Origin of the sequence: Microcystis sp. CS-574 (assembly GCF_028329095.1) — a bacterium.
Classification (GTDB): Bacteria; Cyanobacteriota; Cyanobacteriia; order Cyanobacteriales; family Microcystaceae; genus Microcystis; species Microcystis ichthyoblabe_A.
Genome location: NZ_JAQMSY010000046.1, coordinates 1 through 41597, shown reverse-complemented (window position 1 = coordinate 41597; position 41597 = coordinate 1). Strand labels below are relative to the sequence as shown.

Annotated in this window: 23 protein-coding genes, 1 tRNA gene and 1 pseudogene; 22 read left to right on the top strand and 3 right to left on the bottom strand. The window is 41.9% G+C overall.

From position 1 onward, the window contains the following. The first annotated feature begins 519 nt into the window (after window positions 1-519). On the top strand, window positions 520-3237 hold the full coding sequence (locus PN470_RS03230) for an AAA-like domain-containing protein (RefSeq protein WP_272103643.1): 2718 nt from the start codon (window positions 520-522) through the stop codon (window positions 3235-3237). Here the strand turns inward: PN470_RS03230 and PN470_RS03225 are convergent. After that, window positions 3234-4676, bottom strand: coding sequence for an AAA-like domain-containing protein (locus PN470_RS03225; protein ID WP_272103641.1), 1443 nt, complete (start codon window positions 4674-4676; stop codon window positions 3234-3236). The genes PN470_RS03230 and PN470_RS03225 overlap by 4 nt on opposite strands. 623 nt (window positions 4677-5299) lie before the next feature. On the opposite strand from PN470_RS03225, the gene PN470_RS03220 reads away from it, so the two are divergent. The 13 genes from PN470_RS03220 to PN470_RS03160 all read left to right on the top strand — a co-directional run bounded on the left by PN470_RS03220 (window position 5300) and on the right by PN470_RS03160 (window position 32588). Then, window positions 5300-6229 carry a VOC family protein gene (locus PN470_RS03220; protein WP_002732692.1) on the top strand — a complete coding sequence of 310 codons (930 nt, stop codon included), beginning with the start codon at window positions 5300-5302 and terminating at the stop codon, window positions 6227-6229. Between the two features lie 31 nt (window positions 6230-6260). Then, entirely contained in the window at window positions 6261-6923 is a 663-nt protein-coding gene (locus tag PN470_RS03215) for a nitroreductase family protein (protein ID WP_272103639.1), read from the top strand. A 93-nt stretch (window positions 6924-7016) separates the two neighbouring features. After that, window positions 7017-10811: an AMP-binding protein gene (locus PN470_RS03210; protein ID WP_271937317.1), complete on the top strand. Its 3795-nt coding sequence runs from the start codon at window positions 7017-7019 to the stop codon at window positions 10809-10811. 195 nt (window positions 10812-11006) lie between these two features. Then, window positions 11007-16451: a type I polyketide synthase gene (locus tag PN470_RS03205; protein ID WP_272103637.1), complete on the top strand. Its 5445-nt coding sequence runs from the start codon at window positions 11007-11009 to the stop codon at window positions 16449-16451. 70 nt (window positions 16452-16521) lie between these two features. Next, entirely contained in the window at window positions 16522-20454 is a 3933-nt protein-coding gene (locus tag PN470_RS03200; protein ID WP_272103635.1) for a beta-ketoacyl synthase N-terminal-like domain-containing protein, read from the top strand. Between the two features lie 28 nt (window positions 20455-20482). Beyond that, window positions 20483-21802: a flavin-containing monooxygenase gene (locus PN470_RS03195; RefSeq protein ID WP_024970095.1), complete on the top strand. Its 1320-nt coding sequence runs from the start codon at window positions 20483-20485 to the stop codon at window positions 21800-21802. A 47-nt stretch (window positions 21803-21849) separates the two neighbouring features. After that, complete coding sequence (locus PN470_RS03190) at window positions 21850-23025, top strand: type III polyketide synthase (RefSeq protein WP_193976950.1); 1176 nt, start codon at window positions 21850-21852, stop codon at window positions 23023-23025. Window positions 23026-23037: 12 nt separating this feature from the next. Continuing rightward, window positions 23038-23643, top strand: coding sequence for an isoprenylcysteine carboxyl methyltransferase family protein (locus PN470_RS03185; protein WP_002731647.1), 606 nt, complete (start codon window positions 23038-23040; stop codon window positions 23641-23643). Between the two features lie 80 nt (window positions 23644-23723). Further along, a complete protein-coding gene (locus PN470_RS03180) occupies window positions 23724-25355 on the top strand; it encodes an FAD-binding oxidoreductase (protein WP_103112974.1) in 1632 nt (543 codons plus the stop codon). A 48-nt stretch (window positions 25356-25403) separates the two neighbouring features. Beyond that, window positions 25404-26705, top strand: coding sequence for an MFS transporter (locus tag PN470_RS03175; RefSeq protein WP_272103633.1), 1302 nt, complete (start codon window positions 25404-25406; stop codon window positions 26703-26705). A 60-nt stretch (window positions 26706-26765) separates the two neighbouring features. Beyond that, window positions 26766-28121, top strand: coding sequence for an efflux RND transporter periplasmic adaptor subunit (locus PN470_RS03170; protein ID WP_194013288.1), 1356 nt, complete (start codon window positions 26766-26768; stop codon window positions 28119-28121). Window positions 28122-28163: 42 nt separating this feature from the next. Further along, window positions 28164-31262: an efflux RND transporter permease subunit gene (locus PN470_RS03165; RefSeq protein WP_272103631.1), complete on the top strand. Its 3099-nt coding sequence runs from the start codon at window positions 28164-28166 to the stop codon at window positions 31260-31262. 546 nt (window positions 31263-31808) lie between these two features. Then, window positions 31809-32588: a pentapeptide repeat-containing protein gene (locus tag PN470_RS03160; RefSeq protein ID WP_002776869.1), complete on the top strand. Its 780-nt coding sequence runs from the start codon at window positions 31809-31811 to the stop codon at window positions 32586-32588. Between the two features lie 41 nt (window positions 32589-32629). Here the strand turns inward: PN470_RS03160 and PN470_RS03155 are convergent, their stop codons facing one another. After that, entirely contained in the window at window positions 32630-33157 is a 528-nt protein-coding gene (locus PN470_RS03155; protein WP_103112971.1) for a hypothetical protein, read from the bottom strand. Window positions 33158-33524: 367 nt separating this feature from the next. On the opposite strand from PN470_RS03155, the gene PN470_RS03150 reads away from it, so the two are divergent. The 4 genes from PN470_RS03150 to PN470_RS03135 are packed head-to-tail and all read left to right on the top strand — an operon-like array spanning window position 33525 to window position 36705. Then, window positions 33525-34046, top strand: coding sequence for a hypothetical protein (locus tag PN470_RS03150; protein ID WP_103112970.1), 522 nt, complete (start codon window positions 33525-33527; stop codon window positions 34044-34046). Window positions 34047-34090: 44 nt separating this feature from the next. Further along, a complete protein-coding gene (locus PN470_RS03145; protein WP_103112969.1) occupies window positions 34091-34600 on the top strand; it encodes a coiled-coil domain-containing protein in 510 nt (169 codons plus the stop codon). Between the two features lie 44 nt (window positions 34601-34644). Then, window positions 34645-35100 (top strand): coiled-coil domain-containing protein, encoded by a 456-nt coding sequence (locus PN470_RS03140; RefSeq protein WP_002793975.1) that lies wholly within the window; start codon window positions 34645-34647, stop codon window positions 35098-35100. Between the two features lie 57 nt (window positions 35101-35157). Beyond that, entirely contained in the window at window positions 35158-36705 is a 1548-nt protein-coding gene (locus PN470_RS03135) for a protein kinase domain-containing protein (protein ID WP_002776876.1), read from the top strand. A gap of 22 nt (window positions 36706-36727) precedes the next feature. Here PN470_RS03135 and trhO read toward each other — a convergent pair whose 3' ends face one another. Next, window positions 36728-37540 carry an oxygen-dependent tRNA uridine(34) hydroxylase TrhO gene (trhO, locus tag PN470_RS03130; RefSeq protein WP_002776877.1) on the bottom strand — a complete coding sequence of 271 codons (813 nt, stop codon included), beginning with the start codon at window positions 37538-37540 and terminating at the stop codon, window positions 36728-36730. A 77-nt stretch (window positions 37541-37617) separates the two neighbouring features. On the opposite strand from trhO, the gene PN470_RS03125 reads away from it, so the two are divergent. From PN470_RS03125 to PN470_RS03110, 4 genes and pseudogenes are all read left to right on the top strand, one after another. Next, a tRNA-Ala gene (locus PN470_RS03125) sits at window positions 37618-37690 on the top strand. Between the two features lie 289 nt (window positions 37691-37979). Continuing rightward, the gene (gene recO, locus PN470_RS03120) at window positions 37980-38762 is read left to right on the top strand and encodes a DNA repair protein RecO (RefSeq protein WP_016515329.1); all 783 of its coding nucleotides are present in this window, start codon (window positions 37980-37982) and stop codon (window positions 38760-38762) included. 22 nt (window positions 38763-38784) lie between these two features. After that, a complete protein-coding gene (locus PN470_RS03115) occupies window positions 38785-40275 on the top strand; it encodes an MFS transporter (protein ID WP_272103628.1) in 1491 nt (496 codons plus the stop codon). Between the two features lie 514 nt (window positions 40276-40789). After that, window positions 40790-41203, top strand: a pseudogene (locus PN470_RS03110) (Rpn family recombination-promoting nuclease/putative transposase); the annotation flags it as partial. Window positions 41204-41597 lie beyond the last annotated feature (394 nt).

Sequence of the window (41597 nt, the reverse complement as noted above, 5' to 3'; positions counted from 1 at the left end):
GATTCCTAAACCTCACGATTTAAGTTTCTGCTTCCACCACCGTCGCATACCACAGTTAAAAAACCATGTACTGTCTTACACAGAGTCCACAGACTTTCGCCCCATTTCAGAAGCCCGATTCCGTGTGTCCCACGGTACGTTTCCAGCTAAACGCTTCTTGTACTTGTTGCGCGCGACTTTTTACCCGGCCAAGCTTTTCTGGTCGGAACCCCCTAAGCCGAGTTTTCAAGGCTTCGGCCGTGAGCTCAGCCGAACGGTGCTGCGCCGTCCACTTGGTTTTCGAGACTGGCCTTTTAATTCTAACGTAAAGCCAACCTAGAACGGCGGGGTTTCAGACCCAAAATTTCCGATGAGTTTACCCTAAGAAAATATGCCAATCTCATTCAGAGCAGAACTAGCTTACCAATAATCGGCTACGAGTGAGCGAGGTTTTTTCTGGATTTATCACCAGGGTTAGTGTAGTTCAAACTGGTATTCCTTACCCAAGTTTTGGTTATCTGGTCAATAAAATACCGAAATATGCAAGAAAACGGAACCGCCGAGAATGTTTATAAGTTTTCTAGTACCTTATCTCCTTCCGATCCAAGCTATGTGGATAGAAGGGCTGATCTGAAATTGTACCAAGCTCTGATGAATAGTCAGTATTGTTATATTTTCAATTCTCGCAAAATGGGCAAGTCGAGTTTGACGGTACGCATCCAAACTCAAATTGAAGCCCAAGGAGTTGCCTGTTCCCGTATAGACTTAAATGAATTAGGGACATCAGTAGATCAATCTAGCTGGTATCATTCCTTAATTATTGAAATTGCCGAACAATTAAAACTAAATATGACGGATTTAGAATCTTGGATCGCCAGTCAATCTGTTTCTAATGTTGGGTTACTTAGACAGTTTATTAAAGAAATTTTATTGATAAAAATTTCAAACAACATTGTTATTTTTATTGATGAAATTGATGTGGTTAGAAAACTACCTTTTGCTACTGATGACTTTTTTGCTTACCTTAGGTCTTGTCATGAAAAGCGAGTTATTAATGCAGATTTTAATCGTATTTCATTTGTTTTAATTGGCACGGCTACCCCCAATCAATTAATTCAAGATAGTCAAAGAACTCCTTTCAATATTGGTAAAGCAATTGAATTAAATGGACTGTCGTTAGAAGATAACTGTCAACCCTTGATGCAAGGACTAGAAGGGTTGGGTGTGTCCCCTCAAGAAATTCTACAAGAAATTTTTAGCTGGACTAATGGTCAACCTTTTCTAACTCAAAAATTGTGTTATTTAATGGCCAAGTTTAAAGTTCAAATACCTCAGTCTCTCTTATCAGCTTGGGTGCGAGATTTCGTTTATAAACACATTATTGATAACTGGGAAAAAAAAGATGAGCCTGCTTTTTTATCAAGTATAAGAGAGCGACTTATTTATCATCCTGACCAAGGGTATTTACTAAGGGTTTATGCCAACCTTTTAAAAGGTAAATTGGTGAAAGCGAGTAACACACCAGAACATGATGAATTATTGCTATCTGGATTAGTTATCGTCGATAATCAGGGCTATCTTAGAGTGGCTAATGCTATTTATCAGGCAATTTTTAATCAAAAATGGTTATATAATGTATTAGCAGCTAGTCGTCCTTATCAATCGGAAATTGCTAAGTGGGAAGACTCAAATTTTACCGATACAAATTGTTTACTGACAGGTAAAAAGTTAGAGGAATCTAAAAAATGGCAAGAAGATAAAGAATTAGATAGTATCGATTATCGTTTTTTAGCAGCCTCTGAAAGCATTACTCGTCAAAAACAATCTCGTTTATTTATGTTGGTAGCGGGAATATTTACTAGCATTGTTACAGGTTTACTTGGGTTGGGATTCTACCAGTCATGGCTGTTACCTTACTTTTATAAAATTCCCTATACTAAGGAGCCTGAACTATTTAGCCAAGGCGAAAAAAAGCTACTTATTAAACAGGAAAATTTTTATAAAGATCGGGGTATTTTGGCTTTTAAAAATGCTAATTATCTAGAGGCTAAACAGTTATTCAAAAAAGCCTATCTTGCTCATCCTGAAGATGCAGAAACCTTGATTTATTATAATAATGCTATCGCTTATTTAAGTAATAATTATGTGACTTTGGCGGTGGTTATTCCCAGTGGCAAAAAAAATGAAATTTCCCAAGAAATCCTTAAAGGGATTGCTCAAGCACAATATTTATTTAATAGCCAATTACCGACAAGTGCGAATAATTTATTTTTAAATATCGTTATTGCTAATGATAATAATGACGAAAAAGTTGCTAAGATAGTCGCCAAGGAAATCGTTAAAGACCCCAAAGTTATTGGAGTAATTGGACATTATTCTAGTGAAGCCACCTTAGCAGCTTTACCTATCTATGAAAGAGCCAAAATTACTTTAATTTCTTCGACAAGTTCCTCGGATGTAATTGAGAGTGAATACTTTTTTAGAACCGTTATCACCAATGAAAAAATTGGTGAAACTTTAGCTAATTATGCCAGCCAACATGATCTAGATAAGGTAATTATTTTTAATAATTCTAACCAGATTGATAGCCAAGAACTTACTCAAGAGTTTCATCAAGCTTTCCAAAAAAAAGGCGGTAAAATCACTAAAGTAATTGATTTATCATCTTCCCTAGATATTGACGCAAAAGTTTTAAAAGCATTTTCCCAAGATCAAGTTAGAGGAATTGTCTTATTTCCCAGTTTGGAATCAGCTTCTGTGGTAGTAGAATTATCCCATACTCTTGAACAGTTGAATACCAGCACTACTCTAGAACTGAAAAATAAGATAGTTCTTTTAGGGAGTCATTCCATGTATGAACATGAAATGTTGGTTGATAGCGGTAAATTTATTGATAATTTAGTTTTGGCTGTGCCTTGGTTTTCCCATCTAATTAAGTCCCAAAATTTTGTCAGAGATGCTCAAGCTTTATGGAAAGAAGATATTAGTTGGCGAACCGCTACCAGTTATGATGCGGCTCAATCATTTATAGCTGCTATTAGAGCCTTGCAATCCCAGAATAAAATTTCTTCAGAGTTGATACAAGAATATTTAGAAAACCTCAATCTTTCGGCCAGTTTGACCTCAGGCAATTCTCTCAGGTTTGTAGATAATGAATCCGAATCTAATCGAGAACCAATTACTGTCAGGGTTAAGAGTAAGTTAGAAGCAAAACTTGAAAACTCAATTCAGTTTCAATTGGAATCTCAACGAGACTAATCAAGCAAATCGTCAAAATATACTTGATACAAATTGCAACGCACCTCTAGGGTATCATAATTTTTGTGGATCAGTCCCAATCGTTCCAAAAATTGGACAGATTCTCCTTTCATTTGAGCCGGAGTCAGAGCTTTTTTATGAAGAATTTGCCTAAAAATATTCTGGAGGTTAGCATTACTTTTCAGATATCTCATCAGTAGGAAAAAATGACTTTGAAATGGCTCTTGTCCCTGCAAGGCATCATCTAGAACCTTTTCTAGAGAATTCCCTTCTTGCAATTTTACCAAGATTAACTTAATTAAATAAGGATTACCTCCCACTAAGTTCATGACCTTATGAACATCTGATAACGTCCAATTAATGCCATTAACTTGAGCGAAAGTGAGAACTTGTTCCGCATTAAAATCCGATAAACTAGCCACATAACCTACACCAATTAAGGGAGAGGCATAAAAATCGTAGTTGCTATAAAATTCCGTTGAATGAATAATAATTAAGCGCAGTTTCCGCCAAGGTTGGGAACGTCTTTCATGCCAACTTCTGAGAATACCACAAATTTCATTACCGATTGTTTCAGTTTCCAAAATTGTATCAAATTTTTCAAAGACAAAAACCAGAGGATTAGCACTGGGTTGGAGAACATATTCCTCTAAATATCGTCGAGTTTTGTGGGCAGGAGTTCCGGGACGAGACCAAAATTTATCGAGAAGAGATTCGTTAATCTTTAATTCTTGGGTAATGGTACGACAAATCGACAGCAGCAAGTCTTCACAACTAAGGGCAATAGTAGCTTTTTCCTCCTCACAATCAATGATAACTGGTTGATAATTATCTTGTTTGAGATGATGGACTAACCAATTAACTAAACGGGTTTTGCCACTATTATGAGGTGCGCGAATTCTTAGCAACGATTGTTCTTGCTGAAGAACTTTGAGACAATTTTCCTCCAGAGGTGGACGTTTTACATAATCCTTAATATAGGTCTGATAATCCTGTTGTTTTTCCTCATCTAAAGAGGAGAAAATAGCAGCAATTGCGGGAGATTGATGTTTACTTTTGTTTGCCCACTCTTGATCAAAGCTCCTTAGGTTAGTTAAAATATCATGACCGCGTTGCCAAAAAGTAATTTGAAAAGTACGAATTTTCCCTTGATTATTGAGACGATGATCTTCTAAAATACCTAAAAACTTTTCGTTAAGATATTCCGTCAAGGCATCCCGAATTTGCCATGACTCCAGCTTTTGACCACATTTTTCAGTCAGCATTTCTAAAGCATTAAGTTCGGCTTGAATTTTCAATTTTTTCTCATTAATCCAGCTAAATTTAATAGCTAGATTTTCACAATTATCCACCTCGTAGTTAGCAAACTTTAACAGAGCATTAAGCAGATATTTGGTTCTTTGTCTGGGAATATCCCCATAGGTAACTTTTCTAGACATTATCTCCAGTTTAGTAATTAAGGACTTTGCTGATAATTGAGAAATTTAAGTGATAATTTGGTTACGGATTAAACTTAAAACAGTGAGTTTCCTATCCTCCTTTTTGAGTGCAAGCTTCGCTCCCCTGTTTAAGGACGTGCGCTAAATCCAAGCGAATCGATTTTTAGGGGTGCTGGCAAGGTTTGATTCATCCTCCACAAAGGTTTCTCGGCTATTTTATGAGTTTTTTCACCTACCCACTTAGCCCTATTTGGCGGGCCTGGTGGTTGTGGCTGTTGACCATCCAAGTATTTCCAAGTAGTAACATGAATTTCCCGTTATGGCAACGATAGCGGATTTTTCTAGACGACCTTGACCACATCTCTCAAAAAAATTTTCCGCAAAACCCCGAAGTTCCCCAAGGTTTTTCTCCACCCCCAAGTTACTCAAACTCCAGTCTGGGATAGCAATTGAGGGCAAGAAAAATTAGCCTTTGACTGTGGGTGTACTCACAGTGCAATAATCAACCACAACAAAGTTCAGATTTTCTTAATAGTCTTTTTCCCCTTGCTATGGCAGCACTTTGACCGATATCTGTCTGGCTATTTTGTGCCGAATTAGACAACTCCACTGGATGACCGACTATGACTAAAATTGCTGATATTGCCTACGTTACCTATCAACATCCGGATTTAGACCTGTGCGAACGTTTTTTGAGGGATTTTGGCCTGATTACCGCAGTTAAAACCGATACAGCCTTGTATATGCGAGCTAGAGGCAAAAAACAGTTTGTCTATGTCGTAGAATGGGGAAAAGAAGCTAAATTTGTCAGTTTTGCCCTAGAAGCGACATCAGAATCCGTCTTACATGAACTAGCCACTTTAGCCTCCGCTTCGACCGTGGAAACCCTGTTCACCCCCGGCGGTGGTCAGCGCATCAAAATTATTGACCCCAACGGTTTTAACCTAGAATTGGTCTATGGTATCGAGGAAGTGGAACCTTTGCCGATTCCTGAACCCTTGCAATGGAATCACGCTAGTCGGAAAACCCGTTTAGGTCGCACCCAAAGGCCGAAAAAAGAACCCGCACCTATTTTACGTCTAGGTCATCTAGCTATTGATGTCAAAGACTTTGAGGAAAGCTATCACTGGTATCAGCAGACTTTTGGCTTAAAAGCAACAGATTTAATTTATTACGGCCATCCCAGTTTACGAGTCGGGGGTTTTCTTCGTTGTCAACGGGGAGAGGAATGGGTTGATCATCACACCATCGCCATGTTGCAAGGTTCTCACCCCAAAGTCCATCATACTGCCTTCGAGGTGCAAGATTTTGACTCTATTAAAATCGGCCACGATTGGTTACGAGAAAAAGGATGGACTCCTGTGTGGGGTATTGGTCGCCATTTGTTGGGAAGTCAAGTGTTTGACTATTGGCAAGATCCTTTCGGTAGCCTCATTGAACATTTTACCGATGGGGATCTTTTCGAGCAAACCACCGAGCCAGAACTTCATGCGGGTGGGTTAGATATTCTCTATCAATGGGGACCAGCGATTCCCGAAAGTTTTTTAGGTTAAACCGTTGAAAACGTCTCATAAAAGGGTTTAGATGATGAATATTGCTGAAATATTTCAAAAAAGACGCTCTACTCGTAAATTTCGCACCGATGCCATTCCCGAAGAAATTTTAGCCGAAATTTTTCGTTTAGGATTCCAAGCTCCCTCTAGTTATAATTTGCAACCATGGCGATTTATTGTGGTTAGAGAACCAGAAAATAAGGCAAAATTGCGAGAATTCGGCTTTGAACAAGATAAATTGGTCGGTGCACCCGTGGTTTTAATCTGTTGTGGCGATCGCCAAGTTAACCATCGTGGTTACATTAATCAAGTGATTGAGTTAGGAAAGCAAGAGGGGACGATTTCCGAAAAACGGGCCAAGTTCATGCACATGGCCATTCCGCCTTTTTTCCAATTTAAACCCTGTTATCAGTCTCCAGAAGCTTGGAGCAACCGACAAGTTATGATTGCGGTTACTTATCTCATGATAGCGGCGCAAAGCTTGGGGGTGGATAGTTGTCCCCTAGAAGGATTTGTGGCTAAACCCTTGCGCGAGTATTTCCAAATTCCCGATACGGTCGATGTCTGTTGTTTGTTAGCCTTGGGATACGCTGATGAACCCTTGAGCGAGTATGGGGGACGTTTTGGGACTCAGAAGCTCTGCTATGGCGAAATTTACGGAGAAACCTTTAATTTAAGCCTAAATCAACCCTAGAATTCTAGTCGCCCCCCGTCACCAGAAACTTTTCCCGGTGCGAGAGGATTAAATCTTTGTCTTCGATTCCATTTAATAATAGGGAGTAAAAAAATGACTCTTTGTTTAGATACTAAGCTTAATTTGTCAGAAATAAGCAGTTTAGTCGATATTATTCGTTATCGCGCCCAACACCAACCCCAAAAAACGGCTTATACCTTTTTAGTCGATGGCGAAACCGAAGAAAAACGCCTTACCTACGGGGAATTATTTCTAGAAGCGCAAGCGATTGCCAATAGTCTCCAATCCATTCTATTACCGGGGGAACGAGTTTTATTAGCATACCCTTCGGGATTAGAGTTTATTACTGGGTTTTTCGGCTGTTTATTAGCAGGAGTAGTGGCAATTCCAGTTAATTTGCCCAAGAAAAACCAAAAGATGGCTCGCTTAACTTCTATTATTAATAATTCGCAAGCAAGCTTACTTTTAAGCACACAATCGGAATTAGACCAATTAAAAAGGCAACTAGACAGAGATATTCCCTTTCTAGCTACGGATAGCTTAATCGGCAAAAGTTTAGCCGAAGACTACCCCACTCAGATAAAACCAGAGACCTTAGCCTTTTTACAATACACCTCTGGTTCCACGGGGACTCCCAAAGGAGTGATGGTCAATCACGAGAATCTTTTGACCAACCTCCGAGATTTAGATTTAGGCTGGGAACACGATGAAAAGAGCGTTATGGTGACATGGTTGCCAACTTTTCATGATATGGGGCTAATTTATGGCATTTTACTGCCCTTTTATCGAGGATTTCCCTGTTATCTCATGTCCCCGGTTTCCTTTTTACAACGTCCTCTCGGTTGGTTAAATGCCATCAGCAAATACAGGGCCACCCACACTGCCGCCCCTAATTTTGCCTATAAACGTTGTCTTGACAAGATTAAAGAGGAACAGCTGGCGGATTTAGACTTAAGCAGTTGGAAAGTGGCTTTAAATGGCGCAGAAACCGTCAGAATGGAAATTTTGAGCGAATTTGCTCGTAAATTTGCCCCCTGTGGTTTTGAGTTTGCCGCCTTTTGTCCGGGTTATGGTTTAGCCGAGGCCACCTTAAAAGTTGCTGCTGTCAGGAAAAATCAAGTTCCTCAAATCTGCTGGGTTGAAAAAGCCGCTTTAAACCGTCATCAAATCGTTTTTACGGAAAAAAGCCCAAATTCTCAATCCTTAGTCAGTTGTGGACAAACAGAAATCGACACAGAAATTGCCATTGTTAATCCTGAAACCTGTCAACGCTGTCCCTCCCAGCAGGTGGGAGAAATTTGGGTGAAAGGCAAAACCGTTGCCCAGGGCTATTGGCAACATCCCGAAGCTACAGAAAAAACTTTTCAAGCAGTTATCGCCGATACCGGACAGGGTTTTTATTTGCGTACAGGGGATTTAGGTTTTATTCATCAGGGTCAACTATACATCACCGGACGCTTGAAAGACCTGATGATTATTCGCGGTGGTAACTACTATCCCCAGGATATCGAACAGACCGTAGAACAATGCTATCCCGACTTTTGCCCCAGTGGAACTGCCGCCTTTACCGTAGAAATCGAGGCAGAAGAAAAGTTAGTCCTGGTTCAAGAGGTAGAAAGAACGGCAATTCGCCGTTTTAACCAGCAAAAAGCCCTAGAAGCAGTTCGTCGAGCGGTTTTTCAAGAACACGAATTGCAAGTTTATGATATCGCTTTTATCAAACCCGCATCTCTGTCCAAAACTTCTAGCGGCAAAATTCAACGCCACGCTTGCCGTCAACAGTATTTAAACCAGCAACTTCCACTAATTTCATCCCCTATGCCGACGCTAACCCCCCCCCTCAGCAGTCACCAAGCTGACCCCACAACCGCTAGTCAAGAAAAAACCGAGCAAATCTTGACTTGGTTGCGAGATTACGCCAAAACTCGCATTAATTCCCATCTGATTGATGACCGTCGTTGTGTGCCGCCCTATATTGTCATGGATTTTGGCAATCAAGGACTGATGGGAATGCAGATTCCTGAAGAATACGGGGGAATAGCCCTTAATAATCGCAATTTTTTGCAGGTGATGGAACAATTAGCCGCCATTGATTTAACTCTGGCGACGATGGTCAGTCTCAATAACAGCTTAGGTATCCGTCCGCTGCTCAACTACGGGACTATTTCCCTCAAGCAAGAATTATTACCTCTTTTAGCGACAGGAAGACAATTATCCTCCTTTGGCATGACGGAACCGGAAGCAGGAGCGAATATCGGGGCAATTAGTACCGTTGCAGTGCCGGATGGTCGAGATAAATGGCGAATTCGCGGCCTTAAGCGTTGGAATGGTTCTGCTTGGGCCGGAATGATTAATGTTTTTGTCCGTTTGCTTGATTCGGAAGAACCGGGGAATAACGGTTTGACAGGTTTTCTTGTCCGTCAAGGTACCCCCGGTCTGCGTTTGGGACCTGAATCCCTAACTATGGGATTACGGGGAATTATGCAAAATGCCATCTATTTTGAGGATGTTTTAGTCACTAAAGAGCAATTGCTGGGAGAATTGGGCAATGGCACTGAACCCGCCGACGATGCTTTACTTTATGCCCGTTTAGGTATTGGCATGATGGGAGTTGGCGGCATGAAACGCTGTTTACAATTAATGTTACGTTATGCCAGTCGTCGTTCGATCGCTACCGGTAAATTGCTAGAAAGTCCGATTACTTTAGCCCGTTTTGACCATTTAACTGGGGCTACGGTGGCCTTGTCCAGTCTCTTAAAGTGTATCACCACCGCCTTAGACCAAAAAGTTGCCGTTCCCAGGGAAATGGCCGTTATTGCCAAGATTACGGGGGCTGATTACCTCTGGGAAGCGGCCGATAGTCTCGTTCAGATGCTCGGGGGTAGAGGTTACATGGAAACTAATCTTGCCCCGCAAATTCTCCGGGATGCCAGAGTTTTACGAATTGGCGAAGGTCCTAACGAAAGTTTGAAAATCTTTTTGGGCAAAAGTATCACCCATACGGACAAATTAGGCGAATTTCTGACAAAAGTTCTGGAAGCGCCCGAGATTGCCCTGCAACTCCACACCACTGCCCAATCTATTAATCAGCGTTGTCTCCAGTCTAATCTCTGGGGTGATCGTTCTGCCGCCTTAGCTTGGGCTTATTCTTTAATCGGAGAATTGGGTTGTTACGCCGCTTTAGTAGCAACAACGGCGAAAATGGCCCAAATTCACCCCGGGGAAAAGTACAGTCATGCCCTAGCTTGGAGTCAATTGCAGTTTGATTTATGTGTGCAGAAAGCTCTCCGGGGAACACCCGAAGAAAACTTTGCTTCTTCGGTGGCAACTATCCGCGATCGTATCCTCGATTATACTCAATCTATTGATGATATCGAACAACGTCTAGAGGGTTCCGATTATCAACTCGACGAGTTATTGACGTTGGAACCAGAAGCTAAACAGACTCATCCTCAAGCTGAAACTTCTCTGGTCGAAATTGCTAGTCAACCGCGGCAAGACCGAGTAAATAGCCCCTCTAGTCCGAAAAAGTCCCTTCTTAGCCAACAAACTCCCGAAAAGGTGGAAATGTGGTTAGGTAATTGGTTACACCAGAAATTAAAGGTCAATCCAGCCACTATCCAAACCAGCCAGTCTTTTGCTGATTTTGGCTTAGATTCAATTTTTGCCGTGGAATTAGCCCAAGATCTTGCCGATTGGTCGGGAATCCCCGTCGAAGCCACCATTGTTTGGAATTATCCCACTATTGATAGTTTGGCAGAATATTTAGCTAACCAGATTAATCAAAGCAATACTGGGGCTGAATCGGCAAATAATCGGGAAAAAAGCGAAATTTTAGCAGTTTTACCCCAAATATCCGAAGAAGAAATCTCTGCTTTCTTTAGTTAATCGCTGGTGGGGATAGGATAGCTAATTTCCCTTGACCTATCCCCCACCTCGGAGTCACGGGGACAATTGTGACTATGCCACTAAATTTTCCCATCCCGACAGTATCAAGGTTTTTCCTGCTTATCCGTGACTTTTTCCCAAGCATAACCTGAGATGAAAGTGACGTGACATAACAAGACAAGAGTTGTTAGGAAGATGAATCAACAAAAACAAGCTTTTTTAGAACAATACAAACACCTCGATGCAATGGTCAAAGCGCAAACCGAACCCATCGCTATTGTGGGTATGGGCTGTCGTTTTCCCGCAGGAGTCAATGATTCCGCAAGTTATTGGCAGTTATTGGTTAATGGCATCGATGCAGTAACAGAAATTCCCCTAGAACGTTGGAATATTGCCGATTATTATCACCAAGATGCCGATGTTCCGGGGAAAATGTATAGTCGGGAAGGGGCATTTTTAGACAAAGTTGACGAATTTGACCCAGCTTTCTTCGGCATCTCACCCCGGGAAGCCGCCGCCATGGATCCGCAACAACGGTTACTGTTAGAAGTCTGTTGGGAATCCCTAGAAAATGCGGCTATTGCGCCAGAAAGTTTGATTAATAGTCAGACTGGCGTATTTATGGGCATTTTTCGCGATGATTATGCCCAATTGTGTTTTCATCAAGGCGTAGTCAATCACATTGATGCTTACAACAGTTTAGGAACCAGTCGCGCTATTGCCGTCGGCAGAATCTCTTATCTATTTGGGTTTCACGGTCCGACTCTGCAAATTGATACGGCCTGTTCCTCCTCCCTCTTGGCAGTACATTTGGCCTGTCAAAGTCTGCGCGGCCAAGAATGTAATCTCGCTTTAGCGGGGGGGGTGAATCTGATGTTAACCCCGGCCACTGCGATTAGTAATTGTAAATTAAAAGCCGTTTCTCCCCAGGGTCGCAGTAAAACCTTTGATGCTTCGGCCGATGGTTATGGTCGGGGCGAAGGTTGCGGTGTCGTGGTTTTAAAACGTCTCAGTGATGCTCTCCGAGATGGCAATCTTATTTTCGCCCAAATTCGCGGTTCGGCTGTCAATCACGATGGAAAAAGTAATGGCTTAACCGCCCCCAATGGTCAGGCACAGGAAGCTTTACTCAGACAAGCCCTCGAAAGAGCGAAAATTCAACCTAAAGATCTGCAATACGTCGAAGTTCACGGTACAGGTACATCTTTAGGAGATCCCATCGAGGTTTTATCCTTAGGGAAAATTTATGGCCGGGGTCATAGCCAAGATAATCCCCTGATTTTGGGAACTGTGAAAACTAATATGGGGCATCTGGAAGGAGCTGCGGGGATTGCGGCGTTAATTAAGACAGTTTTACAGCTACAAAATCAGCAAATCGCCCCTAATCTTCATTTTAAGAACCCTAATCCCTATATTCCCTGGGAAAAACTGCCGGTCAAAATCCCCACCACTCTTACCCCTTGGTTGGTCAGAGAAGGAGTCCGACGGGCTGGAGTGAGCGCTTTTGGGATGAGTGGCACTAACGTCCATTTAATCGTGGAGGAAAGCAATTTTGAGCGGCTTGGTGACGAAAAACCTCATTTAGAACGTCCTTGTCATTTAATTACCCTTTCGGCGAAAAGTGAGCCAGCCTTACGCGAATTAGCTCAACGCTACTACGATTTTTTAAGTCAAAATTCCCAGACGGTCATGGCAAATCTGGCCTATACCGCTAATACTGGGCGATCGCATTTTGAGCATCGTTTAGCTATTCCCTTTCTGGCTCAAAAACAGCTTGAGCAAGCTTTAAAAGACTTTATTAGGGGTGAAAATCGCTTTTCAGGTCAAAAAAGTCTTTTAACCTCGAAAAAAGCCCCTAAACTGGCTTTTATGTGTACGGGACAGGGTTCACAGTATCCCGGAATGGCTAGGGAACTCTACGAAACGCAACCGACTTTTCGCCAAACTTTAGAGAAATGTGACGAAATTTTACGGAGCTATGGGGTGAAATCCTTACTGCAAGTGTTATATGGGGACGAAAAAACCAGTCAGTTGATTAATCAGACTTTTTACAGTCAAATTACCCTATTTTCTCTGGAATATGCCCTCGCTCAACTCTGGTTATCTTGGGGAGTGAAACCCGATGCTCTCATCGGTCATAGTTTAGGGGAATATGTGGCCGCTTGTTTAGCGGGAGTCTTTAGCTTAGAAGACGGTTTGAAGTTAATTGCCCATCGGGGACGCTTAATGCAGACATTACCGAAAAACGGCATAATGGCGGCAATTTTTACCGATTCCGACAGCGTGACCAATCATCTCAGGAAGATTAGGGGCATCTGTACCATTGCTGCGGTCAATAGTCGAGAAAATACGGTCATTTCTGGCGAAACTGAGGCTATTAACCATTTAATCGCTAACTTCAATCAGAGAGGCATTGAAAGTCAGACTTTAGCGGTTTCCCATGCTTTCCATTCTCCCTTAATGACGGGTATGGTGGGGGAATTTGCCAAGATTGCCGAAACTATCACCTATAATTCCCCACGTCTTCCCCTTATTTCTAACTTGACTGGGGATGTTATCGATGCAGAGATAGCAACTTCCCAATATTGGGTTAATCATCTACTGTCTCCCGTAGAGTTTGCCCGGGGTATAGAAAGATTAGGAGAGTTAAATACGGAAATATTCCTAGAAATTGGCGCCAAAACCACCTTAATTAACCTAGGTCAGCAAAATCTCCCCGACCAAGGTCTCTGGTTAGCTAGTTTGTCCCCAAAACAGTCGAATTGGGAAACCCTGCTCCAAAGTTTAGCAACCCTTTATGTAAAAGGGGTCAAAATTGACTGGAATGGATTCGACCTGGATTATTTACGCGAAAAAATCCCCTTACCGACCTATCCCTTCCAAAGAAAACGCTATTGGTTAGATTACATTGATTCTCAGCTAAAAACCCCGACAGTAGCGGCAGCTTTCCACCCTCTCCTACAGCAACCGCTGCATCTATTGGGGTCAAAGGATGTTCACTATCAATCCTCTCTTTCTCCCTGCTCTCCGAGCTATCTGCAAGAACATCAAGTTTTTGGCCAGGTAGTTTTCCCGGCCGCGGCCTATCTAGAGATGATTATAGTGGCAGCCGGTCAACAATATCCCAATCAGCAGTTTACTCTTGGTCAATTGAGTCTGAATCGACCCTTAATTTTCTCAGACAACCAGAGTAAAAAGGTACAGTTAAGCTTACTAGCGGGGGGACAATTTCAGATTCTCAGTCTTGGGGAAGAGGAAGTTTCCCTACTGCATCTATCCGGTAATTTAACCAATGAAAACCAGGACTTACCCAGCTGCAATTGGACAGATATCCGGAACCGTTGTCACCAAAAAATCGAAATTGCACAGCATTATCAGGACTGTTTAAGTAAAGGAGTGAACTACGGGGAAAGTTTTCGAGTTATCCAGGAACTTTACCGCAATCAGTCCGAAATTGTCGCAAAAATTCAACTTTCTTCCCATCTACTCTCGCAAGCGGTGGATTACCAGCTACATCCTGTCTTACTTGATGGTTGCTTTCACGCTATGTCGGCACTATTTCCCGCAGGGAATAGCACCTATCTTCCCACTAATATTGACCGATTGACCTTTTCGGGAGTTAAGGACACCTCTATATACTGTCATGGTCGCTTCAGCCATAGCAATTTGCAAAACGGCATCTTAATCGCTGATTTGACTATTTTCAGCCAATCGGGTCAATTAATTAGCCAAATTGACGGATTAACTTTTCAACAGGCCCGGCCAGAAACCCTCTTTTCCCAGACCAACGACCTCAAGGATAGTTTATACGAAATTACTTGGCAAGCCACGGACTTGACGGGAATGGATTGGACAGAAACAGGAGATTGGTTAATTTTTGCCGACAAAAAGGGAGTAGGGCAACAATTAGCCGAAAAATTGCTGCAACAAGGGCATAGATGCCAACTTATCACCGAAAAGAATCGCCAGACTTGGCAATATCTCCTCAAAAAACCCTATCAAGGTCTAATTTATCTCTGGGGAATCGATGACGACCAAGCTTTAGAAAATAATCAAAACCTAGCCGTCACTCAGGAGCGAATTTGTGGAACTTTGCTGGAAATAGTGCAAGAACTAGGCAAAATAGAGGTTAATTACTCTCCTCGCCTCTATATTGTCACCCAATCGGCTCAATACATTCCTTCTCAACCCACAGTGATTGCCCTTGCCCAAAGTTCCCTCTGGGGATTAGGACGGACTATTGCCCTAGAACACCCAGAATTGCGCTGTCTGTGTCTAGATGGAGATAAATTTCAGGATAGCCGCACCTTAGCCCTAGAGGTGTTCCAATCTTTACAAAGTTCGGAGGAGGAAAATCAAATCGTTTGGCGGCAAGGCCGGAGCTATGTGGCTCGTTTAGGGCGGTTTATCCCGAAATCGTCGCTAAAAAACCGAGAAATTGCCGAAAATGCCACCTATCTTATTACTGGTGGTCTAGGGGCCTTAGGGCAGCAAGTGGCTAATTGGTTAAAGAAAAAAGGAGCAAAATCCCTCGTCTTACTGAGTCGCCGGGGAATAACTCCAGAAACCCAACAAATTATAGACCAATGGCGACAAGAGGGAACCAATGTAGAAGTTTTTGCCGCCGACGTTAGCGACTTTGGCCAAATGCGTCGGGCTTTTGAGATAATCGAGCAACAGTTACCCCCTTTAAAAGGCATTATTCACACGGCCGGGGTGTTAGAGGATGCCAGCTTATCCAAACAGACTTGGGAGAAATTTGAGCGCGTCTTTTCCCCCAAAATACTCGGCGCTTGGAATTTGCATCTCCTCAGTCAAGAAGTGGATTTAGACTGGTTTATTAGTTTTTCCTCGATGGCCTCGGTGTTAGGGTCTTCTGGACAGAGTAATTATGCTAGTGCTAATGCCTTTTTAGATAGTCTAGCCCATTATCGTCAAGCGCAAGGACTGCCGGCCCTGACTATTAATTGGGGACCCTGGGCAGAGGGTGGTATGGCCGAAAATTTAGGCGAAAAAGCGAAAAAAAGGCTAATTAAACAGGGTTTTACCCCTCTTGATCCCCAAAAATGTTTACATCTCCTCGAAACATTGCTGACGACTTCTCGGACACAGGTAACTGTCGCTTCTCTCAATTGGAATAGCTTTTTTAACAGTTTCGAGAATCAAAAAATTCCGCCTTTATTACGAGATTTCCAAAGTTTTTCAGCCCCAAAATTAACCCCAGACAATAATTTTATTGATGTCTTAAGGACAGTACCAATTGAGGAGCGTTTTGCGGCTTTGACTGCTCATGTTCAAGGGATTGTAGCGGAAATTCTCGCTATTCCGGCTAGAGAATTTACCCAAGTTGACCAAGGTTTTTTTGAGTTGGGAATGGATTCTTTAATGACGGTGGAATTACGAAATCGTTTAGCCAAGGATTTAGGTAAATCTCTGGCGGCAACTATCACTTTTAAATATCCAACAGTGACCAGTTTGGTTGATTATCTGGTAGCTGAAGTTATTGACCTTGACTTTAGTTTAAACCCCTTAGCAATAGGAGCAAATCAAGATAGCAATCTTGATTTGCTCAACGAAGAAGATTTATCCCTAGAAGAATTGTCCGATTTACTGCTACAGGAGTTAAATTCCTTAAGTTAGAAAAGCAGACCTCAAACTCTATCTAAATAACCTGTTTACCATGACACAAATACCTGCCAAAACTGATCAAATGAGCTTAATAAAAGATGCCTTAAATCAAATTAAGGTCTTAAAAACTAAGCTACATACCCTAGAAAAAGCTAAGAATGAACCAATTGCAATTATTGGTATGTCCTGTCGCTTTCCCCAGGGAGCTAATTCACCGGAAACTTTTTGGGAATTATTGCAATCAGGAACCGATGCCATCAGCGAAATTCCGCCGCAACGCTGGAATATTGACAATTATTACGATCCTAAGCCCGATGCAAGGGGAAAAGTCTATACCCGTCACGGTGGCTTCTTAAATCAACCGATAGATCAATTTGACGCTGATTTTTTTGGTCTTTCTCCCCGGGAGGTGGCACAAATGGATCCGCAACAGCGATTACTGCTGGAACTAGCCTGGGAAGCTCTGGAAAATGCGGGAATATCACCCTTAAATCGGCGAGGAAGTCAAACGGGGGTATTTATCGGCATGATGACTCAAGATTACTCCCATTTTAGCCATCATCCCGCTCTGATTGATGCCTATACGGGAACGGGAAATGCTAAAAGTGTAGCTTCGGGACGTTTATCCTATCTTTTTGGATTTCATGGCCCAACTTTAACGGTTGATACTGCTTGTGCCTCCTCTTTAGTCGCTGTTCATTTAGCTTGCCAAAGTTTACGCAATAACGAGTGTGAAGTTGCCCTAGCTGGGGGAGTCAACCTAATGTTAACTCCCTTCGTTACTATCATGGAATCCCGCGCCCAGATGTTGTCTCCTGACGGTCGTTGTAAAACCTTTGATAGAACAGCAAATGGCTATGTGCGGGGAGAAGGCGGCGGTATTATAGTTTTAAAGTCTTTATCTGCGGCTATTCGGGATAATAACTTGATTTTAGGACTAATTAAAGGTTCGGCCGTTAACCATGGTGGTACGAGTAGCGGTTTAACAGTTCCCAATCAACTTAGTCAAGAACAATTGATTCGTCAAGCTTTAAAAAATGCTCAGGTAAAGCCAGAGGATATTAGCTATATTGAAGCCCATGGAACTGGCACTTCTTTGGGCGATCCCATTGAATTAGGTGCATTATCGACAGTTTTTGCTAAAAATCCCCAACCGGTTTGGGTTGGTTCCGTCAAAACTAATATCGGCCATCTAGAAGCGGCCGCTGGTATTGCCGGACTGATGAAAGTGATTTTATGCTTGCAACATCGACAAATTGCCCCCCATCTCCACTTCCAGCAACCGACACCCCATCTAGACTGGGAAAATCAGCCGCTGAAAGTTCCGACTAAAAACCGTGAATGGGTTAGTGAAAATTCTGCTCGTTTAGCTGGAGTTAGTTCTTTTGGCTTAAATGGCACTAATGCCCATATTATTCTCGAAGAATACCCTTACGAACCTGAAACGACTGCGGCACCTGATTCATCGCCCTATCTGTTCACCCTCTCAGCCAAGACTGAATCGGCTTTAATCAAACTAGCCCAAAAATACGCAAATTACCTAGAAAATGCGAAAAATATTGCTTTAAGCTCCATTTGTGCCACTAGCAATCGCAGTCGCTCCCAATTACCCCATCGTTTCACCTGTATTGTCTCTAGTCACTGCCAACTTCAAGAAAAATTAGCCGCTTTCGTTCAAGGTGAACCCAGTTCTTTTCGCCAAAAAAGTGAATTTAATGGCAAAAATCGGGCAAAAATTGCCTTTCTCTTTCCGGGACAGGGTTCTCAATACCCCGGTATGGGAAGGGAACTATACCAATGTTATCCTCTATTTCGTCAAACACTCGATCGCTGTGCTGAGATTCTCCGTCAATATGGGGACTATTGCCTAACGGAGATTATTGACCAAGAAAATCATCTCAATCAAACTTTTTACAGCCAACCTGCCCTATTTGCTCTCGAATACGCCCTTTTTAAACTCTGGGAATCCTGGGGAATTAGCCCCCATGGGGTTATGGGTCATAGTTTAGGGGAATATGTGGCCGCCTGTGTTGCTGGAGTCTTTAGTTTAGAAGATGCCTTAAAATTAGTCTTCTATCGGGCTAAATTGATGGATTCTGTGGGAAAAAGTGGTTCAATGGTCGTTATCTCGGCTAGTGAAGCTGAAATTAGTCCCTTAATTGCCCCCTATCAATCTCAGGTCGCTATTGCCGCTATTAATGGTCAGGATAATATTGTCCTGTCCGGTGCTGCAGAGACCATAGAAACCCTGGTAAAACAGCTTCAGGTCAAAAATCTGAAAATTACCCGGTTAAATGTCTCTCAAGCTTTTCATTCCCCTCTGATGGAGGAGATTTTAGACGAGTTCCGACAAATTGCTGAAACTATCACCTATCATCCCCCCCAACGAGCCTTAATTTCTAACCTTAATGGCAACTTAGTCAATTTTGAGGTCACTACTCCCGATTATTGGTGTCGTCATCTCCGGTCTTCTGTTCGCTTTGCCGATGGGATAAAAACCTTACTGGACAACGGTTATGAGCTATTTGTCGAATGCGGATCCCATCCCGTTTTATCGGCCATGGGCAGCCTACTGGATAAAAATTATCCTTGTCTTTGGTTGCCCAGTTTGCGTCGTCAAACCTCTGACCGACAACAAATCCTCGAGAGTGTCAGTCAGCTTTATCTGCGGGGATTCGCCCTGAATTGGCAAGAGATAACGGCCAATCAAGACAGTAAACCCTGTATCTTACCGACCTACAGCTTTGAAAGAAGTAGTTATTGGCTAAAAACAGGCGACTTGACCCCAGAAGAAGCGCAATTATTGCCTAAATTGTCGAAATATCTCCTAGAAACACCGCCGCAACCGCCAGAAGTTGTCAAAACCACCACCGCATCATCTTCTGGTCATCTAATTACCCTTGACTCTCTGTTGGCCACACCCGCAGAGAAACAGCTTAAACAACTAGAAACCTACATTATCGGTGTTTTAGAACAGATTACTGGTTTATCCGTGGTCAAGCTACATACCAAGCAACCGCTCTCTAGTTTAGGCTTAGATTCTCTCATGTCCAGTCAATTACGACGTCAACTAGAGGAGGATTTAAAAATTATTGTTCCCGTGGAATACCTAGCGGGATTGAGTATTGAGCAGTTTTTACCGCAAATATTCAACTTAATCACCCAAAACTCCCAACCTGCAACTAGCAATAAAACTCCTCTCCCCTCAAAACAGAAAAAACCAATCAAGACGACTAAAGCCGAAAATATCTCTAATGATCCGAAACTTTGGCTAATTCGCAAACAAGCTAATCCTAACGCCCGCATTCGTCTATTTTGTTTTCCCTACGCCGGTGGGGGTGCCTCCGCATTCCAAAATTGGCTGAATTACTGCCCCAAGGAAGTGGAATTGTGGGCGATTCAACTACCCGGACGCGAAACGCGTCTTCAGGAAACTGCGATTACATCGCTAAAATCCCTGATTAATCGTCTCATTCCGATTCTGACTCCCTATTTAGACCAACCTTATGCTTTTTTTGGTCATAGCATGGGTTCTTTAATCAGTTTTGAATTAACCAGAGAATTAGCTAAAACTCGCCAAAATCTACCCCAACATTTATTTATGTCTGGATTTCGAGCGCCTCAAATTGTCAATCCTGATTTACCCATTCATCGTCTGGGAGATGAGCAATTTTTAACAGCTTTAGGTCATTTTCAAGGAACCCCAGAAACTCTCCTCAAAAATCCCGATTTAATGGCGGCTTTTTTGCCAATTTTACGAGCAGATTTCAAACTCCTAGAGACCTATTCTTATCAACAAGGTCAACCCTTAAATTGTCCTATTACCGTTTTTGGAGGCCACAACGATGCCAAGGTTTCTGCCGATCAATTACAACAATGGCAACTGCAAACCAATCAAGATTTTGTCCTGCATACCTTACCGGGAGGACATTTCTTTATCAATCAACATACGGAGAAAATTATGAAAATAATTGGCCAAAGTTTACGAGAGTTTCCTGAACAAATGACTGCCTAATCAACCAACTATTCAAGGGAGAAAAATTATGACTTTAGATTACAAAGAGCAATACTGTATTATTGGGGCTGGTGCCGCAGGATTAGCGGCGGCTAGAGCCTTAAGCAAAGCCAAAATTCCCTTTAATGTTATCGAATCTGCCCAGGATGTTGGGGGTATTTGGATTTATGATCGTCCCGATAGTCCAATGTATAAAAATACACATCTGATTGGTCATAAAACCACACAACCTTTTTCCGATTTTCCCATGCCAAAAGATTACCCAGATTATCCCAATCATCGGTTAGTCTATGAATATCTTCGCAATTATGCCGCTCATTTTAATCTCTATGATTTCATGGAATTTAATCTCAGCGTGGAGAAAGTAAAAAAGGTGGGTAACTTTTGGGATGTCACCCTTAGCAACCAAGAAACCAGACGATACCGAGGGGTTTTAATCGCTAGTGGTTATCATAGTAAACCGAATATTCCTCAATTTTCTGGGCATTTTGACGGGGAAATTATCCATTCAAAAGATTATGATAATCCCGCTCAACTAAATGCTAAAAAAGTCCTAGTAGTTGGAGCGGGACAATCAGCCATGGATTTAGTCGTCGAAGCGGCTATTAATGGTAGTAAAACTTTCCATAGTACCCGTCGTGGCTTTCTCTGTATGCCGAAATTTTTGTTCGGTTTGCCCCCAGAATGGGTGATGATTAACACGCCAATCATGAATCTAATTCCAGCCCAAGAACACATGAAAATGATGGCTTTATTATCACCAATAGCTCTATTCTTACAAGGAGTTAATCTCAAAAAGCTCAATATTCCTACAGATTGTAAAAGTAACGGTCTAATTATTCCCAACAGTGACCAACAAATCTATCGTTATTATGTGCATGGAGATGTCACCCATAAGCCTAATATCCAAGAATTAGACGGAAAGAAAGTTATTTTTGCCGATGGCAGTACAGAAGAAATTGATCTGATTATCTACGCCACTGGTTACAAAATTGAATTTTCTTTTATTGACAAATCTGATTTAAATTGGCAAGAAGGAACCACCCAGCCTAACCTCTATATGAATGTTTTTCACCCAGAGGAAAATAACCTGTTTGTCATCGGAATGGTTCATCCCACTGGCACCCACTGGCGAGTATTTGAAGAACAAAGTAATTTAGTGGCCGCTTATCTACAAGCTCAGGATAAAAAATCCCGGTTTGTCTATAAATTTGAAAAGCTAAAACGTCAAATTAGTGCCAATTTAAGCGCCGACAATAAACACCATAGCGGTACTCACTCCTTAGTGATTGACAAATTGGGTTATATACGCCAAGCCCAAGGATTAGCTCGCCGATTACTGGCTTAAATCTCCCACCATAATTTACCCCCTGAAATCCCTCTATCTTAACTCCAATGCCCTACATTATTGAGACAGCTACTGGTTTTCCAGAACATTACTATCCCCAAGAAGTTCTAGAAGTCAATATCAGAAATCATTGTGCTAATCTTCTTCAAGATTATTGCCGAGAAAATCAACTCGACTTCCAGGAACAAACCTTTTTTGATTTAGAACAAATTCATCGTTTTTTCAGTAATGTCAAAATTCAAGGGCGATACTTCACCATTCCCCTAGATGAATTCGATGCCGATAATCCTCCTGGAATCGCCCAACCCTTTCGTCAAATGGTCGATCTAACTATGGATTTAGTAACATCGACAGTAACTAATTTGCTCAAAAAAGCCGCTCTTTCTCCCAAAGAAATCTCCCTAGTTACTTCCGTTACTGTTCTTCCTTCCGTTCCTTCCCTAGAAAGTTTACTCCTCAATCGTCTAGATTTTTCCCTCGATATCAAGCGGCAAGCGTTATCGGGTGTCGGCTGTTTGGGAGGCGCCCAAGGATTAGCCAGAGTAAACGATTATCTGCAAGGACATCCCACCGAAACAGCGATTTTGTTTACCACCGATCCCTCCTCTGGCCTTTGGCAAGGGTCAATTCATAGCGATTTAACGGAATTATTGGGACAATTACCCGAAGATCCGTCTCAATATAGCAATATCATTATGACCCTTGTGGTAGCGGCTTTATTTGGCGATGGAGTCGGCACGGTTCTCTTAGCGGGAGATGAACATCCCTTAGTCAAGCAAGGTAAAGCAAAACTGAAGATTATCGGCACTCAATCGCTGTTAATGCCCCACACAGAGCATTTAATGGCATTACCTTTAACAGACTACGGTTTTCGCCAAATTCTTCGCCCAGAAGTCTCTGATTACGTCAAGGGTGGGGTGAGAAAAGCGGTGACATCTTTACTGGAAAAAACAGGAGTTTCCCTCGAGGAAATTGTCTGTTGGATGGTGCATCCGGGGGGTCCAAAGATTCTCGATGCAATAGTTGAAGAATTCCAGTTAGAACCGGATGTTTTACAGGTTAGTTGGGATATTTTGGCAGAAATTGGCAATATTGCCTCTGCTACTATCCTCTGCATTCTCGATGAAACCCTCTCCCGTCCCCATCCTCCCACGGGTTCCTACGGATTAATAATTTCCATGGGTCCCGGATTTGCTCAAGAAGCCATTTTAGTTCAATTCTAAGGATATTTAAGGATGTTAAGCCAAATAGTTTTCATTGCCCTGATTAGTTACATTATTGTCCAACGAGTGCGCGTTACTCGTCTGAGTAAACAGAATATGGCCAAAGTCTTAGCGGAAGGTGGCAAACTGCATAGTTCTAATTATGTGGGATTCGTCAAGATTTTCCAATCTAGCTGGATGCTTTGCATGATCGGGGAAGTTTATCTGCTCGATCGACCTTTTATTCCAGCATTGGCTTTATTTTCCCTAATTACTACTTTTTTAGCTCAAAAGCTCCGCTATGCCTCCATTGAAGCCTTGGGCGATCGCTGGATTCATCAGGTGGTCACGGTTCCTCAGACACCCGTGATCGACAATGGCATTTATCAATATATCCGTCATCCTAACTGGTGGGCCATGATCACGGAATTAGCGGTGGTTCCCCTGTTTCATACCGCTTATCTGACATCTATAGTCTTTAGTCTCCTGAATGCTTGGTTATTAATCCAACGCATTCCGGCTGAAGAAGAAGCTTTGAGTCAAGACACCAATTATCAAGCAGTTTTCGCCAATACTCCCCGTTTTATTCCTAGTTTTAGCGCAATTTTCTCTCGCAAACAGCAACCGCTTAAAAGTTAATTGCCACGGATAGCAGGGCCGGTTCCCTAGGGCCCTTTAATTACCCCTCATACCTGAATTTCAAGGAGAAAAAAAATACTATGGACTCTCTAATTGTTTCCGAAAATATTATTAGCGACAATTTAACTAACGCTCTACAAGAATGGGAAAATTTATTAGGCTCCGAATATGTCAGCACCGATAACAAAAAACGCCTAGAAGCCGAGACCGCTACCTACGAAACCCATGCTAAAATCCCGGCAATTATTCGCCCAGGTAATCGTCAAGAAGTCCAAGAATCTCTAAAAATTGCTAATCGCTATCAAACCCCTGTCTATCCTATTAGTACGGGTAAAAATTGGGGTTATGGTTCGCGAGTTCCTAGCCGCACCGGTTCGGTTTTAATGGATTTGAGTCGATTAAATCAGATTTTGGATTATAATGAAACCCTAGCTTATGTAACTATTGAAGCGGGTGTTACTCAGCGACAACTCTACGATTTTTTGCAGAAAAATGGCAATAAATTATTAATGAGTGTCACCGGTTCGACTCCTGATTCTAGTATTATTGGCAATATTCTCGAACGAGGTGAAGCCAAAGGACCTTTGGGCGATCGCTTTAATCATGTCTGTGGAATGGAAGTAGTTTTGCCCACCGGTGAATGTGTTCATACGGGATTTAATCGCTTTGAAAACTCCCAAATAGGGGCGGTCAATCGTTGGGGAGTCGGTCCTTATTTTGATGGAATTTTTACCCAATCTAACCTGGGAATCGTCACCAAAATGACTTTTTGGTTAACCCCCTATCCTGAATATTTTCAGGCTTTTTTCTATAGCATCGATCAGGAAAATAAATTAGAGTTATTGATCGACAAACTACGTCAACTGAAAATGGCAGGGGTAATTAAAACCACCTTCCACATTAATAATAACTACCGAATGTTGTCTATTCAACAACAATATCCCTGGCAGAAATGCCAAGAAAAAACTCCTTTACCCCCCGATTTATTAGAACAATTAAGTCATCAATGGGGTGGCGGTGTTTGGATAGGAGAAGGTGCTTTATATTCGGCTTCACCAGAACAGGGAAAAGTCGAAAGAAACCTAATTGAAAAAGCCTTGAAAGGAATTGTCAATAAACTTATGTTTTTTGATGAAAATAAGTTCAAAATGGCCAGCAAAATGAGTCCCATTTTTAAAGTATTTACTGGTGTGGAAATTAAGGACAAGGTGGATTTAATTTATCACAAAAATCCCCAACGAGGAATGATTACCGAAAAAGTGCTGAAGATGGCCTATTGGCGCAAAAAAACGCCCCCCACCGATAGGTTGAATTTAGACCTGGATGCCTGTGGCATGATTTGGTGTGTTCCCGCTGTTCCTTTTCTGGGAAATCATCTCAGAAATGCTCTCAATATTATCAGCAGCATCGCTCAAAAATATGGTTATGAACCCAATATCGGCATTAACTGTGTTACCGAGCGCAATATTAACATCAATGCTGCCATTTTTTATGATCGATTGCTAGAAGGCGAAGACCAAAAAGCCTTAAATTGTCACGATGAAATGTTGGCAGAATTGATCAATCAAGGCTATTATCCCTATCGTCTTAGTACCCACTCTATGAATAGTTTACCCGTAGCCCAAGACGATTATAGTTGCTTAATCCAGAAAATTAAAGACAGCTTGGATCCCAATCACATTCTCTCACCCGGTCGCTACGAATTTCTTTAAATAAGCCTAACAATCTACTGCTAACTACCCATCTCTCCCCCAATTCTAATGACTTCTAGCACTTCTAGCAAATGGCAACATCTCCGAATAGATTATCTTCCTTATATCACTGGTTGGTTTGGTAACTTTATCGTTAACAATGCCCTTCTAACCATGCTAATCTATCGCTACGACCCGGGCATTCCCAATGACTATAACTTATCCATTTTATTGCCCTCTGCTTTAGTGGGGATAGCGATAATGATTAGCCGTATTGCTGGGGCTTTTGTGCAGCCAGTAGTCGGTTATTTTTCCGATCGCTTTTGGAGTCCTTGGGGCAAAAGAAGACCATTTATACTGGCCAGTTTAGTCCCTTTAATTGGTGGTTTTATCCTGTTGTTTAATCCCCCTAATAACTTAAATCAAACCACTTACTTCATTTATTTAGTCACCATGCTTTGGGTGTTTTATGTGGGTATGGCATCCTATCATGTTCCCTATTTAGCCTGGTTGCCCACTCTCGCTAAAAGCCCAGAAGGAAGGGTTAAATTATCAACTCAAATCGGAATTTTTGGTTTAGTTGGTGCCACCATTGGTGGGATTATTGCCCCTTGGTTAACTGATAGCTATGGCTTTCAGGGAATGGGTATTGCTATTAGTCTTATTGGGCTAATTACTCTAGCTATGCCCTTGCTAGAAAAAGAAGAATATAGTCCTTCTAAGGGGAAATATCCTAACTTTAAAACCACCTTAACGGCGGCTTTTACCAATCGGACTTTTTGTATCTATATGATCACCATGATCTTGGCGTGGATGGTGATTAGTATTATCTCGGTGATTCCGACTTTTTTAGTAATTGCTCTCCTCAAACGAGAGGTAAGTTTTGCCGCCGTGATTAATACTATTATCGTCGGTAGTGCCTTGGCTGGATTTACCCTGGTTTTACCCTTAGCGCAAAAATATGGCAAAAAACTGGTTTTTCAAGGTTCTTTAATCTGGGTTGGTCTGGGTATGATTGCCATGGCCTGTGGTCGTTTTTGGTGGCAAGATTCTTTGATTCCCTGGTTAATCCTTTCGATCATCGCTAATTTAGCCCTAGCCAGCTTTTTTAGTCTGCCGAATGCCATGTTATCGGACATTATCGATCAAGATGCGGAGCAACAGGGAATGGGACGAGAAGCAATATTTTTTGGAACTAGGGGGCTACTAATTCAATTTAGCCAAGGTGCGGGGTCTTTTCTAACAGGATTAATCCTTTCTTTCGGGAAAACTCCTGATAACCCCTGGGGGGTACAAATTGCCTTTTTGTCCGCCGGTATATTATCCCTAGCAGCGGCTTTTGTCCTACGGCCTTATTCCATCAAAAAATAGTTCTTTCCTCGCTAATCTGTTATTACTCTTGACAAAACCCTACTCATTTGGAACTAGATTATGACTTCCCCCAATCCCGTCACTAAACAGCAAGAAACTGCCATCAAAAAACTGCGATTGCCCTGGCGATTAATTATTACTGGTATCCTAGCGGCCACCTCGGTTTTTGCCTATCCTACCCTGCGTAATGTCCTCTTAGAAGACACCTCTGAATCCACCACCTCAGAAGAAACCGCTTCGTTAGCAATCGATAAGAGCAAGACGGCAGCCTTACCGGTGCGAACCTTAACTTTAAGTCCTGTCACCCATCACCAAGAACCGCGCCGTTATACCGGTAATATTGTGGCTAAACGGACAAGTGAACTAGGATTTGAGCGTTCGGGACAATTAATTAGTTTATTGGTTCAAGAGGGTCAAGAGGTACGCAGAGGTACTTTAATTGCTACTCTAGATACACGCAATTTAGAAGCACAAAAACAAGAACTCATCGCCCAGCGATCGCAAGCCACGGCTAAACTGCAAGAATTACAAGCTGGTTCCAGGAAAGAAAGTATCGCTGCAGCCCAAGCAAAAGTCCGAGATCTCAGGGAACAATTAGCTTTAGCCCAATCTAAATACCAAAGACGGCTAGGATTGTATCAAGAAGGGGCAATTACTAGAGAACAACTCGAAGAAGTGCAAACAGATGTTAATGCACAACAAGCGAGAATTGATGAAGCCCAAAGTCAATTAGATGAACTCAAAGCTGGTACTCGTCCCGAATTGATTTCTCTGCAAAAAGCCGTTATTGACCAATTTGATGCCCAACTGAAGAATATTAAATTAGAGATTGAGAAAAGCCAACTTCAAGCCCCCTACGATGGCACTATTGCCCTCCTTCACGTCAATATTGGCACTGTTGTTTCTGCAAGTAATCCGATCGTTCGTTTGGTGGAAAGTAATAAACTGGAAGCGCGTATCGGGGTTCCCATTGACCAGTCCGAAAACTTACCAATTGGGAGTAAACATCGTTTAAAAATTGGTAACAAAATATTAACAGGACAAGTCACTTCAACCTTGCCCCAAATTGATCCAACTACCCGTACCGCCACGGTTATTTTAAGTTTAAATCAGACTCAGGGCCTGATTCCGGGGCAAGTGGTCAGCCTAGAATTATCTCAATCAGTTCCACAATCGGGCTATTGGTTGCCCACAGAAGCTTTAGTACAAGGCACGAGAGGATTATGGTCTTCCTATGTTCTAGGAGAAGCTAATCCCGATAATCCTCGACAATTTACCGTCAAACGCCAAGATTTAGAAGTTCTAGCGATTCAAGGCGATCGCTTGTTGGTGCGCGGGACTCTCACCTCCGGTGATCGAGTGATCGTCGAAGGGGTTCACCGCATCGTACCCGGGCAAATGGTGGAAATTTGGTAGTCAGTGGTCATTAATCAGCTTTATTATCCCTAATAATCTCCAATGAATAACTTATTTGAACGTAAACCTAGATTACTAATTCTGACCTTAATTCTGATTATTGTCTGGGGATTGTCTTCCTTTCAAATTTTGCCGCGCATGGAAGATCCCGAAACAATTAATCGAGGTGCCACCATTACCACCAATTTACCCGGTGCCAGTCCTTATCGGGTGGAATCCCTAGTGACCGAAAAAATTGAACAATCTCTCTCTAGCATCAAAGAAATTAGCCTGATTGAGTCCTCCTCGGAATTAGGGCGTTCCACGGTCAATATTGAACTTAAAGATGAAGTGACTGATGTGGATCCCGTCTGGTCACGCATTCGCGATCGGATTACCGATGTCATCCCGGAACTACCCCCAGAAGCCCAAAGACCCTTATACGAAGAAGGATATAGTAAAGCCTTTAGTTTATTGACTGCCATCCTTTGGGATCTAGATACCGCTCCTAATTACGCTATTTTACGCCGACTTGGCCAAGAACTGTTCGATGAATTAGAAGCCCTTTGGGGAACCGAAAGGGTCGAGTTAGTCGGGGTTCCGGCCGAGGAAATTTTAGTCGAAATCGATCCGGTGAAATTATCCTCCCTGGGCCTAACCGCCGTCGAAGTTGCCCAACAAATTCAAACCAGTGATGCCAAGGTTGCCGCCGGACAACTTCGCAGTAATCGCAATAATTTATTATTGGAAGTCGATACCAGTTTAGAATCACTCTCTCGGATTCGAGCAATTCCGATTCGTTACAGTAATGATGGACAATTTACCCGTTTAGGAGATATCGCTCTAGTTACCAAGGGAATTCAAGAACCACCGCCAGAACTAACCATTATTAACGGTAAACCCGCTATTGTGGTGGCGGCTATGATGGAATCGGGCCAACGCATAGACGAATGGACAGCGGCGGCCCAGGCCAAGTTAGACCTGTTTCGACCCTCTCTCCCCCAAGGTGTTAGCCTCAAGATAATTTTTGCCCAAAATCGTTATGTGGCTAACCGACTCGATGGATTATTCAGCAACATGATCCTAGGGTTACTCTGTGTCATGGGGACAGCTTTTGTGATGATGGGATGGCAGTCCGCCTTGGTAGTAAGTGTATCGCTGCCTTTATCGATCCTGATGGTCTTTGCCGGTATGAATCTCTGGCAAATTCCCCTACATCAAATGTCGGTGACAGGAATTGTCATTGCTTTGGGACTTTTGATCGATAACGCTATTGTAATTGTCGATGAACTGCAAAAAGGACTACGGACGGGAATAGCTCACGAACATATTGTTGCTGAAACCGTTAAACAGTTAGGGATTCCCCTCTTAGCTTCTACCCTAACCACGATTTTGTCTTTTATGCCGATCGCTCTTTTGCAAGGAGGCACTGGCGAATTCGTGCGTACTATCGCCCAAACAGTGATCTTAGCCTTAGTTAGTTCTCTAATTTTGTCCCTAACGATTATTCCTGTCCTCAGTTTACGTTTATATCAACTGACTCATCGCTCGCACCAGACAAAAACCCATTGGTGGGATACGGGAATTAATTTACCGCTCCTAACGGGGTTATATCGCCAAATTTTGAAGTTAATTCTCTATTTTCCCGTATTAGGTCTGGTTATTGGCTTGATTGTCCCAATTACTGGCTTTGTTGTCGCTGGCACTCTCCCGGAAGAATTCTTTCCGCCGGCAGAACGAGATCAGTTAACCCTAGAAATCGAACTGGCCCCCACCACAACCCTAGAAGTAACTCAGGTAAAAGTGGCTCAAGCTGAAAAAATACTGCTAGATCATCGAGAAATTGGGGAAGTTCACTGGTTTTTAGGGCGTAATGCTCCCCCCTTCTACTATAATCTCTCCGATGGCGTCAAAGACTCTCCTAATTTTGCCCAAGCGTTGATTCAACTTCGGCAAGTTTCTGATGATCCCCAATTGATCGAAACCTTACAAAAACAATTAAGTCAAGCTCTACCGATGGCAAGGGTATTAGTTAGCCCCCTAGAACAGGGTCCACCGGTGGGCGCCCCGATCGAAATTAGGGTTTATGGCTCAGAATTGGAGATGTTAAGGAAAATTGGCGAGTCCCTACGGGAAGAACTGGCAAAAATACCCGAAATAACCTATTCTGTTGCTGATTTAAGTGAAATTCAAGCTAAATTATCCTTAAAAATTAATGAAGAAAAAGCTCGACTGATTGGTTTGGATAATGCGGCGATCGCAAGTCAATTGGATAACCTTTTAGAAGGTTCTGTGGGTGGCTCGATTTTAGAAGCAACGGAAGAATTACCCGTACGAGTCCGAGTCGCTAATCGCGATCGCGAGCAACTGCCACAAATTGCCTCTTTAAATATTCTCGGTAATTCCGCCACTGCTGAACGGGCGAATATTTCCCTTTCCTCCGTGGCAGAATTTGATTTTCTCCCCGAATTAGCCACGATTCCTCGACGAAATGGCAAGCGAATTAATACGGTGAAGGCCTATGTTCAAGCTGATGCGATCGCTGCAACGGTTTTAGACGAATTTCGCCAAAACTTAGAATCGGGCAAATTTTCCCTTCCGGCAGGGTATCGGCTCGAATTTGGCGGAGAGGAAGAAGAAAGAGATACAGCTGTGGCTAATCTAATTGCTAGTGTGGGAGTCTTGGCGATTCTAATGCTATCAACCCTTGTTCTTTCTTTTAACTCCTTCCGTCTTGCTGCCCTAGTTACTGTCGTCGGTATTAGTTCAATTGGACTAGCCTTATTTTCCCTCTGGTTATTTGAATATCCCCTAGGATTCATGTCCATTTTAGGCACTATCGGCTTAGTTGGGGTTTCCGTTAATGACTCTATTGTCGTGGTAGCGGCTTTACAAGCTTTACCCCCCCATCTTCAACGCCAACGCAAGGCAATCCGGGAAGTGGTCATTGCTTCCACCCGTCACATTCTCACCACTACCTTAACCACCGTGACGGGATTTGTGCCATTATTTCTCTACGGCGGGGCTTTTTGGGAACCCCTCGCTATCTGTATTTCCATCGGGGTAATCGGAACCACCCTAAGCGCACTGGTATTTGTCCCGTCGGGATGGTACTATCTCGCTCAAGCCCAAAAGGTTTCCCCTCTGTCTGTTCCTGAGTAGCTTGATTAAATACCACTTTTGTAGAGACGTTGCCTAGCAACGTCTCTATTGATACTAAATCCGTTGAGTATAGGCTACATATCAGGACAGGCAAAAAGCACTCTTGCAATAGGCAAAAGGGGCAATCAATAATCAGTCTTTAATAACCGGATTTAGTGTGATTTGGGTAAAAATACCCTAAAAGTCCTCTCGGCTCCACCGCCCTGATCCGAGAAAATAGGGAGAATTGGCTGGGTTAAATATAATCGAGTTTGAACAATAGATAAGTTTTTTAACAAGAGTAGTTTTAGATACTAATTACCCGATGGGCTGGGGTAGAATTGGGAAAACCAGTCAAACTGTTTTAGCCAAGCTACTTAACTATGATGAAAATTAACTTGCTGTTCGCGTTATCTTCTCTTAAAAAATCGACAAAAAACTTTACATAAACTCAAAAGAGAGCCTGATAAATTTCTTATCTAAAAGCTGAGTTAGTTATCGGACAAAGTTTTTAGGTGCTTTTGTTGATTACTTCTTAACCACCATCTTATAAGTAGAAGAAGGGAGATGAAAGTTAATCAGTTACTAAGACTCTATGAACAAGGAGAACGGGATTTTTTAGCCATTGACTTGATGAGTCTAGATCTACAACAAGTGACTCTAATCGCTGTCAATTTTGCTGCGGCCAATTTGCGCGGAACTAATTTGAGCCGCTCTTTTCTGACTAAATCAAATCTGCGGGGAGCGAGTTTGAATTGGGCGAATTTAACCTATGCCAAATTAAGTCAAGCGCAATTAGTGGAAGCGGACTTAACCAAAGCCAATCTCACCGGGGCCTTTATGGTACAGGCTAACCTGCGTAACTCGCGATTAAGTGGGGCGGATCTTTCCCATGCTAATCTCCGGGGGGCGAATTTATGCGGGGCGAATTTATGCGGGGCGAATTTATACTTAGTTAATCTCTTGGAGGCAACCCTAGATAAAGTCAATCTCAATTGGGCCAATTTGCAGGAAGCGCGGTTAAGTGGGGCTAAATGTCGTCAGATTTCCGCAAGGGAAGCCAATTTTAGGGGCTCTTTTCTGAAAGAGGTGGACTTTCAAGGGGCCAATTTAGAAAGGGCTAATTTTAGTGAGGCACGTCTGACGGGTAGTGATTTACGCGGGGCCAATTTAGCGGGTGCTAATCTAGCGGGAGCGCGTTTACAACAGGTAAATCTACAGGGAGCGGACTTGAGGGGTGCTAACTTGACGGGGACTTGTTTTGAGAGTGTCACTGGTTGGACAGAAACCGCCCAAGAAGATGATATTTTTCCCCTAGACTGGTTTCAGCCTCGTTTTGCTACTTAAAAGTCAATATATCTTCCGAAAGCCCGTCCTTTTCCTATCAATTAACGATTAGCTGGAGTGGTTAATCTTTGGTTAGGAATGGGGATTGGGGGAGCATTATTCGGCTCATCCTCGAAGAGTAAAGTAGGGGGAGGAGGAGGAGTGGTAGCGCCGGGAGATGCTGCTGGAGATGGACTGGGATTAACGGCAGCGGGGGGACTTTTCGGAGTGACGACGGGTGCGGGAGAGCTAAAACCGAGGAGAGCTTTGCCAAAGGGAAAAACATTTCTCCAGCGTTGAATATTGGGATGACCAAACCAATCTTGACGGGACACCTTCACCGAGAGGAGAGGTGCGATCGCCCCTGATTTTTCGGCCGTTATCAATAAATCAATTTTATTAATACCCTGTTGTTGATTAAAACGACTGATGATAGTTTTCTCGGCTAATTGCGATGCTCTAGTCAATAATCCTTCGTAGGATTCTCCCTGTTGAACTGTGATGGGAAGATTAACAGTGGATTGAGCAAAAACCACGTCAACGGCGATAATTCCCGTCAGCAGCGTTAAAACAGTAATAGACTTGTACATAGGACAGACGGTTAAACAGTCACTCCCTGGTTAGGGTCGGGATCTTCCCTGTTAGAGTTCCCCGATCGCTTTCTTAAATTACCATGATCGATCTCTGGCCACAATGGAATTTTTTCGGTAGCGTAATCGTCCTTAGTCCCTAGCAATAGGCAATAGGGGAATACTTAGGGCTGGCTGAATAAATCGAAAAACTTTGTTGGATAATATCTTTAGGCTTTTTTCAAATCAAACAGTGCCGGCCATTGGAGTGATCAGAGGGAAAATTCAGGGACTTTTTCCCTGAAAATGGGTAAAACCCCACACCAACGCCAAACTTTTTCAGTATAACCTAATTATATTTGGCCTTATCGACCAGAGGTTGTTAATTATGACACAAACTAGCGAAACCGTTACCTATTCTCTCGAATCTGTCCTAACAAGGATCGAGAGTAAAATCGACAATCTCCAAAGAGATGTTAATCAAAAATTTGACAGTCTCCAAAGAGATATGGATCAGAAAATTGACAATCTCCAAAGAGATGTTAATCAGAAAATTGACAGTCTCCAAAGAGATATGGATCAAAAATTTGACAGTCTCCAAAGAGATATGGATCAAAAATTTGACAGTCTCCAAAAAGATGTTAATCAAAAATTTGACAGTCTCCAAAAAGACGTTAATGATTTAAAGGTGGAAGTCACAGAAACCAAGGGAGATATTAAAACTCTTGACCAGAAAGTCGAAAGAATAGATAAACGACTGGAAAAAGTTGAAGATAGTTATGCAATCCTAGTTAAAGATATTGCGGACTTAAAAGGGTTTAAATCCCTGATTATCCCCATGGTCGTAGCTTTTTTAAGTGCCGTGGTAACTTTAGGATTGCGCGGCTTTTTTCTTGGTAATAAACCTTAATTTTTTATGTCAAGAAAGTAGTTATTTGTAAGAGGTTGTTAATTATGACACAAACTGGCGAAACCGTTACCTATTCTCTCGAATCTGTCCTGAAAGAAATTAAAGATAGCATTAAAGAGGTTAATCAGAAAATTGACTCTCTCCAAAGAGATGTTAATCAAAAATTTGACAGTCTCCAAAGAGATATGGATCAGAAAATTGACAGTCTTCAAAGAGATGTAGATGAGAAAATCGACAATCTCCAAAGAGCTATGGATCAAAAATTTGACAGTCTCCAAAAAGATGTTAATCAAAAATTTGACAGTCTCCAAAAAGACGTTAATGATTTAAAGGTGGAAGTCACAGAAATCAAGGGAGATATTAAAAATCTTGATCAGAAAGTCGAAACAATCGATAAACGACTGGAAAAAGTCGAATCTAGTTATGCAATTCTAGTTAAAGATATTGCGGACTTAAAAGGGTTTAAATCCCTGATTATCCCCATGGTTGTAGCTTTTTTAAGTGCCGTGGTAACTTTGGGATTGCGCGGCTTTTTTCTTGGTAATAAACCTTAATTTTTTATTTCAATAAAGTAGTTATCTGTAAGAGGGTTTTAATTATGACACAAACTAGCGAAACCGTTACCTATTCCCTTGAATCTGTCCTGACAAGGATCGAGAGTAAAATCGACAATCTCCAAAGAGATGTTAATCAAAAATTTGACAGTCTCCAAAGAGATGTGGATCAGAAAATTGACAGTCTCCAAAGAGATGTGGATCAGAAAATCGACAATCTCCAAAGAGATATGGATCAAAAATTTAACAGTCTCCAAAAAGATGTTAATGATTTAAAGGTGGAAGTCACAGAAATCAAAGGAGATATTAAAACTCTTGATCAGAAATTTGAAACAATGGATAAACGACTGGAAAAAGTCGAAGATGGTTATGCAATTCTAGTTAAAGATATTGCGGACTTGAAAGGGTTTAAATCTCTGATTATTCCCATGGTTGTGGCTTTTTTAAGTGCCGTGGTAACTTTGGGATTGCGCGGCTTTTTTCTTGGTAATAAACCTTAAATATATCAAGGAATATTGTTATCATCAAGTTTATTTTTTACTCTACCAATAAAATCTATGAGTTTTTGTATTAATCCTCATTGTCCCAAACCGAAAAGTATCACGGAGAGTCGTTACTGTCAATCCTGTGGTTCCGACTTGCTTTTAAATGGTAAATATCGAGTCACAAATTTATTGAGTGCCAAAGGTGGATTCGGTAATACCTATGAAGTGATAGATGAACGTAAAATACCTAAAGTGTTAAAAGTTCTTACCTACGATTCTAGCAAAGCTATTGATTTATTTCAACAGGAAGCCAATCTTTTAAAACAATTAAATCACCCCGGTATTCCCAAAGGAGAAAACTATTTTATTTATCATCCCCGGGAGAGTCAAACTGCTTTACACTGTTTAGTTATGGAGAAAATTGCTGGTATTGACTTAGAAGAACATCAAAAACAAAGAGGATTTAAACCGATTGATTATAATCTCGCTTTGGATTGGTTAAGTCAGTTGGCTAATATTCTCCATGAAGTTCATAAACATAAATTCTATCATCGTGATATCAAACCCTCTAATATTATCTTAAAACCCGATGGTCAATTAGTTTTAATTGATTTTGGGGCAGCGCGACAGGTGACTAAAACCGTCCTAGCAGGAGGTAAAAATACGGGAATTTATACCCCCGGATATGCTCCTCCTGAACAATCTCTTGGTCACTCTGTCCCCCAATCAGACTTTTATGCTTTGGGCAAAACTTTCGTCTTTTTGTTAACCGGTAAAGAACCCAGTGATCCGAAAATTTATAATATTAATACAAATGAATTTAACTGGCGTAAATATGCACAAAATATCCCTTCTCGATTAGCAGATTTTATCGATAATTTAATGGCAGAAAAACCTATTGATCGACCGAAAGATACCAAAACTTTGCTAAAAATTATTACCGATATTAAAGCCAATCCCCATCAAACTAAAAAAACTAAAAATTCTGCTCCTGAAAAACCTAAAATTATTCCTATTCCCAATCCTGCACTTATTTCTTTACTCGCCGCAATTTCTCCCAGTTATGCTGGGTTTTGGCTCCGTTTCAAAGCTTCTTTAATTGATTCTTTTATCGTTTTTATTATCGCAGCTTTATTAGGTGGTTATATCTGTTTTCGCTTACAACAATGGTCAACTTTTCAAGATTTAAATCTTAACTTTGATATTCCCAAAGAAATCTGGGTTTACTATGCAGCAGGATTAAGTGCAGCCGGAACAACAATTTTTGGTTTTGCTTTATTTATAGCGGCAATTATCTATAATATTCAAGCCAAAGTTAACTTTACTCACGAGCATATTGCCATTCTGACTGCTCTTGGTTTAGGAATAGTTATTAAATGGTTATATTATGTTTTCTTAGAATATCTTTTTAAAGCCACTATTGGTAAAATGTTTTTTGATTTATCCGTCACGGATAGTCAAGGCCGACGCATATCTTTTGCAAGAGCAAATCGCCGCTACTTACTAAAATATCTCTCCACTGCTCCCTTATATTTGGGCTTTTTACTGGCAGCCTGGACAAAGAAAAAACGCGCCCTTCATGACATGATTTCTGGTACACAAATCCGCAAGAAAAAGTAACCAGATACTAAATAGGATAAGATTAACTACAATAAGGACAAGATATTCCCGTTCGGTAATTGGGGGATTGTTTATCTTTTTCATCGATGGGATGACCGCAAGCGGGACACATTTCATAATGTCCTACCTCTAGATTAGCTGTTAGTGCCACTCTTTGATCAAAAACAAAACATTCTCCTTGCCAAAGACTCTGATCGGGACTAACTTCTTCTAAGTATTTCAAAATACCTCCCTCTAGCTGATAAACTTGAGAAAAGCCTTGATTTAATAAAAAAGCTGCCGCCTTTTCACAACGAATTCCCCCCGTACAAAAAAGAGCTATTTTTTTATCGTTAATACTATCAAAATTTTCCTGAATATACTCAGGAAATTGGCGAAAATGCTGGATTTCTGGGTTAAGCGCTCCCGCAAAAGTACCGATCGCCACTTCATAATTATTACGAGTATCGATCACTACCACGTCCGGCTCTTTCAGCAATTGGTTCCACTCTTCAGTTTTGAGATAAATTCCTGTGTTTTCGAGAGGATTAGCCTTGGGTTGACCAAAAGTCACAATTTCCTTTTTTAAGCGAATTTTTAAGCGTTGAAAGGGCAAATAATCACAAACAGACTCTTTCACCTCTAGATTAGCTAAACGAGTATCGGTTTTTAACCAACTAATCACTTCAGCGATCGCTTGACGGTTCCCGGCGATCGTTGCGTTAATCCCCTCGGCTGCCAGAAGAATAGTTCCTTTAATTCCTCTTTCTTGGCAGTATTTTTGTATTTCTGGCTGTTTTTGACGATAATCTGACAAAGCCACAAACTGGTAAAAAGTGGCGACTAGATAAGACATGGCAGGCAAGGGAAAAATTAACTTGTAATATTTTTCACTATAGGTTATAATAACGAGAGTGTCTCAAAAACCAGATCGGGGGTTTAGCTCAGTTGGTAGAGCGCCTGCTTTGCAAGCAGGATGTCAGCGGTTCGAGTCCGCTAACCTCCATAGTCATGACTGATTCCCCTTTGCTTGGTGATTAGCTCAAGTCTTCTTGGGGAGACAATTAGCTAGGGTTTGCTGAAAAAATCTAAAAACCTTGTTGGGTAAGACTTTTAGACCTTTTGTCAATCAAAAAGTACCAGGTATGGGAGTGATCGGGGGGAAAATTCAGGGACTTTTTCCCTGAAAATTAGGTAATTGACCCCCTCAAAATCGGTAAAACCCTACACCCTACACCCCACACCCCGCACCCTGTCCCCACCAACAAACTTGTTCGGCAAACCCTAATTACTAAATGATGTCTCGTACCTATCAAGCTACTGGAATCAATCTGCAAGGAATGGCCTTCGGAGAAGCCGATCGCCTCTTAACTATTTTGACCGCCGAATATGGTTTAATTAGAGCCATCGCTCCAGGTGCGCGCAAGTATAAATCTTCCCTGCGGGGTAGAAGTGAACTATTTGTGGTCAATAATCTGTTGATAGTCGCAGGAAAATCCCTAGATAAGGTCGTTCAAGCTGAAACTATCGAATCTTATCCCAAATTAAGTCAAAATCTCGCCAAACTAACCGTTAGTCAATACCTCTGTGAACTGGTTTTGGCGATCGCCCTGAGCGAACAACCCCAGAGGGAATTATACGAATTAATCTGCAGCCATCTGGCCAGAATTGAAGTCCTCGACGAGAATGAATACATACTTCCCTACCTTTGTCAAGCAATTTTTCATTTCTTAATAATTGCCGGCTTAGTGCCGCAAGTCCATAACTGCCTGTTGACGGGAAAAGCTTTAATTGGGAACAATTGCCTAGGATTTAGTTTCGAGGCAGGGGGAATAATAGATCTAGCTGCCCTAACAGAAACAATCAACCCGCCCAAAATCGATAGTAAACTGACGCGGCAAGAACTGCAATTACTGCAATGCCTAGGAAAAACAGATTTTCCCCCAGAAGAAAACCTTACCTCAGAACTAGCTTGGATTAACCTCGATCGTTTGCTGCGTCGCTATACTCAATATCATCTGGGAAAAACTTTTCGCTCCTCGGCATTAGTTGAGGGTTTATCTCCCTTAGAATTTTAAACAGATAGCAAAAATCATCATAATGCAACTGTTTGACTCAGAAACTGACGACGCTACGTCCAGCGCCTCCCCCACTCCTGTTTTTAATTCTTCCGATTCCTCACCGAGGCAATCCGACGCAGAAACCATGAACCGCTTGCCTAAACGTGCGCCCAAATCCAATCCTAGTCAGGGTTTTGCCCCAGTGCTAAAAAACCCGCGCTTTCTCATTCTCTGGGCGGGGGGAATTTTTTCCCAATTAGCGGATAAATTCTATTTAGTCCTGATGATCTCCCTAATTGCCACCCATTACCAAGAAGCCGATCAATCGATTAGCGGCTGGGTATCGGCGATAATGATTGCTAATACAATTCCGGCGGTGTTAGTGGGTTCGGTGGCGGGTGTATATGTTGATAGATGGTTAAAAAAACAAGTTTTAGTTATTTCTAACCTTTTACGCGGGGCTTTTGTCCTCGTCATTCCCCTATTATTGTGGTTAGTGCGCGAGCAAACTTTAGCGGTTCCCCTCGGTTGGTTGCCTGACGGTTTAAGAAATTGGCATTACCGGCTACAAGGAGAATTTAATTTACCCTTCGGTTTTTTCCTGTTGTTAGTCATTACTTTTCTTGTCTCCACCCTAACCCAATTTTTTGCCCCCGCCGAACAATCTACCCTGGCATTAGTGGTAAAACGTCGTCATCTTCTACCCGCTAATTCCCTCAGCACTTTAACCACCATGGCGGTATTAATTATCGGTTTTGCCATCGGTGAACCTCTATTAGCTTTTGCTGATAGCATTTTCGGCACGAGAGCCGGACAATTTGATATTGGCAAAGTGATGATTGTCGGTGCTTTTTATATAATTGCCGGTTTAATTCTAATTATCCTGCGAACTAACGAAAAATATATTATTCCTACCGCAGAACAGCCCCATGTTTGGGAAGATATCCGCGACGGCATTCGTTACCTCAACAAAAATCATAAAGTTCGTAACGCCCTAATTCAATTAGTCATCTTATTCTGTATTTTTGCTGCTCTATCAGTATTAGCCGTCAGTATGGCGGAAAAACTACCCGGGTTAAAAGCTTCTCAATTCGGCTTTTTATTAGCCTCCTGTGGTGCAGGAATGGCAGTTAGTGCGATTACTTTGGGTTATTGGGGCCAAAAATTCTCCCACACCCAATTAAGTCTCTGGGGTTCTCTGGGTATGGCGGCAGCTTTAATCGGTTTATCTTTAGCAACAAAGAGTTTAATTTTAGCCTTCGCTATGACCGCTTTATTAGGGATTTTTGCCGCTTTAGTCGGGGTTCCCATGCAAACTACCCTACAGGCAGATACACCCCCCGAAATGCGCGGTAAAGTCTTTGGTTTAGAAAACAATGCCGTTAATATTGCCCTCTCTTTACCATTAGCTGTTGCGGGTATCGCCGAAACTCAATTCGGACTCCGACCGGTACTATTAGCTTTAGCAGTTATGGCAGTCATCGGCGGTGGTTTTACTTGGTATGTTTCTGGCAATTTATCTAAAGATTAGCGGAACTTATCAGTTATCAGTTATCAGTTATCAGGAGTCAGTTATCAGGAGTCAGTTATCAGGAGTCAGGAGTCAGGAGTCAGGAGTCAGGAGTCAGGAGATTGCCTTTATTTATTCTCCTATCTCCCCCGCAAAGAAGCGGGCGTTGTCAGATCAGAATATGAAGAATGAATTGCGACACAACGAGAGCCTTACTGTTAAAGCGTTTTCAAGTCTGCTCTGATGCGCCATCATCTTCAAACTTGACAACGCCACTAAACGGTTGTACGAACAGGGTTATCAACGAGAGGATATTCTCAACCTCTTTAAAATAATAGAAAACGGGTTTCTTAAAGAAACCCGTTTTCTGGATAATCCTAAGAGTGAGCTAACCCGCTACACTTTTGTCAACTTTTATTGATTTAATGTCCACTTTTACCGTAAGTATTGTCAAGTAACCTTAAACTTGTTAGAATCAAAGAGTTATTATTTTCTAGTAGTCATTCACCGATGAGATTAGTTAAGATGATATTACATGACTAATAATGTTGATCATGATCGCTTATTTAAGGAGTTGATTTCCACCTTTTTTGTCGAATTTATTGAGTTGTTTTTTCCTGAAGTAATGAATTATTTAGACACAGACTCAATTACTTTTTTAGACAAAGAAGTATTTACCGATGTCACGGAAGGAGAAAGGCATAAAAGCGACTTAGTAGCACAAGTTAGGTTTCGCGGAAAAGAATCTTTCTTTCTGATTTATGTCGAGGCGCAGGAAAGTTCTCGAAAGTGGTTTAACCGGCGGATGTTTACTTATTTTGCTCGCTTTCATGAGAAATTTGTCTTACCGATTTATCCGATTGTAATTTTTTCTTACTCCCAGCCCAAAAAAGAAGCAATTAGTCAGTATGTAGTCGATTTTCCCGATTTTAAGGTGTTAGAATTTAACTCTGAGAGGGGGACAAGCGAGCTAGAAGGTAGATAGGGCAAGCGATATAGCTCTTTGTCCCTTGATGTAATCCTTCAACCGATAGGGCTCTCCCAGCTTTGGTGGGTAAAATGTATTCTAAGATACATTTCTCAAGAGCGAGGGGGTGGAACGAACCACAAAGACACAAAGGACACAAAGATCGATCGATCATATTGTCAATTAAACTTATCACACAAAACCTAGAAGAGCCCCGATAGCGGCTAATTTGCATTAGCTCTTCTATATTTTTTTGGGAACATTTGATGTAGCTGGAGCCAATGATAGAGATGTTGACCCACATAAAAACTGCTGTGTCTGCGTTGACCTTTATATCTTTTTTCAGGTCTTGTGACATATTTTTGGATTCCCATAT

What these genes read in the sequence shown, in the direction of transcription:
- PN470_RS03200 (WP_272103635.1), top strand. Translation starts at nt 16,522, where the DNA reads ATGAGCTTAATAAAAGATGCCTTAAATCAAATTAAGGTCTTAAAAACT.
- PN470_RS03145 (WP_103112969.1), top strand. Translation starts at nt 34,091, where the DNA reads ATGACACAAACTGGCGAAACCGTTACCTATTCTCTCGAATCTGTCCTG.
- PN470_RS03185 (WP_002731647.1), top strand. Translation starts at nt 23,038, where the DNA reads ATGTTAAGCCAAATAGTTTTCATTGCCCTGATTAGTTACATTATTGTC.
- PN470_RS03230 (WP_272103643.1), top strand. Translation starts at nt 520, where the DNA reads ATGCAAGAAAACGGAACCGCCGAGAATGTTTATAAGTTTTCTAGTACC.
- PN470_RS03115 (WP_272103628.1), top strand. Translation starts at nt 38,785, where the DNA reads ATGCAACTGTTTGACTCAGAAACTGACGACGCTACGTCCAGCGCCTCC.
- PN470_RS03190 (WP_193976950.1), top strand. Translation starts at nt 21,850, where the DNA reads ATGCCCTACATTATTGAGACAGCTACTGGTTTTCCAGAACATTACTAT.
- PN470_RS03165 (WP_272103631.1), top strand. Translation starts at nt 28,164, where the DNA reads ATGAATAACTTATTTGAACGTAAACCTAGATTACTAATTCTGACCTTA.
- PN470_RS03205 (WP_272103637.1), top strand. Translation starts at nt 11,007, where the DNA reads ATGAATCAACAAAAACAAGCTTTTTTAGAACAATACAAACACCTCGAT.
- trhO (WP_002776877.1), bottom strand. Translation starts at nt 37,540, where the DNA reads ATGTCTTATCTAGTCGCCACTTTTTACCAGTTTGTGGCTTTGTCAGAT.
- PN470_RS03225 (WP_272103641.1), bottom strand. Translation starts at nt 4,676, where the DNA reads ATGTCTAGAAAAGTTACCTATGGGGATATTCCCAGACAAAGAACCAAA.
- recO (WP_016515329.1), top strand. Translation starts at nt 37,980, where the DNA reads ATGATGTCTCGTACCTATCAAGCTACTGGAATCAATCTGCAAGGAATG.
- PN470_RS03180 (WP_103112974.1), top strand. Translation starts at nt 23,724, where the DNA reads ATGGACTCTCTAATTGTTTCCGAAAATATTATTAGCGACAATTTAACT.
- PN470_RS03210 (WP_271937317.1), top strand. Translation starts at nt 7,017, where the DNA reads ATGACTCTTTGTTTAGATACTAAGCTTAATTTGTCAGAAATAAGCAGT.
- PN470_RS03215 (WP_272103639.1), top strand. Translation starts at nt 6,261, where the DNA reads ATGATGAATATTGCTGAAATATTTCAAAAAAGACGCTCTACTCGTAAA.
- PN470_RS03155 (WP_103112971.1), bottom strand. Translation starts at nt 33,157, where the DNA reads ATGTACAAGTCTATTACTGTTTTAACGCTGCTGACGGGAATTATCGCC.
- PN470_RS03135 (WP_002776876.1), top strand. Translation starts at nt 35,158, where the DNA reads ATGAGTTTTTGTATTAATCCTCATTGTCCCAAACCGAAAAGTATCACG.
- PN470_RS03150 (WP_103112970.1), top strand. Translation starts at nt 33,525, where the DNA reads ATGACACAAACTAGCGAAACCGTTACCTATTCTCTCGAATCTGTCCTA.
- PN470_RS03140 (WP_002793975.1), top strand. Translation starts at nt 34,645, where the DNA reads ATGACACAAACTAGCGAAACCGTTACCTATTCCCTTGAATCTGTCCTG.
- PN470_RS03175 (WP_272103633.1), top strand. Translation starts at nt 25,404, where the DNA reads ATGACTTCTAGCACTTCTAGCAAATGGCAACATCTCCGAATAGATTAT.
- PN470_RS03220 (WP_002732692.1), top strand. Translation starts at nt 5,300, where the DNA reads ATGACTAAAATTGCTGATATTGCCTACGTTACCTATCAACATCCGGAT.
- PN470_RS03195 (WP_024970095.1), top strand. Translation starts at nt 20,483, where the DNA reads ATGACTTTAGATTACAAAGAGCAATACTGTATTATTGGGGCTGGTGCC.
- PN470_RS03160 (WP_002776869.1), top strand. Translation starts at nt 31,809, where the DNA reads ATGAAAGTTAATCAGTTACTAAGACTCTATGAACAAGGAGAACGGGAT.
- PN470_RS03170 (WP_194013288.1), top strand. Translation starts at nt 26,766, where the DNA reads ATGACTTCCCCCAATCCCGTCACTAAACAGCAAGAAACTGCCATCAAA.